The following is a 57,671-nucleotide window of genomic DNA, read 5'->3' on the forward strand; positions in this document are numbered from 1 at the left end:
AGTGTGAGCAAGCTGCGGAAGGTGCACAGGATTGTGATTCCGGAGGGGAGACGGACGCAACGATATATATTCCATGTGATCGTCAGATCTCTCGAGGCGGATCAGGATACGATAAAGATGGAGTTGGATATGCAGAGGCTGCCGCTGGGCAGGCCGGAGGGATCTACAAACGCAGACTGAAAGCCGCGCACGTGCCTGAATATGATGCAATGTCAGGGCAGGAGCTCTCAGATTCTAAATGGATCGGAGATTGTACGGCATCTGCCGCTCTCTCTTCGGCCCGGATCGCCGAATGCCTGCCCGAGGCCGAGTTCCTGGGGATGGACTCAAGGACACAGATCCGGTGATGCACGGTTGCATCGCCCATGAGACTCAAATATTGGAGATTATAAAAATGAATGTGAATGCCGATCTCCACATACACTCGAAGTACTCAGCTGCCACATCTAAGATGATGGATCTGGATACCATTGCGGCTGAGGCGCGAAGGAAGGGCATACACATCGTTGGCACAGGCGACGCATTCCACCCGAAATGGCTTGAGGATCTCAGGCGACTTCCGGAGAGTGATGGGATTTTCCGACATGATGGCATGACCGGATTCGTCGTGACAGCAGAGGTAGAGGATTTGAGGGGAGTTCACCATCTGATCCTCATCCCGGATATCTCAAAGGCAGAGGAGCTGAGGGAGATCTTCCGGAAGAACTCGAGCAACATCGACACAGATGGCAGACCGAAGGTAATGTTAACTGGGGCCGAGATCGCAGATGCGTGCCTCGAGGCTGATTGCATCATCGGGCCGAGCCACGCTTTCACGCCATGGACCGGGATCTTCGCGCACCACGCGTCTCTTAAAGAATGCTACGGAGATCGGGCTGGTGATATATCATTCATAGAGCTCGGCCTCAGCGCAGATTCCGACTACGCGGATCGTATAAGCGAGCTGAGGGATAAAACGTTCCTGTCAAACTCTGATGGCCACTCTCCCTGGTCGAACAAGCTCGGAAGGGAGTTCAACCAGTTTGATATCAGAGATATCAGCTTTCAGGAGATCAGGCTTGCGATAGAGCACAGATCTGGACGCAGGCCCACTCTCAACGTCGGATTCTACCCTGAGGAGGGCAAATACAACAGAACCGCATGCACCAGATGCTACAAGCAGTATACGATGAGAGAGATGGATGAACGGCTGGGACGGTGCGCATGCGGAGGATCGATCAAGCTCGGCGTCAGGGACAGGGTTGAGATCCTAGCAGATCTACCACATCCGGTGCATCCAGATCACAGGCCTCCATACATCCACATAATCCCGCTTGCTGAGATAATCGCGATGGCTCTCGACCACAAGAGCGTATTCACAGAAGGCGTGAAAAGGATATGGAGAGATCTGGTAGCTGAGAGGACCGAGATAGATGTGCTGCTGCACACAGAGATCTCTGAGCTGAACACTGATGAGAGAGTCGCAAGGGCGATAGGGGCGTTCAGATCGGGAAACGTCGTGTTGACCCCAGGTGGTGGTGGGAGATACGGGAGGATATCCCTTCCAACACCCGGAGCCAGATCCAAGGCACCATCACAGAGATCCCTTATGGAGTTCTAGTTATTGCAGCACTGCAAGGATGTTCTGTTCATCGCATATACCCATCGTCCATCGGATCCACCTGCAGCCCTGACAAGGATCTCCCTGCACAGCGCATCTCTCACATCCATCCTCAGGGTGATCACTAGAGAGTCACCTGCTCTCAGGAGATCCACTATCCAATTCATCAGATCTTCCTCGATCTCAGGCTCCGGATAGACGCCCAGGACCTTCGATCCATTCGGAACCATTGCTGTGATGTACACGGGGGAGAGATCTCTGATCCCGTCGTTCTGTATCTTCATGCGGATACTCATGATTTCCGATCCCTCCATGTACGTGTCCGCGGATATGCTCATGTGGGGCGTTCCGTATCTATAGGAGACGGGCAAGTGTATGCTTCTCCGCATCGTGTAGTTTCCGATGTAGATATCGCTCAGGTATGTATCCATGAGATGTGTATCAGTGACTGCCATTCCGGAGAAGTTCACGCTTGTCTCAAGCCCTCGGACTCCAAGCACCGTATACTTCTCGATCCTCGATCCTGTGTACTCCTCGCGTATGCTCCGCACACTTCTGATCCATGCGCCCGAACGCCATGTAGAGCTGTTGCCCTCAGCTCTGATGCCCTCTCTCATAGACCCATGGCTCACCATCCCCTCCGAAATGTATCTGCCTCTGCCGGAGGTGTGAAGCTGCAGTGCTCCGTAACTCCTGTCTGATGCGAGCGTGCCGTTTCCGAGGTATGAATGGACGTAGCTCCCGTACTCACCGTGCTCCTTGAACCTCACAGATATGTTAGACATCCCGGAGTGTAGATCGTATGCGCTCAGCGAACCTGTGATGTTCGAGATCTTCTCTGAGAGGATGCTGCTGGATCCAGTGATATCTCTATCAAGGGAGATCTCAGTGCCGTTGGAATCCGCAATAGCGGCAATGCTGCTGATGTCACTATTTGCCTTGGAGAGAGATCTCATCCTCCCATGAGTGGCCCTGTTTAAGATCTCGAAGTGATCGCTCCAGGGAGACCCAAATACAACAGATCTCCTGTAAACTTCGCCCTTGTACATGCTGCTCTCTGATGCCTGCGATCTCGAGACCCTGATGGAGTGATTCTCTGTGCTTATGGACACACCCTCCTGTGAGTGCAGGGATCCACTGCCGTGTCCTCTCATCCGGAGCTCCGCGCCGCTCTCAGCTGCGATCCCCACGATAACACAGTCGCTTGCGGAGATGTTCCCGGAGAACGCCTGGACGCAGTTGCGCAGCGTGGTGCCCTCGAAGCCAGATGTGCATTCCCTGTATGTCCTGGTGAAGCCATGCCCATCAACGCTACCGGTCATGTTGAAGTACATCTCGCTTCTCGGAAGTATCCCGCTTATTCTTATTACACTGCACTCCCCGGCGCGGAGACGGTCGATATGCCATAGCCCATCAGGTCCGGGTGCGGGATCTGCATTTTGGATCACAAATCTCGGATCCGGGATCTCCTTCACAGTGATGTTCCTGAGATCTGTATCAGATGGGTTGCAAACCCTGATCTCATAATCTATGGTCTCGCCGCGCCTGCACTCTGTGCAGGATGGCTGCTTTTCGATCGTGATCTCTTTTTTGGGAACATGAAGATATGTGGAGACCTCCGCAGATACCGGCAGGGACTCTGTGCTCTCCAGGGTGAATATTGCCTTCAGCACATCACCATCAGCCCCGTCAACGAGAGCTCTGATGCTTACAGTTCTCATATCTCCAGGCATGAGCTCAGAGCTCTTCGACCAGACGATATCTTCGCTGTTCGAGATGCCTGGCATGTGGCTCGCGCTGACGATGCGCACGTTAGAGGGGAACAGAGCCCTCAGAGTGACGTTAGTCGCCTTCGTAGTTCCCGTATTTCTGTAGCTGACAGTGTAAGTTACAGTTCCACCCCTCTCAACGCGCTCGGGAGATCCTGTCGCATTGATGGAGAGCTCTGGAGCGATCAGGATCGTTCTCGTGGATGCATTCTCCTCATGCCCCTCGAACCGCATTGTAAATGTGGTATCCACATCTGTTCCGTTTGCAGCCCTCCCAGCTCTTGTGATGATTCTTATGACTCCCTCATCCCCGGGATGAAGCACCTCCGGAAGCGCACACCCTGACCAGATACTTCCATCTGGGGAGCAGGGCATCGGACTTGATGATATAAACGCAAGGAGCGGATCATATCTCGCCTCAATAACAGCACCCCTGATCTCCCTCTCCCCGATGTTTCTGTAGTGGATCGTGTAGTTCACGAAACCGCATGCCACATCAGGCGCATCCACGCTCAGGTATGACGATCCTACGATGAACTCTGATGATGCTGATGCGCTGTAGTCGCGCCCCCCGCTCTCAGAGCTGGACCATGTGAGAGTCGACTCGGAGACGGACCGACCATCTGAGAGTGCCACGATGTCATACTCCAGCAATGCGCTCTCGCCAGGCCCAAGCCTTTTGATCCGCCAGATCAGTAACCCATCGCAGATCTCAATATCCCCCCTCTCAGGAGACGTTTTCACGCTCTCCGGCAGGATGCCGGTGTTAGAGGGGATGCTCTCCCTCAGAACCACATTCCAGGCGTCGCATCTGCTCTCCTGCGAGTGATTGATTCTCAGAGTGAGCCTCGAAGTATCGCCTCTCGCCATGCCCCTCAGAGCTGGCGTCTTAGTCAAGATCAGACCTGGCTCGGCGATCTCCACCGGTCCTGTCGCCACTGAGATGGATTTCTTATCACTATTTGAGAGATAGTTCAGCTCCAGGACCGCCCCGGGCGCATAATCATCGACGATCGTATTCAGGGAGAGATCAATATGCATCGCCTGTACATCTCCAAGGTACCAGCAAATCCGGCCCTCGTGGATGAGCTCCTTCAGCGGATTGAAATTCATCCGGATGCCTGATACATTGTATCTCAATCCCTGAAGGCTCAGGTTCATCCATGCATCTCTTAGAGGAGGCAGCTCACCATAAAAGCGAATCGCGAGCTCCTCTCCGAAGCTCCTCCTCACAGGCCCCTCCGGTTCGCATCTCATGCTCAGATCCGCTACGGCGACGTAAGCCTCTGCGGTTCTGTTATAGCAGTCGAGATCGTTCCAGTGCCCTGATCTCTCGTTTGGGTCATCTCTCTCCCTGCTCGACCAGCAGAGCCTCGCAACCCCTCCTATGCTGCCTGTGGTGTTCACAAGAATCGTATACGTGATGGTAACGGACTCACCTCTATCTAGCCTCTGAAGGGACCATACAAGATCGCGGCCTGCCTGCTCGAAGCCCATTGGCCGGCTCGCGTTGATCTCCATGAGCCTTGCGCCTTCTGGGATGCTGTCCACCAGCAGGAGATCATACGCATCCGATCTGCTCGTGCCGTCATGATGGAAAGAGAGCGTGAACGTCACCTCATCACCCACAATCGCATATAGTGGGGCGTTTTTCTCCAGGGCGAGCGATGGCTCCACGACCTCTATGCTCCCCGCCTTGCTGTCGGTTCTCTGTCTGGAAGAGCCGTCGTCACTCTTCCACAATATCCTGGCCGCTCCCGGGATCAGGAACACACCGTCCCTGTTCTCCCTGATGTTTGCGACAATCACGCGGTACCAGATGTCCATATCGGTATCATCCGTGTTGTTCAGGTCGCCAAAGTAGAGAACAAGCGTGTTGCTATCAGGAGCCGGTGGTTGGATATCATTCGGATTGAAGCTGCTGATCATCAGGCTCGATGGATTGTAGGTTGTACCAGATGGCAGGATATCCGTGATGATCACCTCCCTGAGAATGGCCCGCGGAAGGTTCAGGTGGATCTTGTACGTCACAGAATCCCCGATCGCACAGCTCTTGTTCGTATTGGGCGTCTTGGATATGCTTACATCTCCCGATACCGTGAGCTTCACAGATGCGGTTTCATCATAATTATTGGGGCTCGATCCACCACCCCACCGCTCACCGGGATCCTCCCCCGGCAGGCTCGTCCACGTCACAGAAGCTCCAATGGTCAACCTCTCCCCGGATACCACTGTGTTTCTGACCCTGAGAACCAGTTTCAATGTCTCAGCAGCCCCTCTGGGAATCCTGGTATAGGTGGATGCTATGCTTCCCCTGTCAGCCACATGATCTGATTCCACGCTCAGCACCTCAAGCCCATCAGCAATCGTCACAGTCAGATTGACATCATAGGCATCACTTGATCCTCTGTTGCTCAGGGTCACGACCTGCTCCACAATATCCCCTGCCTCCACCTTAGTTATGTTCGAGCTGACAGTGATCACTATGTCAGGCTCTGTGATGGTGATCGATGTGGTGGCATTCGCAGTACGCAGCGCCCCATAAAAGTCCCTCCACGTGGCCTCAACTCTGTTCGAGAGGACTTCACCATCTTGATTTGTGAGCGTGTTCCGAACAACAGCATAGATTCGTAAGACGATCTCCGTCCGCCCCGCATCCCCAATGCTCCATAGCAGAGTATTGCCCTCTGGGCATGCCGGTGCAGGAAGATCACCCTCCCATTTGAGGTAATCGAGACCTGACGGGAGTGTATTTTTGATCTGCAGCTCGTGAACATCTTCACTGAGCTCAAGCCTCACAGTGAAGACGACCACATCGCCTATTGTTCTATTCGAATCCGGCTCCACAGTGATCGTCAGCTCAGCGTCGTTTCCCAGCGGTTCGTATAAATCCCGAGGTATACCGTCAACTGTATAAACTGATGAAGTATTCCCGGACGGTGATCCTGAAGATGCATGCGACGTGATACAGATACATGCGGCTACGATGATAATAATTATAGGAATAGCCTTAAACCACGCATGAAGATACGAACAAAAACTATAGAAAAATAATTTTTTAAATGGTGTATTATTTTCAGATACGCTTATGTACATGCACATGCTGCCTCCACACATCCTAGTTTGCATGATCTGCCGTAATCCAGACAGATTATCGTTTTTAGATAATTATATCGCACAGCCAGTATGAAATTGAACTCTGTGCAGAGAGAACTGGCGTTGTCCGGGATTTAATCCTTTCCGAACTCTGTAAACATCAACAGATAATTTTTATAATGTTATCTGACAAACAATGCTCTGTTCGCAGAAGATTGCCATGGCCGATGGACATAAAGAATCCGCACCTCAAGTGAACATATTTCCGGCCATCATCTCCGGATGATCGCCAGATGTCGATCTCTTGCACAGCTCCATGTGTCATCATGTGAACTGCATAGGGTGGGCTGTTCGCGAGGCAGTTTTCACGTTTTGACACGTCCAGCTGATCAGATGGATTTTGAGATTGCTTTCTAACTATCTAAAGTCGAATGCCATCGATTTTGCCGAATCAGAATTGGTACGCTCCAGCTCGAGATCGATCTTACGGACTGCGATTCTATAGATCTCGTCAGAACATACAGTCTGATGAAGCTGATACCGGATTCTCAGACCTCATCCAAGACGCCAGGCCCATCGAAAGACTGATATCCCTGGTCATATTCGAGGATATCGATGCTGAAAATAGGCTATGCATCTCTGAGAAGCCCAGTGGCCATGATATGTCACGGAGCCACATGCCCGCCAGGTGTGGGACTTGCAGTTCTTGAGGACATAGAGGAAAGAGGCGATATCGAGGCGCTTGTCGGAGATGCAGGTGTACCTTCGGTGCTGTCATTCAGATCAACATCTCCTGAGAGGCTCCTGGAGGCTTCGAGGATCGCGGCCAGGATGCAGGCAATCCTCGAGATGGATCTCTCTGATAGGGATTCCATAGATCTCATCAGAACATGCGGCATGCTGAAGCTGATTAAATCCGCTGGAGCTGCAACCTCGCTGCGCGTCAACCCAGAAGCCGTGAGCCCGAAATCGATGCCGGGTGCGATTAGGAGCCTGACGTCTGCAGGGCTTGATGCAATTCACATCGACCTGAGAGGATATGATGGATCCGCAACATCGGTTCTGAGGAGCATATCGGATATCAGAGGCCCTTGGATAATTGCTCTCTCTGATGTGAAATCATTCGAGGACGCTAAGCGCTTGCTTTCCATGGGCGCTGATGTGATCTCACTCAAAGAACCAGCAGACGAGGAGTTTGCAAGATGGCTATCCTCTGCCCTGAGAAAACTTGAGGATATCACGGGATGGTACAACGCTCCGAAGCACATATGCGCAGGTGGCGACCTTCGAGGACTTGCGTTCTGCTGTCCTCCGGTCAAGCCGTGCCCCGTCCACGGCGCCCTTAAAAGGCTCGGAATAACACCAGAGGAGTTCGTGAAGCGAAAGCTGGAGCTCGCAAGGGGAACCCCCCTTGAAAAGGGCGATGGGACATGCTTCGGCAGCCTGATATGGTGCTGCAAGATAACAAAACCATGTTACCTCAGAGATGCAGCGCTTAGAAGAGCAGGTCTTACGCCAAAGGAGTACATGGTCCTGAAGAGAAAGGTCGCAGAGGGGTTGCTGCGGTAATGCAGCGCTGGCTGCAATTCTCTTCAGTTAAATCCTGCTGCGATGAAAGCTGAAATTGATATAACGGATCCGGACAGGATCGCCCAGATGGCCCAGATGGCCATGCTGCTGGAGCTCTCCTCAAGCCCCAAGCCAGGGAATGTGGACAGGTGTCATGATTATGAGGACATGAGCTTCAGCCATTTCGTCGCGAGCGCCGTGTTGTCCTACCCTTCGTTCAGGAGGGCTGCATCTGGCGCATCGAATATGGGCAGGCTAATTCTGGACACGGTCTCCACATGGCGGGAGTGGGGGCTGAGGGGCAACACACATTTCGGGGAGATTGCCCTGCTAATACCGCTCGCCTCAGCGGCATCCAGGCCCGGCCCGCTCCGATCAGAGATCTATAGGGTGCTGGAATCGACCACCGTGGAGGATTCGATCTGTTTTTACAGAGCGTTTGAGCTCGCGGGTGCCAGGGCGGCTGATGTGAAGGAGATGAGCCTGAAGGATCCGAAAGCCCTTGAGGAGATCGAGGCGAGGAGCATGCGGCTGATAGATCTGATGCGCATCTCCCAGGGGCACGATCTGATTGCGAGAGAGTGGGCCACCGGATTCTCGAGGAGCTTCGAGCTCGCAGATGCCCTGTGTGAGATGGTTCCACGACACGGGCTGAACAGAGGTGTTGTTATCACGTACCTGACCGCGCTATCTGGAGAGCCGGACAGCCTTGTGGCCTCCAAATTTGGAATCGATGTCGCCCTTGAGGTCTCCAGGATGGCAAGCGTGGCCCTCAGATCTCATGATGTGATCTCGAGCGCCATGGAGATGGACAGGGCGCTGATCTCGAGAGACATCAACCCTGGCTCCACAGCAGACCTGATAGCATCATCTTTATTCATCGCGCTGATGAGGGGCCTGAGGTTCTGAGGAGATATAAAAATGAATGTAGATGGTATTCTTGACGAACTTGGCATACTTCCAGGCATAAACGAGGTTATAGTCACAACCGAGCGTGATGGTGTGCCGAATGCAGCACCCATTGGGATAATAAGAGATGAAAATGTGACAGTCCGTCTCTTTCTCGGGACCCACACATACGAGAATGTCCTCGCCACTGGCCAGCTCGTGGCAAACGTCACTCACGATCCTATGATATTCGTCGAGGCTGCGATGTCTGATCTCGGAGAAGAATGCTTTCTCAGGAGGGATGGTGTTTTAACTTTAAAGGATGCCGAGTCCTGGGCGCTTTTCCGGTGCAGTCCATACAGAACAGACATAATCATGCCAGAACTCGAGTTTGTCAGAGGTGAGGTCATCAGAAGGGAGTTCCGGGCCATCAACCGCGGTGTATCATGCGTGATCGAGGCCGCAATCGCAGCCACAAGGTACAACGCGCTCCGGGTCGATTCCTACCTCGAGGAGATAAGAAGGCTCAAGAGAATAGTGCAGAGATGTGGGGGTCCAAGAGAGATCGCGGCCATGAAGCGGCTCGAGGAGCATCTGGCCGCCTCTTTTCCCTGAGTAGGACGCCCCTCCAGCCCCTCCCAGACGCGTCGAAGATCCGAGAAATTTTGCCCATCCAATTGATTTAACATGCGGCAGACACATGGGACGTGTCCAAATAAGGATCAGGTGCTTTTCCGACCTGCAGAAGCGGTAAGGTCCAGATTTCTGGCCTCAGCTCTTATCTGGACGCCTCCGACACATGATTTGGATAACGCCTGTGACCGCACAAATGGTCACCCTTAAGAGAGTATTCCTATAAACCCTTATTTTTACAATGGCAGATTCTCGCTGAATCGTATTTGGCTCACATTTGCCTCAAAACCAGAGGTTTTTAGGAATACCCCAGAGCATGTTTTACATACCAAGAATCCCAAAAGGCTCAGTTCAACCAGATCTCCTAGGATTGAGCAAAAATAGAATGGAGGAGTTCAGTCGAAGTCCTCGCCCATTCCGCTGGGCTCCTTCTCCTTGCCCTCCTTGCCAGCGCCGGTCGACTTGGAGGCGATCACATCGTCGATCCTGAGTATCATCACAGCAGCCTCTGCGGCTGAGTTGATCGCCTGTGTCTTGACCCTAAGAGGCTCAACGACGCCGCGCTCGAGCATGTCAACTGCCTCACCTGTCTCCATGTCGAGACCAGCAGCCTTCATGCCCTTCTCGTGCTTGCTTCTCAGGGCGACGAGCGTGTCGATCTGGTCGAGACCGGCGTTCTCAGCGAGCGTCTTCGGGATGATTTCCATGGCCTCGGCGAACGCCTCTATGGCAAGCTGCTCCCTTCCGCCGACCGTTGCGGCGTACTCCCTGAGCCTGAGAGCGAGCTCGACCTCGGGCGCTCCACCACCGGGCACGAGCATCCCATCCTCAACGACAACGCCCACGACGCGGAGAGCATCCTCCATGGCCCTGTTGAGCTCATCGACTACATGCTCGGTGCCGCCGCGGAGGATGATGGACACGGACTTCGGGTTCTCGCACTCCTCTACGAAGGTCATGTCATCTCCGGCGATCTTCCTCTCCTCTACAAGCCCTGCCTTTCCGAGATCGTTTGGCGTGAGCTCGTGCAGGCTTGTCACGATCCTGGCACCGGTCGCGCGGGCCAGCTTCTCCATATCGCTCTTCTTCACCCTGCGGAGAGTGTAGATGCCAGCCTTCGCCAGGAAGTGCTGCGCCAGATCATCTATGCCCTTCTGGCAGAAGACCACATTTGCCCCTGTGGAGACGATCTTGTTGACCATCTCCTTGAGCATCGCCTCCTCCTGATCCAGGAAGGCCTGGAGCTGATCAGGCGAGGTGATCTCGATCTTCGCGTCGACCTCGGTCTTCTCGATCTCGATCGGCGCGTTGAGCAGCGCGATCTTGGCGTTCTTCACCTTCTTCGGCATGTTCGGATGCAGGCGCTCCTTATCGATCACCATGCCATGGATCAGCTGGGAGTCGGTGATGCTGCCGCCAACCTTCTTCTCCACGGTGATGTTGTCGATGTCCACGGAGCCGTCCTCATCGACGATCGCCTTCACAGCCTTGACCGCAAGCTCCGCGAGCTCTCCCCTAGCGTTGCCGCTGCCCTTGCCGGTCATCGCTGTGATCGCGATCTTCTTCAGGAGCTCTTCATCGTCAGGCGATACCTTCACCGCGAGATCCTTCAAGATCTCTATGGCCTTCGTCGCAGCGTCCCTGTAGCCGGTGGCTATGACGGTCGGGTGGATCTCCTGCTCGAGAAGCAGCTCGGCCTGCTTCAGAAGCTCGCCAGCCAGGACAACAGCAGTTGTGGTGCCGTCGCCTACCTCCTCATCCTGAGTCTTGGCGATCTCCACCATCATCTTGGCGGCTGGATGCTCGATATCCATCTCCTTGAGAATCGTAACGCCATCGTTTGTTATGACCACATCTCCAAGGGTATCGACCAGCATCTTGTCCATGCCCTTGGGCCCCAGCGTGGTTCTGACGGCGCTGGCCACTGCCTTGGCCGCCATTATGTTCGACCTCTGCGCTTCCCGGCCAGCAGTCCGCTGGCTTCCCTCTTTGAGTATCAGTACAGGTGTTCCACCTAGTCCAGCCATTCCGACACCTCTCCTTACAGCGGGGATAGAAGTGTTTTGAAGTTCTATATAAAGATTTCGTAGGGTCTGCTGTGTTGAATAATTTGAAGCCTTGTGGCCAATAGCTATCGATTCTTACTAAAGTCTCATGTTATATGAATTAGCTCTCTTCTATTGGATCTCCAAACATTATTCAACACGGCAGTAGGGTCTGCTGGACGTGTCCGAATAAGGATAGAGCGCTTATGACAAACAAGAGCGGTATGGCTCATATTTCTGGCTCCAACCTCTTATTCGGACACGTCCTCTGCTGTGTTCGGATTTGAGGGAAAATAAACAGAGAGCCGATTCGTGTAAGATCGGTCAGCCTGAATAATGATCCCCAAAGCCTGTTGGACATGCCGATGGCGATGCGCGAGCATGCTACGTCAGCCTTGATCGCACAGGCAAACATTTTTCTCAGATCTCCGCATCAGAGCAAGAGATGCCGTTCAGAAATCCATACGCACTCCTCGGCCTTCTCAGCGTGCTGCCGCTGATCATACTTTACCTGATAAAACCGAAACCCCGTGACGTTCTCTTCCCGAGCATAAGGTTTCTGGAGGCTGGAAAGGCCAGGAGATCCGCAGCCCTGAGCAGGATGATAAAGGATCCGCTCTTCTGGCTGCAGCTTTTCATTCTAATTATTCTCTCGATTGCCGCTGCCGGTCCGTATACCCTCGAGAGGGGGAGCCCAGGATCGCATCTTGTCATTGTTCTGGATGTATCTGCGAGCATGGAGAGCACGTTCCAGAACGCGCTGAGCATAGCATCATCAGAGCTATCCGGATACGACAGGGTGAGCGTCGTCCTGGCGGAGAGCATACCTGTCGTGGCGCTCAGAGAGGGCAGCGCGGATGAGGCTCGATCCATTCTGGGTAAAATCGATGTGCTCGATCTTCCTGCTGACATATCGAGCGCCATGAACCTTGCATACACCCTCACAGGAGCTGAGGGCGGCGATATTCTCGTCATCTCAGACTTCATCAGCTGGGCAGGAGACGATCCAGGTGTAACAAGGGATTCACTGGTCGCAGCAGGCGCGAGCATAGTCTTCGCTGACACAGGAGGAGGGGGAGATAACGTCGGAATCGTCGGAGGGTGGTTGACAGAGAGCTATGTGGGAATCAACTACACATGTAGGATCCACAACTATGGATCTGCGAGGGGTCTCTCCATAAAAGTCACATCACAGGGCGGCAGCTCAGAGCACAGAGCGTTCATAAATGCGGATGAGGACTACTACCTCACTCTCAGTCTCCCACGCGGCATCAGCACGGTGACTCTTGATGTCAGGGATGCCATATCCGCGGACAACATCGCGTACATCTACGCCCCACTTCAGGATGATACAAGGATACTCTACATTGGAGATAGCAGTCCCACACTGGCTGCACTCAGTGCGATAGGTGGTGTTGATACCATAGGAGATCCGGAGGGCTACGATCTGGTGGTCATCAGGAACAGCTCGATCGATGGAGATCTCAATAGATATGTGGACTCCGGAGGGAAGATAGTCTACATCCCCCAGGAGAATTCCCCAAGCCCTGAGTACCTGCCAGTAAGGATAACAGGCGTGGTGAACAGGACGGGCATTCCCTGGGCGAGAAATCCCGTCTTCGGAGAGGGGATACACTTCGAGGAGATCGGTATAAGGTCGTATGTGGAGTCGGTCCCAAGGCGCGGATCAACGGTTGTGGTGGAAGTAAACAGCGTTCCTCTTCTCGCATACTGGCAGCTCGGCAGAGGTACCGTGGTATACAACGCGCTCGAGTACGGCAGCGATTTTCACCTCAGGCCTGAGTATCCAGTATTCTGGTATGAATTGATCAGATGGCTGACTGGCGCCCCGTCACTGGATGATTTAAACAGGAAGACCGGAGAGGTGGTGCCGCTGGAGAGAGCGACGACTATAAACACCCCCGGAGGCACGGTCACAACACAGCTTCTGCTTCTCGACAGGGTGGGCCTCTACACGTTTGATGGAAAGATGCTGGCTGCGAACCTCTACGATCCCGCAGAGTCTGATCTGAGGAATAGGAGGTCCTACGCTCCAGGAAGCTTCAGATCCACCGCCCACACTGAGAAGCTCGTGGAGAGGGATCTCTCCGGCTGGATTATGGTGGTGGCTCTGATGCTCCTCATGGCTGAGCTCTGGATAATAAGATGGAGGAGGGAGCTGTGAGCGAGATATACCTGCAGAGGCCTGAGCTGCTCTGGCTCGTTCCAGCTGTTCTCGCAGCAGGGCTTCTGTATACCAGGCGCACACAGCAGAAGCTCCTGGTCCTCACGAGATCCGTGGTGGTATGCCTGATCATAATCGCGCTGGCGAATCCATACACAGTGGCAACCCACACAAAGGACGTTAGCAGGCCGAGGATAACGATACTCTCGGATCAGACCGCATCCATGGAGATCTTCGATACGAATATCGCAGAGCGTTTGAGCTCGAGGATACCCGACTCACAGCTCAGGTACTTCTCCGGAGAGAGCACGCCGCTCGGAGACAGGATCATACAGTACATGCCACAGGCTGATTCAATTCTGCTTGTGAGTGATGGTTACAGCAACAGCGGTCGCCCGCTCAGGGACGCTCTTCTCCTCGCCAGAAGCTCAAATGTATCCGTATTCGCGATCGAGATGAGCCCTGTGGCGAAAGAGGCTGGCGTCGAGATATCGGGAAGCAATGTTGCGGTTCTGGATGGTGATTATCCATTTAAGATAATCGTAAGAAAATCCGGAAGCGCCAGCGGAGATGTTGTGGTATACGCGGATGACCTGGAGATATTCAGGGGATCTCTGGAGAGCATAAACGATTCCCTCAGGATATCACACAGGTTCCGCAGCACAGGCACGCACATCCTGAGAGCGGAGATATACCCAGATGAGGATCATTTCGATATGAACAACATGTACACGAAAGCCGTGTACGTTGTGCCGAGGCCACGAGTTCTGCTTCTGGGCAGCTCATCCCCTCTGGAAGATGTCCTTAAGGATATCGTCGAGTTAAACACCGCAGAGGACCTTCCTCAATCTCTGAGCGGTTACAAGGCGGTCGTCCTGGACAATATCAAGTACAATCCCGATCTCGACCGGCTGAAGGACTACGTGGCCAGCGGCGGCGGCCTGGTCGTTGTTGGTGGAGCTGATGCATACGAGCTGGGCGGCTATTACGGCACAGAGTTTGAGAAGGCTCTCCCTGTCATCTCGTCTCCGAGCCTCTTCGAAGGCGGGAAGGTTCTGATCATGGTCATAGATATCTCAGGAAGCACGATGGCGCCGATGAGGATTGGGGAGAGCACGACGTACCTTGATTATGAGAAGTCACTCGCGATAGAGCTTCTCCAATCACCGGAGCTCAGGGATGCCAGGGTCGGCATCGTCGTCTTCGGCACGAAACCTTACGTCGTATCTCAGCCGGTGCCTATCAGAAACAGGGCTGTCATAGAGGAGAGTATAAAGAGCCTTCAGACTCCCCTCGGAAGAGATGAGACTAACCTGGATGAGGGACTCCGCCTGGCGTGGAAGATCATCAACGAGAGCAAGGCTGAGGCCGATCTTGTGATCATATCAGATGGCAGAATAGAGCCTGACAAGGTGAAGGGAGATCAGGTATTCCTGAACTCTGTTGATATTCTGAGGGAGATGAACGCGACGGTCACACTGATACAGGTCCAGAGCTACGCAGGGTCTGCCGGCAGGTTTGAGGAGCTGGCTGCGCTCACAGGCGCCACGTTCCGTCCTGCAGTATACCCAAGCTCTCTGACTGTGAGGACTCCTGAGATCGAAAGGGGGATAGAGGTTGCGAAGAACGTCTCCGGATACACACTTGTGGTGACGGATGAGAATCATTACATAACAAGCGATATAGAGATCAATGCTACGATCAGCGGATTCAATGATGTGACGCCGAAGCCAGGCGCCCAGAGGCTCGTGGCGCTGACAGATGGAAAACCGATAGTGACAGCAATGCGCTACGGCCTCGGCAGGAGCGTCTCCCTGGCCACAGATGATGGCAATGCATGGGCTCAGTCGATTTACGCCGAGGAGAACTCGATGCTCATTTCCTCCATGGTTAACTGGGCCGTCGGCGATCCGAGGCCCGAGAGAGAGAGGGTTGAGGCCGACGATGGATGGGCGGGAAGCCCTCTGGAGATATACGTCTCAAGCGAGAGCCCGCCTGAGATCGGAAAGGGAGCCAGGATCGAGAGCACCGCCCCGGGAAGGTACACGGTGACGATCGTCCCGGAGTCAAAGGGTGTGTATTACATCAACGATTATGGAATCGCCGTAAACTACCCGCTGGAGTACAGGGAGTTCGGGTTCAACCCGGAGCTGAAAGGAATGATAGAGGCAGTGGGTGGAAAGATCTTCACAGAGGACGAGGCGGGAAGGAGCATCGTGGAGGAGGCGAGGAAGGCAAGCGCGCGCCTCGTTCAGGAGAGAGCCAGCATCAGCTGGCAGCTGCTTCTGGCTGCGCTGGTTCTATTCCTGCTGGAGGTCACAGTCAGGCGTCTGAGGGAGATAAGGGGGTGATCCCCCTCGAAGGACTGTCGCCCCAGCGATGGCTTCGCTCTTTCAGAGAGGTGCTTGGTATACAAGTGAGATGAAAGAGCATTCGCTCAGAGCTCCATCAAATGCTGAGGGCAGGGCGCTGGGAAGACAAGCGGCCTTAGGCATTCTCCCTCTCAAGCTCACGCCTCAGGATCTCTATGATCTCCAGCAGCTCCTCCCTTCTTGCAGCGCAGATATGGCGACCCGCTATCTCCTCAAGCCTTCGTATCGCCTCCTCGATCCCAGACATCCGATCGCTCCAGCTGATTGGATTATACGTGAATGGATTGTAAGATTTGATGAATATATCTGTCCGGAGACCCGCGTCTGTTATGACGCAGACGATTGACAACCATTTCAGCACATCATGTGGTTATCCAGAGGTCGTCCTGCAGGCATGAGCTGCGCTCCAACGAACCGCGCGCTCACGCAACAGACGCCTCGATGAGCCTGCGTTTGACGAAATCCCTGTCGAGGCTTGCGATGAACCACCCTGCCTTCGGCCCCTGACGCTCACCGAGAAATGCGAGGTACACAGCCTGGAAGAACTTCTTAGGATCGAGGCCGAGCTCATTTGCAACTGCGTATATCTCATCATGGATCTCCTGCGCGCTCTTTCCCTCGATCCTCTCAGCCAGCATGCCAAGGCCTCTGCGCTCCTCTGGGGATATGTTTCTGACCGCCTGAGGGAGATCCTCCTTCACATCGAACTTCACAAACGGAGGAGCATACCGCTCCAGCCAGATCCTCACGTTCCTGGCGCGCGCGAGTATCTCATCCCTGCGCGACGTCTCATAGCCGCTCCGCTCCAGAACTTTGAGAAGGAGATCCTCGTCATCCCTCGCGATCTGGACGGCCGTCACCATATGTCTGAACGGTATAGTGAAGGGCTCGCTCTGCCTTATCGAGGAGAGTTCCAGCGCTCTTGCATCACCCCTCCTCTGGTCGAACTCATCCACAAGGGTGAGGAGCGGAAGCCCTGGATCAAACTCTATGTGCTTCTCTGGCTTCGTCCTGATTATGAGGTAACGCAGGACCTCTGGCGGCACGACATCGAGCATCTCCTGGACCGTCACAACAAGCCCTGTGGAGCTGTGCATAGCCCCCTTTCCCTTGAGATGGATCCACTCGTAGACGATCGGATACGGGGCAGGATAATTGTAAACATCCTCGCTGATCCTCTTTCCTGTGTCGTAAGATCCGCCTGCAGTCGCATGATCCTTTCCGAAGGGCTCAACGGTCACCCTGAGGATATGCCAGCGTGCAGGCCAGTCGACCCTCCAGACCAGCTTGCCGCCACCACGCATGCTCACGCTTCCTGTGGACCCACACTCGCATACGTAATCAACCCTCTCGGAATCGAGATCAAATCCTGTCACCCTGGTGGTGTTCATGCGCCCGCAGTCCCTGCAGATCGGATCGAAAGGACTCCAGCCCGGCGAGACATCCCTGCCGGAGACCTCCTTCAATATCCTCGCGATTTCGTCCCTCTTTTTCAGCGCGGTCTTTATCGCATCGAGATAAACGCCCTCTTTGTAGAGCTGATCCGCCCTGTAGACCTCAGGCTTTATATCCAGAAGATCCATCGCTCTCAGGAACGGCTGCAGGAAGTGCTCTGAGTAGCTGCTGCAGCACCCCTCCGGGCACGGGATCTCAGATAAAGGCTTGCCCACGTGCTCCCTGAAGCTCTCATCCAGAAATGGATAGAGCCTCCGCAGGCGATCGTATGTATCAGCTATGTAAATCAGCCTCGCCTCCACGCCTCTGTCTACAAGAGCCCTGTAAACAGCGTCAGCCGTCATGACCTCGCGCAAGTTACCTATGTGCACCGGCCCGGATGGCGTTATGCCTGTGGCCAATGTGTGCGGGCCATGGTCCTTGAGCCTCTCTGCAATCACATCTGCCCAGTGGATGATCATAAGCCGAGATCGATGCAGAGCGGAATATTAAGCTTCCGGCTTAAGCTTCAGGCCACTACAAAACACAACTTGGAATATACCTCGGCATGGGATCGGATTACTGAATAGAACTGAAATCGACGTTCACTTGCATAACAGATCGCGGATCATGCAGGATCATCCGCAATCTCAATGATGCGAGTACACACCTGTACCTCCTCTTAAGTTTCAATGAGGGTCGCCCTGTGGTAATACAATACTGAATATAAACATCTTAACACTGTTACTTGAAAAGATATATATCACAAATCAAGTTATTTCTCTGCATTTGATAATATCATGTCAGATCTACAAGGTGATTGTGTTGAAGATGTACACGATCAATCCAGATACTGTATCTCTTGATAATATGATCGAGCGCGGTACGGAGTTTCACGGCCATCTGGGTCCATTTCTCGTTCTCGGCATAAGGATGGGGCTCGCTGCCCTCAGCGAGCTCGGCTCTCGTGGACACAAGGATATCAGCGCTGTTGTGCGGTCCGGGAGCAGACCTCCGGTATCGTGTCTGGCAGATGGTATCCAGATATCCACCGGCTGCACGCTTGGAAAAGGAAACATCTCCGTGCTTCAGGATGGAGTGCCTGAGGCGACGTTCTCCTCAAACGGCAGGACCGTGAGCTTCAGGGTCAGAGGTTCAATCGCTGAGAAGATCTCGAAGCTATCGCATGATGAGCTCGAGGATTTCTCCTGGAAGATATCGAGAATGCCACTGGACTCGATCATCGAAAGGCTCTGAGGTGGATATGCTGATCAGGCTCGAGAACGTGCACACATTCTATGATGGTGAGAAGAACTCCACCCTGAAGGGCATCACGCTTTCGATCGGCGCGGGCGAGATGGTGTGCGTCATGGGCCCGAACGGCGCTGGCAAGACCACGCTCCTAGAGACGATAAATGGAATACTTCCATCGACCGGAAGGGTCGAGGTCTTTGGAAGGGACGCCCGCAGGCACGGCCCCGAGATAAGAAAGGACATAGGCTACATGCTCCAGGCCAAGACGTTCCCTGAGGACACTCCATATCTCGTGAGGGACGTCGTGCTAATGGGAAGATTCGGAAAGATCGGCATGCTCCGAAGACCGGGAAGGAATGACTGGAATGCAGCAAGGGATGCTGCGAGATTCATGGAGGTCGACCACCTCTGGGACAGGCCGATAGGAAAGCTATCAGGAGGACAGACGCAGAGGGTGCTTCTGGCCAGGCTTCTCGCAAAGAATCCCAGGATACTCCTCCTGGATGAGCCATACTCGAACCTGGACTGCAGAGCGGTGGAAGATGTATCGAGGAAGATATGCACCCTTCATACGAGGAATAAGCTCACTACGGTCATGGTCATACACGATACAGCTCACGTGCCCGATATCTGCGACAGGATACTCCTGCTGAAGGATGGCCGGCTGATCGGCGATGCGCATCCTGATGTGATGCTCCCCTCCAGGACGTTCAGAGATGCATTTGCTGAGGCTTAGCTCATGCTGCCATCGAGCATTGTGATGAACACGATCGTCGGGGCATCTCTTGCAGCCGTCGTCTGCTCCATGATAGGCGTGTTCATTGTGCGAATGAACCTCTCATCGATGGGGTTCTGCATGTCTCATGCCGCCTTTGCAGGCGCCGCGCTCGGACTGGCCATATCCAAGGATCCATTCGCTCTGGCGCTGGGCATGGCAACAGCTGTTGCCCTCATCCTCGGACCGGTTTCGGATAAAGCCAGGCTGCAGGCCGATGTAGTGCTGGGGACCATGTTCTCCCTCACGATGGCGCTGGCTCTGCTGTTTCTCAGCATCGCCCCAGGGTCTGTGGTGAGCAGCACCGCTCTTTCAGTGCTGTGGGGAAGTGTTTTGGGAATAACAACCGCCGACATCATCAGGCTCCTCGTTCTTATGCTGACGCTCTTGCTGGTGATATTTCTCTTTTATAAGGAATTCTTCGCGATAATGCTGGATAGAAAGCTCGCAGAGGAGTCTGGTATCAACACAAAACCGTTTTACTATGCAATTCTATTTCTCTGTGGTGTAACCGTCTCGGTCTCGCTCAAGCTCATCGGCGGCTTGCTCATATTCGCACTGATGGTCAATCCGGTCTCCTCGGCGTACCAGTTCTCTCACGATATGAGATGGATCATGCTGATATCTCCCCTCATAGGGCTTGCAGCAAGCGTCTCAGGATTAGCTGCATCCCTCTGTCTCGATATCCCCGTGGGTAGCTCGATCGCGATAATGAGCGTTGCGATATTCCTGGTATCTGTAGCACTCTCCCCGAAGAGGAGAAGGGGGCAGAAGCGCTGATCACGTCTTCTTCCAGCGGATTGTATCACCCTTTATCTCTACCACACCATTTTTCTCAAGGATCCTCGCCAGATCCTCTGCCACACCAGATGCATCGACGTCAAAGATGCCTCTATCCATATCCATAGTGACGCCGCACATTTGCGCGAAGCTATCGATTTCAGCCTTGCCTGATGGTGGCAGCTCCGTAAGATTATGCAGAATTGTCTGAATTGCGATGATCTGAAGTACCTCTTTATGATAATCATCGAAGAAATCATCACCAGGATCCTCAGATGTCAGAAGAGATCATTCATCTATGTAAAGACCATATGTTCTCCCCAGCTTCACAGATATATCTGTTCGCAGCAGCGGATGCTCCGGATAACCACCTGCCTCAACAGGTGTTGCGACTATGGGATCACCCAGCTTATCTCCAGGGTCTTCATCCATCTCCAGATCGTTCAGTGAGAAAACGCATGCCAGGAATTCCGTGGCATCTTCTTTATCCACAAAGACGTTGAAGTCGGGCTCCCCATCCACATCATCCTCAACAGAGGCGGCTTCAGGCGAGGCCTTCTCAGCAGAGAGCTCTGTCAGCCTGCTCAGAAGCTGTTTCTTGAGATGCTGGTGCGGAAGATGCCTCCTCTGAGACCTCCTCTTGGCGGGTCTTCTCTATCACAAGCGCCCCAATCTTCTCGACGAGTTTAACCCATTCTGGAACCGCATGTGTCAGGTATTTTTTGTAAAACTCTTCTGGTGCAGGCCCCTCAGCAAATGTCTTCCGAACTGCCTAAAGGTAGTGCTCATATCTTCTGATGAGTATCTCATCCTCAAGCTCGTTTTTCAGCTCACTGAACCGTCCCTGGAGTACGGTTTTGATTTTTCACATCTGCCTGATCGAGAGCCTGATATCTACCCTGACCTTCATCTTCCTGAGACGACCTGTAAGATCCCTTGCCGTCCCATCGTCGTACTCTCCAAGTTTCAATATGATAGCAGCATAATCATTTCGCTCTTGTGTGTTCAGCAACTTAGAGGACATGTAGTCCGGTTGCTGGAAGTACTCATTCATTCTCCAAGAACGCATGCCAGGGCCATTCTCTTTCCAGGAAAGTCATTATATGGATAAGAGCGAATCATTTTTCATGTTATAGTTTACGGCGTGATCTTCGGACCTATCCGAATAAGGATAGAGTGCTTATGACAAACAAGAGTGGTATGGCTCATATTTCTGGCTCCAACCTCTTATTCGGACACGTCCCAATCTTCCCGAAATTACTTCGAAAAATCCTGAACCAGAGATCTGCTGTGCGGCAGCGGCACCCAAGAGTTATCAGCACACAAGGTGATGTATCGATGCTGCAGATATCCCGAGACGGGTTCAATATTTATTCAGGGCATCCATAAAAATGCATGCGGCAGAAAAGGCATGCCAAAAAGATGAAAGCATTTGAGCCTGCAGTTGATAAGGGATAGGAGGGTGCGAACTCCGGCATTCAGGCCGGAGAGAAGGTCACGCAAATGAGGTGAATCTAAAATGTTATCCATGAGAGCCATGCTGCTTGAGAGACCAGGTGAGCCTCTGAGGTTGCGGGAGGTTGAGATACCCACCCCTGGCGAGCGGGAGGTCCTGATCAGCGTGAGCGCATGCGGCGTCTGCCGCACCGATCTCCACATACTCGATGGGGAGCTCGCCGAACCGAAGCTACCTCTCATACCAGGCCACGAGATCGTGGGGAGGGTCGTGGCGAAAGGAGAGAATGCAGAGCGCTTCAGTACCGGTGATAGGATCGGAGTTCCATGGCTCGGATACACAGATGAATCATGCAGGTACTGCCTGCGTGGAGAGGAGAACCTATGCGATAACGCGCGGTTCACCGGATACACGATCGATGGTGGATATGCAGAGTATACAGTTGCAGACGAGCGCTACTGCCTCCCCATCCCAGAGAGATACGATGATCTGAGAGCAGCGCCCCTGCTCTGCGCCGGATTGATCGGATACAGATCATACAGACTCGCCCTCTCGAAGCCCGGCGTTGAGCGGCTGGGTATATACGGATTTGGGGCTGCCGCTCACATAATCGCGCAGGTCGCTCTCTTCGAGGGTATAGATGTTTACGCGTTCACACGGCCAGGAGACCTGGAGGCGCAGGAGTTCGCCCTCTCACTCGGCGCTGCATGGGCTGGGGGATCAGATGAGATGCCACCTCAGGAGCTGGACGCTGCGATCATATTCGCTCCTGTCGGCTCCCTCGTTCCGGCTGCCCTCAGAGCTGTATCTAAGGGAGGGACTGTTGTTTGCGGTGGGATTCACATGTCAGACATACCATCCTTTCCCTACAGCATGCTCTGGGAGGAGCGAAGCATCAGGTCGGTTGCAAACCTCACCCGAAGGGATGGCGAGGAGTTCATCTCACTCGCCAGAGATCTCCACATCAGAACAGAGATCCAGGAGTTTGGGCTCGATGAGGCGAATGTGGCCCTGGATCTGCTGAGGGCAGGCAGGCTGCAGGGGGCTGCAGTCTTAAAGATCTGATGTCGATATACTCATAATCTCCATGGATGCGAACTGGCGGAAATCTTGTAATCGAACCTCTCCCAGATAGTAGCTGGACGAGAAATCGGAACCTTACCGCATTCCGTAGGTCGAAAACGCATGCGATCTGTGTGCAGCAGCTTGTGCAGCATGTGATGTGGTTGGTGAAAGCACTTATCCATTCGACACAAACGCATACCATGACCAGTGCCCCTTTGGGCAAGTTATCATATGGATAAGAGCGAACGCATAATCCTCATTCAGACCGGTCTCTGTGATCGGACGTGTCCGAATAAGGATTGAGTGTCTTCTCCATCCACAATGAGTAAGCCAGAGATCTCTGAATTCATCTCTTATCCGGACACGTCCCTGTGATCTCAGGCAAATTTAATATACACGATCTTCTAAAACCAAGATGTCAATTCTGATCGGGATGGGGGAGAGGGAGATCAGAAATTTTGGTAGTTAACCCCTTGATTTCCAGTGGAGATGCCACGGTAAAGCAGCAGCTATACAGAACATTACTGTAAATTTATTTTTCATAAGGTCGGCAATACTTAAGTAATATTTATATTTTTTAATTTAGTTCTCTCGCGAGAACTCATCTGCATCGTATGGTGAATTTTTGGATATCATTCGCCGAATCGAACCAGATGGTGCCGGTCTGCTGACAGCTCCCTGTACTGGAACTGCAACAAACTCCAAATGGAAATAAAGCTTTGCGATCATCTGCTGTGTTGAATAATGTTAGGAAATCCAATAGCAGAGAGCTAATATAACATGAGACTTTAGTAAGAATCGATAGCCATCGGCCACAAGGCTTCGAATTATTCAACACAGCGCGATCATCAGGTGGGACCTGTCCGAATGAAGATAAGGTGTTTCCGACCTGCGGAAGGCGGTAAGGTTCGGATTTCTGGCCTCAGCTCTTATTCGGATACATATATCTGATGCAGGTTGTGGTGCTCCCAACCAGAGGTAAAACAGCCTGTGGGCTGCAGCAAAGAAAATCAGCTGCCTCCACGGCAACTCCCGGTTAAAAAGAGCACGTATTTTTCAGTTGCAACGATGCCAGCCATAGGATGCCGACACGCGGCACGCAATGAATATATCTGGTGGGCGCTTGAACCACATTCATTGTGAATGTCTTCGATCTGCTGAGCCCCACGATCAGGGAGAACCTTCAACAGATGGGTTTTTCCGAGCCGACTCTGCCGCAGAGGATGGCGATACCCGAGATCCTTGCCGGAAACAATGTTCTTCTCATAGCACCAACAGGATCCGGAAAGACAGAGGCAGCAGTTCTTCCTGTGCTCCATAATATCATGGATATCGACGGTCCGGGAATCAAAACCCTCTACATAACTCCGCTGCGAGCGCTCAACAGAGACATGCTGAGGCGGCTGGAAGAGTGGAGCGACGCGCTGGGAGTGAAGATAGCGGTCAGGCATGGAGACACGACGAAGGGAGAGCGCGCCAGCCAGAGCAGATCGCCGCCGGATCTCCTCATAACAACCCCGGAGACGCTCCAGGTCATGCTGACAGGAAAGAGGCTCAGATCGAACCTGAAGAGCGTCAGGACGGTGATAGTGGATGAGATCCACGAGCTCGCATCATCCAAGAGAGGATCGCAGCTCGCAGTCCTCCTTGAGCGGCTTGTGGAGGTTGCGGGCGAGATTCAGAGGATCGGGTTATCAGCCACCGTTGGCTCGCCGGAGGAGGTAGCAAAGCTGCTCACCGGCATGTCCAGGGATTGCAGGATCCTCAGGGCTGATGTGGAGAGGCTCGTGGATTTCAGGGTTGTGGCGCCCCGCCCGGGGCGGGGTGATCACGCGCTCGCAGGCCAGCTCGGATGCGAGCCGCCGCTTGCAGCGCACATATCGTGCATAAGAGATCTTGTTAGATTAAAAAAGAGTTTGATCTTCGTCAACACCAGACAGGCCGCAGAGGTTCTCGGATTCAGGCTGAAGATGCTCGGAGAGCCGATCGAAGTCCACCACGGCAGCTTATCGAGAGAGGCCAGAGTGGATGCAGAGGATGCATTCAAGCGCGGAGATCTCCGCGGCCTGATATGCACGTCCTCCATGGAGCTCGGCATCGATATCGGCGATGTGGAGCATGTTATACAATACAGCTCGCCCAGGGAGGTCTCCAGGCTCATCCAGCGTGTTGGCAGATCAGGCCACGGCATCGGCAGGGTTTCCTCAGGCACCATATTGGCGACATGCCCCGACGATATCGCCGAGGCATGCGCAATCGCCCGGCGGGCATCAACCGGTGAGCTTGAAGAGGTGAGGATACACGAGACGCCCTTGGATGTCCTGGCGAACCAGCTTATCGGCCTCTCCCTGGACTTTGGGGAGATAGGGATCGAGAGAGCATTTGAGATAGTGAAAAGATCGTACCCCTTCAGGGATCTCAGCATGGATGAAATGCTCAGCGTGCTTGATGTGCTGAGAGGAAACAGGCTGTGCAACGTCGAGAACGGCATCATAAAAAGAAGGCGCAGGGGCTGGGAATACTACTTCGAGAACCTCTCGATGATACCTGACGAGAAACGCTACGATGTCTACGATATGGTCTCCAGGCGTCAGATAGGGACTCTCGACGAGGCTTTTGTTGTAAGCTTCGCCAGTCCAGGAGCGACGTTCGTCACCCGCGGAGAGATCTGGGAGATCGTCGAGATAGAGGATGATACCATAAAGGTCGTGCCGATCCAGAGGAGCGGGGAGATCCCGAGTTGGAGCGGTGAGGAGATACCTGTGCCGTACGGCGTGGCGCAGGAGGTTGGAGAGATCAGGTCACACCTGGCGAGGGAGCTGGAGGAGCACGGAGAGGAGGATGCGATCCGCTGGCTTCTGGCACGCTATCCTGTGGACAGGGAGGCTGCAGAGCAGCTAGTCGATCAGATAAAGCATCAGATTGCTGCAGGCTGTGCTGTTCCTGATGACAAAACTGTGACGATCGAATCTGACGGCTCTTTTGCGGTGATAAACTCGTGCATCGGCCACAGAGCGAATGATGCGTTTGGAAGGGCCATAACCGCGATACTCTCGACGCGCTTCGGCTCCAGCGTCGGCATGGAGATCGACCCATACAGGATACAGCTGACGCTACCTAAGAGGATGCTGGCAGAGGAGTTGCTGAATGTCATCAGCGATTTGAGCTCCGCTCAAATGAAAGTGATTTTGGAGCTGAGCCTGAAGAACACCACACTCTTCAGATGGAAGATGATCCATGTGGCGAGGAAGTTCGGCTCGCTCTCAAAGGACATAGACTACGAGAGGGTATCTCTTGTCAGGGTGCTGGGGGTCTTCGAGAACACACCGATGTACAGAGAGGCGATCCGTGAGATATACCAAGAGCGCCTGGATGTCGATACAGCGGGAAACATCCTGGATCGCATGGTGTCTGGGGAGATTCAGGTGATCACATGCGATCTGAGCCCGATAGGCTCCTCGGGGAGAGGAGGTGGACGTGACCTGATCTCTCCTGAGTATGCTGATGCAGCTGTTATAGAGCTCCTCAAGAACAGGATACTCCATGACAGGGTGATTCTCTTCTGCGTCAGCTGCAAGAAATGGAGATCTTTGAGAGAGGTCGGAAGGGTGCCTGACCGGCCTGAGTGTCCGCTCTGCGGTTCCAGGATGATAGCAGCGCTGAAGCCCTGGGAGGATGAGGAAATAAAGATCGTCAGGATGCCTGAGGAGAAGAAGAGCGCTGAGGACAAGAGGCGCACAAAGAGAGTTTACAGAAACGCAAATCTCGTTCTCAGCTACGGGAAGACTGCTGCCATCGCGCTTGCCAGCAGGGGTCTCGGCCCTGAGACAGCCGCCAGGGTCATAAAAAAGATGCACTCCGATGAGCTTGAGTTCTACAGGGACATACTCAGAGCTGAGAGGGAGTACGCCCGGACAAAGAGGTTCTGGGGGGATTGAGTGCTTGCCCTTGCGCTGATGAACCACATAAAGTTTGGCGCCTCTAACTCCATATGGTCACTATCATGAGGAACAGCGGCTCACCCCAAATGCTGTTTATCCCATGATACAGGTAAATGTATTAGACACAAAGATTTGAAATACAACATCCAAAACAGTACATGATGCTCATACTTGGCGTGGACGAGGCAGGAAAGGGGCCTGTCATCGGATCGATGTTTGTTGCTGGCGTTGTTTTCAGCGAAGAGGACATCTTTGATCTTGCAGCCTGTGGCGTGAAGGACTCCAAGCTTCTCAGCCCAACAAGGAGAGAATCCATGGAGAGGAAGATACTCTCCATAGCCAGAGAGAGCTTCGTTCTGGAGGTGACCGCACAGCAGATAGATGATCTGCGCATGGTCATGTCAATGAATGAGATCATGGTCAGAGCTCATTCCAGAGTTGTCTCCAGACTCCAGGCAGATCGTGCCATTCTTGATGCTGCGGATGTGAACGCGGAGAGGTTCGCTCAGAGGGTAAGGGAGGTCTCAGGCAAACCCATAGATATCCTGGCGGAGCATAATGCTGACAGGAAGCACATTGTGGTCGCAGCAGCATCGATAATCGCAAAGGTCGCCAGGGATAGATCCATAAGAGATCTGGAGGCTGCGCTTGGCCGCCCGCTCGGAAGCGGCTACCCATCAGATCCAGCCACAGTGAGGTTTCTGAAAGAATGGATTGAGGAGAATGGCGATCTGCCATCGTTTGTGAGAAAGAGTTGGAGCACTGCACAACGTTTAAAAGCAAGCTCTGTATAAGCAACTGAAAGAGAGTGATCCTATTGGATATAGAGGATACGCTTCTTATGATTCCAGGCCCGGTCAAGGTCGCTCCAAGGGTGCTTCGCGCGATGTCGAAGCCGATGATTAGCCACAGGAGCCCGGAGTTTGGCAGGATATACGACGACTGCAGGGAACTCCTCCAAGAGTTCTTCGAGACCAAGAACGAGATCGTCGTCATGAGCGGTTCCGGCACATGCGGGATGGATGCTGCTGTTGGCGGGCTGATAGGCAGTGATGACAGGATACTCACGATAACAAACGGAAAGTTCGGCGAGCGGTTCACGGAGATAGGCAACAGATACGGCAGAGCGATATCAGTCGATTTCGAATGGGGAATGCCATTCGATCTCGAGCGCGTGGAGGCAGCGCTTGAGGAGGGTGTGAAGGCTGTGGCCATGGTCCACAACGAGACGTCTGTGGGCATAATCAATCCTGCAAGGGAGATAGGCAGACTTGCCAGGAAGCATGACGCAATATTCATCGTTGATGGCATATCCTCAATCGGCGGGAACGAGTTCAAGACCGATGAATGGGGTATCGACATAGCGATAACAGGGTCACAGAAATGCCTTGCCGTGCCTCCTGGATTGGCAATAGTGTCTGTGAGCGAGCGGGCAGAGGAGGCGCTCAATGAGAGCTCAGGGGGCTACTACGCCGATCTGAGGGCGCATCTGAAAAGCGTGAGAAAGAAGCCCACGCAGACGCCCTTCACGCCCGCAGTTCCTCTCTTCTACGCGCTCCAGGAGGCTCTGCACATGGCGGAGGAGGAGGGCTTCGAGGCCAGAAGGGCACGCATAGCCAGGCTCGCTGAGGCGGTCAGGGCCGCTGCATCCGCGCTGGGCATAGAGCTATTTCCCGTCCTGAACGAGTACTCCAGATACTCGAACACTGTTACAGCGATGAAGATCCCACCGGAGATTGATGATGAGAAGCTCAGGGGCGGAATGAAAAAGCAGGGCGTCGTAGTTTCAGGCGGCCAGGAGAGGCTCAAGGGGAAGATCTTCAGGATAGGCACCATGGGCGTCTGCTCTGAGGGGGATGTGCTGAGAACCATACAGGCTTTAGAGCTTGTGCTCGCAAAAGAAGGAGTGATCAACGCACCCGGAGAGGGGGTTGCGGCAGCCGCAAAGGCACTTGACAGATGAGCCCCCTCTGGAATGGGATCCACTCCAGCGGCTTGTCTGGAGATACACCGTAGAATTGCGACGTTGAGGGGCGGCATCGGAGGTATATATTCTTTGATCCCCCAATGTATCGAATCTTAGATACAGGCCAGATGGAGAGCAGGTTCGGAGCATGTGGAGCTGCGTTGTCTGATCTGTGGGTGGTTGCTATGCGAAAGGCGAGAGCAGACAGATTTCTGGACTCAGTGGACACGGGCGTGAGCAGAGCGTTCAGATCGCTCGCGTCCATGATCCTCGGGGATGGGGCGTTATCTGCGAGGGAGAAGGCGCTGATAGCCCTAGCGTGCTCTGTGGCAATAAGGTGTGAGGACTGCACGAGAAGGCATATGGAGCAGGCGAGAGCGCTTGGCGCCACCAGAGAGGAGATGATCGAGGCGGCGGCTGTTGCATCGCTCATACGCATGGGCTCGGGCCTAAATACTGCTGCAGTCATTCTTGAGGAGATGGATGATGCTGCCGCGAACCAGAGGTGATTCTACGAAGTAGAAACAGCGACTGCTAAAGAGCAGTCGCTTCTGACATCGACCTCTGATCCGAACCCATCGCCTGAGTTTTCCACCGGATGAAGCGGCAGGGGCTGTCGCCTGCGAGGTGGGGTTTGCTCAAGACGTCCCTGCAAACATCCCGACATATTTATCTTCAAAAGATAAACCGTGGGACCATGCGGGGTTTGCCAAGCTGGCCAAAGGCGCGGGACTTAAGATCCCGTCTCGCAGGAGTTCACGGGTTCGAATCCCGTACCCCGCATCTCAGCATATCGACTCTCGATTCGTGAACTGCGTCTGCAAAAGATCTTCCGTGGTTCATATCTCGGGCATGTTCGAGTAGATCTCCTCAACAATGATCAGGACTGCGGCTTTCGGTTTCAGGTTCTTATGGAGCTCCATCATTCGTTGCATCCTCTCTTTAGTTCTCTGATCGCTGATTGACTCCATGTGATCTTTCTGCCGTTCCGCTTTGATCTTCATTATCTCAAGAACCTTCTCGAACATCTCTCCCTCGGTGAAAATTTTTGCCGTTCCCTTCAGCTGATACGACTCCCATCTTCTCGTGTCTGTAAATGATATAGCTACCTGGGGGTTGGCCTCCAGATTCGCCCGGGTCTTAACGAACATCATATCATGGATGAGAATTTCGTTGTCGCTGATCGCATAAGCCGATCCAATCGGAACAACATTTGGTTTTCCGTCCCTGGTCGATGTTGCCAGGTAAACTATGTTCTCATCAAGCATCTGCTTGATCTCCTCGCTCAACTTCATGTCTGCCTCGCCTCCACATCAGTTAACAATATTATTTTGCCCCATGCTGGTGATTCGGCGGATCGGTACCTTGGGGAAAGAGTCAAAGTCAATTACCTCTGGTTGTTGTTACCAGAGTTTACCTCTCCGACGATTCGGCCAGATGAACCTTTGTTATTATTCATGAGTTTCTGGCAGCGACTTGAATTAGAGGTGCGAAAACTACTGGAATATATCACTGTAAGTCGCATATCTTCCTGAATAGACCGGATACGTGAACCTCAGACCATCACTTCCAAGCATCACTCCAAGCGGCTTTGCACTCTCAAAGTCCATATCGCCGTCTGAATTGAAGAATCTCTCATCAACCTCAAGATGCACGACCTTGCCGATGACGAGCACAAACCTCTCCCGCACAACCTCCTCCAAAAGAACACACTCAGCCCATGCAATAGATCCCGCGACACCAGGTGGCTTAACCTTCACAGAAGGTTTGGCCTCAAGATGTGCCTCCTCGAATTCATCCACCTCAGGAGGATAGTTACGTGCTGTGTGCTGTGATGATAACCGCATCCTCCATTCCGACGCGCGGGACATTTACCACAAACTCCCCTGTCTGACGGATGTTCTCCAGCGTGTCCCGTTTAATCCAAGATGCGAGCAGCACTTCATCCAGAGGGCGTAAAATGGGTGTGAAGTTAGACCATGGAGCGACGTTCCTGATGCCATCCTTTGAGACGGTCGAGATCAGCACTACCGGCAGTGGAAGCACATTCTCTCGCTGATTCGGTTGCAGTATCATATGATATTCACCTGGTTGGTATGAAAATGGTTCTCGCAAAGGTTTATTTTCATCCACATGGGTGACCTTGGGTCATGAGTGTTTTTTATTCAGATTTTACTTCGCAAATAATAGCTTGTTCAGCGGTATGGGTATGCCGTTTGCGATCCCTCTCTTAGTGTAATACAGATCGACCTTGCCATTATGCGCCCAGAAAGATTCAGGATAGTACAATGGCAACGAAGGCAACTGCTGCGAGTAGACCAGCTGAATCTCTTTTACAATCTGCTTTCGCCTGTCAGGGTTCATTTCAGCAACCTCTTGGTCCAGCAGATCGTTTAGCGTTTGGTTCACGATGTATCGATCGCTGCAAAATGTGTATCCCTCGCCTATTATGCGATTGAGTATCTCGGGATCTCCACCCATTCCGCCGTGGCCGCTGAGCGCGAGATCGAAGTTCCACTCGTTGACCGCGTTATCAAGTGTCTTCGAGTCGACGCTGCGCATGTTGACCTTTATGCCAGCCTCCTCCAGGTCGTTCTTTATGATCTCGCCCGCGCGCTCATTGCTCGATGTGACGAGAAGCTCCACCTCCAGTGTATTTCCATCCTTCTCGAAGAAATCTCCCTTCTTCACATACCCCATCTCCTTCAGCAGATCCCCGGCCTTCTCAGGATCATGCTCGTACTGCTCCACATCCGGGTTGCACCATTCGCTGTCAGGCGCGAATAGTCCGGGGCTCGCAGGAACGCCATATCCGCGCTGGGCTATCTCGACGAGCTTCTCTCTATCTATGGCGTATGCGAGAGCCTGCCTGAACCTCACATCGGAGAACGGCTCCTTCTTGTGGTTTATCATCAGCTTCGCGAGCCAGTCATGAGCGCCTTCGAGAACGACGAAGCTGCCCCTGAGCTCGTCAGCGACCTCTGGTGGAACTGCCGTGGCATCGACCTCGCCTCGCTTCAGCGCCGGCCCGGACATCTCTGAGCTCAGCTTTACAAACTTCAGCTGCTTAACCTTCGGAGCGCCCTGGTAGTAATCCTCGTTCGCCTCATACAGATATGTCCCCTGGGCCTTGTCGTAATCGACAAGCTTGAACGGTCCTGTGCCTGTAAGCGCCTTTGGATCCTGGAAATCCTCCGGGTTTGTCACATCGCTGTAGATGTGCTCTGGGAGAATCGGCAGAGTGCCAGCCACCTGGTCCAAAAACGGCGCGTAGGGCTTCGCCAGGTAGATCTTCACCGTGTGATCATCGATCTTCTCAGCCCTATCCACAATGCTGCTGTCGACCCACTGGTACGGATGATCTTTTATGTAGTTGATCGTGAATACAACGTCGTTTGCGGTGAATGGCTCACCGTCATGCCATTTCACGTTCGGATTCAGATTGAAGAGATACGCGTTCTCGCCCTCCAGATACTCCCAGCTCTCCGCGAGCGCAGGCACGAAGCCGTTCTGGTCCTTCCAGACCAGTGTATCGAAGATGAAACTCATCCGCACGTAACCCGGACCCCTGGAGTAGTGGAGGTACGGCGATGGGTACCCCCAGTCCCCGGTCGTGTCCGCTATCGTGTATACCGGTATCTCCTCTGCAACTGCCGGCAGAAGAAGCGATATCAGTATTGCAGTGCACAAAACGTCTTTCAATCCAGCCATGACTCACACATCCTTTCCTTTTCTCCGCACAACTTTCCTGCCTGGTTCATGCTCTTCTGGATCTTGGGGTGTCGGTGCACATAGGAGAGGAGGTTGGTGCTTGCATTCCCCGCTGCAAGCACCTCATGGCATCGCTCACTGCTATCAACCACCGTCTGCAGGTAAAAATGACGTCTCGTGGGCGTCATCAGAAGATAATCTTAATAAGTAATAAAGTTTTTCATTTCAGTATTACAGCAGATTGTGCGTTATGTGGGGTTTACAAGACACGATCATTCGCCAGCAACACTGAGACACGTTCCGCGATGCGTTCTCTGATCATCATGTCCACCTCGGAGGGGCAGACGTCCAGGTACTCTGCGAGCATCTCCTTCGCGGTCTTGAGCTCCATCAGCACGTGATGCGGGCAACGCTCACTGGCCGGGTCTCTCCGACCCGCTGGAACCGATCTGAAGAGTTCGTGCATGTATCCCTGTAGGAGCTCGCAGGAGATATACCCTTGCATGAAAATCATTATCCAGCGACATATTTTCAGTGGTTATGAGGAGAGTCTTGAGGACACACATATAATACAATTTTGTGCAAGGCTGCATTCAAGCATAAAAGGCAGTGTGCCGAAATTTGCTGTGATCTTGCAGACACATTCCACCCAGCTATCCCCGGAGAACGGTAAAGAGTGTGGTGATGTTCAGGCATACCCAGTACTCGCCACTGTGCACCTCTATCACATCGCCGATCTCGGCAGGTTTGCGCCCTGCAACTCTCTGTCACCGATGAGCACAGCATCTCACTGCCGCGTAGCAACTCACTCATTAAGTATATGAAGAACTTATGCTCTCCTCACATTCATGATCAGGATCTGGGTCATCTCTGTAGTGGTTATTCTCATTGTGACATCCACTGGCACATCCAGAAACTACATCGTCGACGATGATGGGTTTGCGGATTCGGATAGCATAGGTGACGCTGTCAAGGCTGCCTCAGATGGTGATATAATTTACGTGAAGCCCGGTGAGTACAGCGAGGAGGTTCAGGTGGACAAAACGCTGACAATAAAGCCGCTACTGGGAGAGAGAGGAGAGTGCGTACTGAAGGGCGATGACAGATCAGTGGGAATCAGGATCGCTGCAGAGGGATGCACGGTGGAGGGGCTCATTATCACCGGATACTCAGAGGCTGGGATCCTGCTCACATCGAGCGGGAACAGTATTAAGGGCAACACCCTCAGCGAGAACCGCGCTGGAGTCCTAATCGAGGGGGGAGGATCAAACAGGATAGAGAAGAACATGGTTTACAGCTCAACAGGTGGAATTGTTCTTTACAGGGGAGCAAGGGATAACTCTGTGATAGACAATGAGATCAGGAGCTGCAACTACTCGATAATCTCAAAGGAGGCATATTATAATATCATCGAGAAGAACAACATATCCAGCGCTGGAGAGGGGGTGCATCTGATCAACTCCACCGACACAGTGGTAGCTACGAACACAATCTTCGATGCGCTCAGTGGCATTGTGATCGAGGGGTCGAGCAGGATCAAGCTCTCCGGATGTACCGTGAATAATACCGGAACGGCGATAGCTCTCGGCGCGACGAGCAGCAGCACTGTAACCGATAACAGTATATCCTCATCAAACGATGGCATCGACCTGGTCGGAACGAGCTCCTGTCTCCTGGAGAGAAATTCGATCGAGAATGTGACAACCGGTCTGATGATAGTCGATTCATTCAACAACACCATCAGAGATAACGAGATCAGAGATGTTGAGCTGGGGCTGTTCGTCGACGGCAGCACGAGGGAGGCGTATTCCAACATCATATCAGATACCAATCTGATAGATGGCATGCCTGTGGTGTACGTGTTCAACCAGAGCAATGCCAATATCACAGGTCACGAAGCTGCACACATGACAGTGGCATACTGCGATAGATGCGATATCTCTCGAAATATCATAGCGCATGATGCGCTCTTCCTCTACGGGATCACAAACAGCACTGTGGAGGAGAATACGCTCAAAGGCACATACGGCGGAATCCGTCTTCTTGATTCGACAAACAACACACTCAAGGAGAACACAGCATCAGGTACAAAGTACACCGGGATGTTCCTGCGCGGCACAGCGTACAATCTGGTCCAGAACAACAGCCTGAACAAGAACGGGAACAACGGACTGGCTCTGATCCTCTCCTACAGAAACTCGATATCAGGGAATCTCATGATGGAGAACAGCGAGTACGGAATAAGGTCGAACTACTCTGAGGAGAACGAGATCGCCAGCAACACGATCTCAGGAAATAAAAAGGCGGGCATATGGTTCGACAACAGCAACAGGAGCAGCATCTACGGAAACAACGTCACCAATAACGTGATGGGCATACTGATGACGAACTCATATGAGAACAGGGTATACCACAACAACCTCATCGACAATGAAGAGCAGGCGTCCGATGATTTTGGCAACTCCTGGGACATGGGCCCCGATGAGGGCGGAAACTACTGGAGCGATCACAGATGCACAGGCCGGCCATGCACGGGGTTCGCGAAGCTGATAAGCGCGAGTGCGATCGACAGATACCCATTCGGAGAGGTCAGCGGCTGGACGCTGCCCAGAGAGGTGCCAGGCAACATATCAGCAACAAACGCAACAAATGTATCTACAATGGAGAGCATGCCGTCCATCAAGAGCCTCGCATACGCGGTGAGCAACCGGACCGGCACATCCTACAGGAGCGGGCTCGCACTCCTGGAGGCTGCTCAGAGGCTGAGGGAAGAGAGCACCGGTACACAATGAGATCCGCAGGTCATCATATCTCCCTGCGGATTTTTATATCTTCTCGTAATTGCTCGATATTGTAAGCGTACTTGAGTCACAGATCAAGTGAAGCCGCTATCATCGTAGTTGTTTATCCGGAGATCTGTCAAGGACGAGGATATCGGGATGGAGTAAAAATGCAAAGGGTGCTATCATCGTAGTTGTTCATCCAGAGATCTGTCAAGATGGCAATTCACCTCAATGTATCGAGCATGTTCTTCTCTGCCCACCATGAAATGCCAAAAACGTATTTACTTTTGCAGCAGAACATCAGTGGGGTGGTCCACTGCCGACAATAAGCGAGAAGATCCTCAGCAGGGCATCGGGAACAGAGGCAGAGGCAGGAGATATTGTCGATGCTGAGATAGACTATGCGATGTCGCACGACGGCACAAGCGTCCTTGCCATAAAGGCATTCAGGGAGATGGGGTCAGAGAAGGTCTGGGATAAAAGCAGGATAGTAATACCGTTCGATCACATCGTGCCCGCAAACAATGAGACCGCTGCGACGCTTCAGGCGGAGGTGAGAAGATGGGCGAGGGCTCAGGGGATTGAGAACTTCTACGACTGCGGTCATGGCATATGCCACCAGGTCTTCTGCGAGATGGGTTTCGCTCTTCCTGGGGCGCTTGTCGTGGGCGCCGACTCTCATTCCTGTACTTATGGTGCACTCGGCGCATTCGGAACAGGTGTGGGCGCCACGGACATGGCTGAGATCTATTCCCGCGGGAGGCTATGGTTCAGAGTGCCGGAGACGATATGCATGCGCCTTGAGGGCACTCTGGGTGATATGGTATCAGCAAAGGATCTCGCCCTCTTCGTGGTGAAGGAGATGGGCGCGGATGGCGCCAACTACATGTCCGTGGAGTTCGTCGGCGGGGCTGTGGAGAGGCTGAGCATATCAGGCAGGATGACTCTGTGCAACATGGGTGTTGAGATGGGAGCAAAGGCTGCGATCGTCCCGCCGGATGAGAGCGTCGACGCATACCTCGCTAGAAGAGCCAGACGTCCATACACGCACATCCACTCAGACCCGGGATCATACTACAGAGAGATCGAGTACGATGTGAGCGATATTCCTCCAATGATTGCGGCTCCATACCGCGTTGACAATGTTCATCCAGTCAGGGATCTGGCAGGCATCGAGGTGGACCAGGTATTCATCGGCACATGTACCAACGGAAGGCTGGAGGATCTGGAGATGGCAGCCCGGATCGTGAAGGGCAAAAGGGTTAAGATCAGAACGCTTGTGATCCCCGCCTCCAGAGAGATATATCTTGGTGCTCTGAGATCTGGGGTAATTGAGACCCTTGTCGAGGCCGGCGCGATGATCGGCCCGCCGGGATGCGGTCCATGCCTTGGCGCACACATGGGAGTTCTGGGCGACGGAGAGGTCTGTTTGTCCACATCAAACAGAAACTTCCCGGGAAGGATGGGCAGAAACGGAAAGGTCTACCTGGCATCGCCTGCAACTGCCGCAGCCACGGCGATCACAGGAAAGATCACAGATCCAAGGGACGTATGAGGTTCGATCTCCACATCCACTCAAAATACTCCGATGGCGGGGCGAGCGTCGAGGAGATAGTGAGGGTTGCGAGGAGAAAGGGTCTCGGTGGTATTGCTGTGACCGACCACAATACGCTTGATGGTTCGATGGCTGCGCTTAGGATCTGCAGATCGAGATACAAGGAGATGATCATCATCAGAGGGGCTGAGATTGATACCTCTGAGGGTCATCTGATAGTCCTCGGTGTTGATGAGATGCCTGAGAAGGGGCTCACGCCTGAGGAGACGATCGAGGAGGCCCATGATCTCGGGGGAATTGCGGTACTGCCGCATCCCTACCACCTCTTCAGACACTCCATAGGAAGAATACCACCTGTGGATGCTGTGGAGGTCTGCAACTCGAAATACATCCTAGGGTTATCAAATCTGAGAGCCATGCTGGAGGCCAGAAGGCGGCGCATACCGATGGTGGCGGGCAGCGACGCCCACGTTGCAGAGACGGTCGGCCTGGGCGTCACAATCCTGAATGCAGCGAGCGAGGATGATGTGCTGGATGAGATACGAAAGAACAGAACGAGGATAGATTGCTGCAGAACTCCATTCGATGTTGTGGCAAAGAGGCTTGCAAAGAAGATCTACAGAAAGCTCAGGCATCAGCGTGTATGATTCGTCCGCCATGGGCGCATGGCAGGACCTACGCTGCAGGTTGTCAGATGAAAAACGAGTGGTGCTTTCAGCAACGCTTGCATGACTTTGTTATTGAAGACGTGAGAACTCTATAATGCAAGCACCTGACAGGATCCCTGCTAGACCAGCACCCTGCCATGGGTGTCGATCTTACCCTCGGCGATGCGTGTGGAGCTGATCCTCATGTTGTCATCGGCCATCTTATACTCGATCTGGACTATCTTCAGAGGCCTCAGGCCGTTCTCGCGCCTTATCTCGTTTATCCTGCATGCGGTCGGCGCGGTTTCAGGGGAGACGACAATATAATCATAGTCCTTCTCAATTGCAGATCCGAAGACGTCACTTATCTTCTCCACCTCGAAGCTATCCACTCCAAGCTTCTCCTTCAGAACCCGCCGGAGGTTTTTCAGCCGGGTATCGAAATCCCTCACAGGCCTCTTCCTCTGGCTCCTCGCCATCTCATCGGATGTGAGGGCTATCACCACCGTCCCGTTCTCTCCAGCGACTTCAAACGCTTTTTTCAGGAGAGCGAGATGGCCATCATGAATTGGGTCGAATGTTCCACCAACGGCAACTCTGGCCATACGTGCGCCAGAAGGAAGCGATCGGTATAAGTAACTACCGCTTGCGCAATCTGTTAGCATCTTTCCTTGAGGATCTTCTCCACGATCTGCCTCGAGCTGCAGAGCTCGCACGGTTCCCGTTCCGAGATCCTTACAACCCTTGCCATTAAACCTCTCTTTCTGAGCTCCCCCTCAAGCCAGTTCTCATCCATGTACTGGTCGTAGCCCAGGGTGATTATATCCGGCCTGAGAGCCCTTACAGGCTCGAAGATATCCGTCACGCTTCCCAGAACCGCCATATCAACCATCTTCAGAGCTGAGACCATCCGCAGCCTCTGATCCTCGGGAACGACCGGCCTTGGCTTGTGCTTAACATTGATATCCCTTGCAACAACGACCACGAGCTCATCCCCAAGAGCTCTTGAGCGCTCCAGGTACAGAAGATGCCCTGGATGCAATATATCGAAAGTACCGGTCGCCATCACTCTTGTCATAGTACCTCTCATGCAGGGCAGCAGAACATCTGATCTACAGCACGACGCTACTCATCTATTACCACAAGATCTTTTCTCCTTCCCGAGGAGTCGTAGCATCTCCAGCTCCTCTCATCGAACGGCGGAAATGCGATTATGTGATAGCTGCCAGTGTGTGAAAAGAACGCCAAGTCTTCTCTGGATGGAGCAGGATTGGGCACAGGATGGCTGTGGCATGATCCGACAATCGGCACGCTCGGCAGCATATACATCGGGACCCAGGCCATCCACTCAGATGACTCAGTCCCCGGAAGGATCAGTATCTCGGATATCACTCCATCACTGGCCTGAAGCAGCCCAGCGAACTCCCGCGGCATGCATGACCTGCTCGTCTCCAGTATGAATGCCAGCGCATCCTTTGAGATGCCCTTAACCTTCCGCATAACCTGTACTCCCCTTCCCAGTCTGAGAATCGGAGCCTGCCCTCAGATCTCCGTCATCTGGCCTGAGATGGATGCAATCTCCAGCGAGAATTCTCACAATCCCACCATCGTCTTTTCTCACAACAAGAGCTCCATCAGGATCCAGCGACTCCGCAATGCCTGTCACTTCATCAAACCCCTTGACTCTGACCCTCCGGTTTAGCGTATCAGAGAGCCTCACCCATTGATGATACAGATCCCCGGATTCCAGCAGTGCACGCATCTCCTCAAGCACTTTTGCGACGAGCTCTCCTCTCGGGACCTCCCTGTGCAGTTCCTCATAGATGGTGGTCGCATTCCATTCCTCCGGCAGAGATGATGCGCTCATGTTTGCATTGATCCCAATTCCAATGATCATGTAGTTTATGACATCAAGCTCCGCCGAGATCTCCGTCAGCACCCCGCATATCTTTCTCCCATTCACCAGCACATCATTGGGCCACTTTGTTCTGGCATCCAGGCCATAGAGATCCCGGAGGGCCCTGCAGACAGCAACGGACCCTGCCATAGTGTATCTGAAAGCCTCAGAGGGCGTAACTCTCGGCTTCAGTATGATGCTCATCCATACTCCCCCAGATGGAGAGAACCATTTTCTTCCGAGCCGCCCTCTGCCCGCTGTTTGAACCTCTGCAATCACCACTGTCCAGTTCTCGGCTTCGTTTGCGATCTCCCTGGCGAACTCGTTTGTCGAGCCAACGCTTTCCAGCTGTATGAGCCTACTGCAAATATCCTCTGGGATATGGAGATGGAGCGGCTCAGGACCAAGAAGCCTGTAGCCGAGGCGCGTTGAGGCCTCTATTCTGTAACCCATAGAACGAAGGTGCCTGATGTGCTTCCATACGGCTGCACGACTCACCCCCAGTCCATCTCCCATCGCCTTTCCCGAGACCCATCCTCCGGAGGCCGCCCTGAGCTTGCGTATGATGCTCCAGGACGGGTCCTCAGCTCTTTCTCTCACCTTCACCCTCATCAGAGCTGTATAGTGAGAGATACGCACCCACAGCGGCCGAGACAGCAGCGACCTTTCTTGTATCTGCGCCAAGTGCAGAGGCCAAGCTATCGCCCCTCTCCTTCTCCTGGACAACTATATTCTTCACATCATCGAGTATGTTCTCCTCCTTGATGAAGTGTGTATTGATATCGCCTCTTCTGAATCGCTCATTCCTCAGAACTGCCTTGTGGAACGGTATGTTCGTTGCGACTCCCACGATTATGTACTCGTAAAGAGCTCTCTCCATCCGGGCTATGGCCTCGCTCCTATCCCTTCCATGCGCAACAAGTTTTGATATCAGCGAGTCGTAGTACGGAGGGATCACGTAGCCTGTGTAGACGCCGCTGTCGACCCTGATTCCGGGTCCTCCGGGACTCCTGTACCTCCTGAGCCTGCCGGGCGATGGAGCGAAATCGTTCATGGGATCCTCTGCATTTATCCTGCACTCTATCGCCCATCCCCGTATCTCTATCTCGTTCTGGCTGAAACTCAGATCCTCGCCTGCCGCCACAGAGATCTGCTCCTTTGCGAGATCTATGCCTGTCACCATCTCTGTTATTGGATGCTCCACCTGGAGCCTGGTGTTCATCTCCAGGAAGTAGAAATCCCCATGAGAATACATGAACTCCACAGTCCCGGCGCTCCTGTAGCGTATGGCCTTCGCAGCCTTCACCGCTATCTCACCCATCCTCTTCCTGAGCTCAGGGGTCATTACTGGGGACGGGGCCTCCTCGATCAGCTTCTGGTGGCGCCTCTGGATCGAGCACTCCCTCTCGGAGACATATACAGTTCTCCCCCGGTTATCTGCCATTATCTGAAACTCTATATGCCTCGGCTCACTCAAGTACTTCTCCAGGTAAACCGTACCATCACCAAATGCGGAGGTGGCGATCGACTGCGCTGATACCACCGCAGGGGCGAGATCCTCCGGCCTGTCCACGATCTTCATGCCTATTCCACCGCCGCCTGCTGCTGGCTTTATTATGATCGGATAACCAATGCGCTCCGCGACATCCGCGATCTCCTCCGGATCGGATATGCCGCGCTCTGTGCCGGGCACTATCGGCACCCCTGCATCCTTCATCATCTGCCTGGCGGTTATCTTCGAGCCCATCGCATCGATAGAGCTGCTGGATGGGCCTATGAACACGACCCCATTCTCCTCACACAGCTTCGCAAACGCTGGATTCTCCGCCAGAAAACCATACCCCGGGTGTATCGCCTCTGCACCCGTCTGGAGCGCTGCCTTAACTATTTTCTCCATGTTGAGATAGCTTTCAGATGAAGGAGATGGCCCGATGTATACGGCCTCGTCTGCGTACTTTGCGAAGAGCGCGTGCCTGTCCGCATCCGAATACACTGCAACACTCAGGATGCCGAGCTCCCTGCAGGCCCTCATTATACGGATTGCAATCTCTCCACGATTTGCGACCAGAATCTTCTTGAACATCCCCAAATCAAATGCTCTACAAAGGTAAAACCTTTTTGGGAAAATGTCTGGACCAGTCCGAATAACACCTCCTCGCGAAGTTATAGTAAAACATAAGTACATACCGAATGTTCCAGCATTCTATAGTCTTCGTTCATCTGAGGCTATCCAGTTTCATCAAGCAGCTGGCATCGCGTAATTCGTGACCTGTTATGCCAGTGGATACAGTTTCCTGAAAATTCATTCAATGATTTGAGGAGACATCTGCTTTCATTGTGAACCACAACCAGTTAGTGAATTAGTCCTGCGACCTTGCTACCCGATACATCACAATCATTATGGCCAGAAACATATATATATGGGACCCACATGGAAGAGGATGCTTCTTGTGTGCTCTGCAACCGACGAACGGAATGGGCACGGAAGCGTTAAGGTGGGAAACCATACGTCCAGCTCCCATTATGCGGTACAAAGGGAGATGGCACCGTAATGTTTATATACTAATAACCCCTAAAGGTAAGGGCCAAGATGTGGCGAGTTGATCGCGGAGAGAGGCGCGGTGCAGACGGGCAGATATGCCTGGATGATTGCACTGGTTTCCGCTCTGCGGTACATTTTGTTGGGGTGGAGACGGGAGTTTGAGCTCCCTGTCTGACGTTGGTCAAGTGGCGACCCAGCCAATTCCGGCCGATGGTAATACTGGTTGATCCTGCCAGAGGTTACTGCTATCGGGGTCCGACTAAGCCATGCGAGTTGAATGTCCGAAAGGGCATAGCGCACTGCTCAGTAACACGTGGACAACCTGCCCTGAGGACTGGAATAATCCCGGGAAACTGGGGGTAATTCCAGATATGTCAGAACTCCTGGAATGGGTTCTGGCAGAAAGGCTCCGGCGCCTCAGGATGGGTCTGCGGCCTATCAGGGTAGTAGTGGGTGTAACGTACCTACTAGCCTACGACGGGTACGGGTTGTGAGAGCAAGAGCCCGGAGATGGATTCTGAGACATGAATCCAGGCCCTACGGGGTGCAGCAGGCGCGAAAACTTTACAATGCGGGCAACCGCGATAAGGGGACCTCGAGTGCTGGGTTACAAACCTGGCTGTTGGGCTGCCTAAAAAGCAGTCTATAGCAAGGGCCGGGCAAGACCGGTGCCAGCCGCCGCGGTAACACCGGCGGCTCGAGTGGTAACCGCTATTATTGGGTCTAAAGGGTCTGTAGCCGGCCGACTAAGTCTCTTGGGAAATCTGGCATCTCAAGTGTCAGGCTGCCAGGGGATACTGGTCGGCTTGGGACCGGGAGAGGTGAGAGGTACCTCGGGGGTAGGGGTGAAATCTTGTAATCCTCGAGGGACCACCAGTGGCGAAGGCGTCTCACCAGAACGGATCCGACGGCAAGGGACGAAAGCTAGGGGCACGAACCGGATTAGATACCCGGGTAGTCCTAGCCGTAAACGATACTCGCTAGGTGTCGGCCACGGTGCGACCGTGGTCGGTGCCGTAGGGAAGCCGTGAAGCGAGCCACCTGGGAAGTACGGCCGCAAGGCTGAAACTTAAAGGAATTGGCGGGGGAGCACCACAACGGGTGGAGCCTGCGGTTTAATTGGATTCAACGCCGGAAAGCTTACCGGGGGCGACAGCAATATGAAGGTCAGGCTGAAGACCTTACCGGATTCGCTGAGAGGTGGTGCATGGCCGTCGTCAGTTCGTACTGTGAAGCATCCTGTTAAGTCAGGCAACGAGCGAGACCCACGCCCACAGTTGCCAGCGATCCCTCCGGGGAGGCGGGTACTCTGTGGGGACCGCCGCTGCTAAAGCGGAGGAAGGAGTGGGCAACGGTAGGTCAGTATGCCCCGAATCCCCCGGGCTACACGCGGGCTACAATGGTCGGTACAATGGGTATCGACCCCGAAAGGGGTAGGCAATCCCCTAAAACCGATCGTAGTTCGGATTGAGGGCTGAAACTCGCCCTCATGAAGCTGGAATCCGTAGTAATCGCGTTTCAACAGAACGCGGTGAATACGTCCCTGCTCCTTGCACACACCGCCCGTCAAACCACCCGAGTAGGGTCCGGATGAGGGTGTATCCTCTTGATACATTCGAATCCGGGCTTTGCAAGGGGGGTTAAGTCGTAACAAGGTAGCCGTAGGGGAATCTGCGGCTGGATCACCTCCTAGTGTGCATAAATCGGCCGGAAGCTGATAGGTTCGTCACTTGACCTGTTGCTGGGATCTATGGGCTTGTAGCTCAGCAGGTAGAGCGCCGCCTTTGCGAGGCGGAGGCCCTGGGTCCGAATCCCAGCAAGTCCATTGGGTGCACCTGTGGAGAACTGCTCCACAGGGAAGGGCTGATAATCAAGATGAGGCCACGTATACGCTTTGCAGACCAGACGCTCACTGAGATCAGTGGGACGATTAAGCTGCTGATATGCCAGCCGGGGGATGGCTCGGCTCGAGCGCTGATGAAGGGCGTGCCAAGCTGCGATAAGCCCCGGCGAGGCGCAGGGAGCCTTTGAACCGGGGATGCCCTAATGGGAAATCCCAGTTTCATGCTGATCCGTAAGGATCGGGAACGCCCCGGATTGAAACATCTTAGTAGGGGCAGGAGAAGAAATCAAAACGAGATGCCGTCAGTAACGGCGAGTGAACGCGGCAGAGCCCAAACCGAATCCCGAAAGGGAGATGTGGTGTGATAAGCACCGCTCATAACGGTCTGGCAAGGGAATCCGAAGTGGCCTGGAACGGCCCGCCAAAGAGTGTGATAGCCACGTAGGAGCAACCAAGCCGGATCCGAGCGGCGTCTTGAGTACCGTGAGTCGGATATCTCGCGGGAAGTTGGGGGTCACCAACCTCCAAGGCTAAATACGTCTCGAGACCGATAGCGCAGTAGTAGGGTGACCTAAAGCTGAAAAGAACCCTGGATAGGGGTGTGAAAAGAGCCTGAAATCGGCTGGCGATGGTGCGTCACGGCATGTGAGGACCTTCAGGCCGAAGGAGGTCGTCGCGAGGCGACAGTACGAGGCCTGATGCCGGTGTCGTGACTTACGTTTTGAAGAACGGACCAAGGAGTGCATCTGGCTGGCAAGGTTAATCTCGAAAGAGAGTAGCCGAAGCGAAAGCGACATGCGCGCATCGATGAGAGAGGCGCGGCGTATGAAAGTGCGCGGAGTCAGCTGGATGCGACCCGAAGCCGGGCGATCTAGGCGTGGGCAGGTTGAAGCGTGGCGAAAGCTGCGTGGAGGACCGCTAGCGGTGCTGATATGCAAATCGCTCGCGTGACCTGCGTCTAGGGGTGAAAGTCCAATCGAGCCCGGAAATAGCTGGTTCCTCCCGAAACATGTCGCAGCATGACCTGGCCGGAGGCAGTCGGCGGAGTAGAGCACTGATTGGGGATCCCGGGCGGGAAACCGCTCGCTCTCCTGTCAAACTCCCAACACGCCGTCGCCTTAGATGGCCGGAAGTCCGGGCTGGTGGGTAAGCTACTAGTCCGTGAGGGAGACAACCCAGACCGTGGTTAAGGTCCCAAAATGTCGGCTAAGTGTTAACACTGAAGGGCGTCCTAGACCTAAGACAACTGGGAGGTTAGCTTAGAAGCAGCTACCCTTTAAAGAGTGCGTAACAGCTCACCAGTCGAGGCCTAGGGCCCCGAAAATGGACGGGGCTAAGCCGACTACCGATACCACGGAGCGCCGCAAGGCGATCTGGTAGGGAGGCGCCGCGCGTGGGTGGAAGCAACTCCGTGAGGAGTCGTGGACCACGCGGGGACGAAAATCTTGGTAGCAGTAGCAGCAAAGTCGGGTGAGAATCCCGACCGCCGTAAGGGCCAGGGTTCCTGGGCAACGATCGTCAGCCCAGGGTTAGTCGGTCCTAAGGTGTGCCGTAACTCGAGCACATCAAATGGGAAACAGGTTAATATTCCTGTACCTACCGGCACTAAAACCGACGCTTCCGGATATGCCTGACACCCGCGCCAGGGTGCTCAAGCGCCGAAGTCCGCGGAGAGCCGTCATGGCGAGAAACGGACGAATGCGTGATGACGCAAGCAGGCAAATTCCGGGAGCCCGTGAAAAGGGAGCCGGAGGCCGTACCGAGAACCAACACTGGTGCCCCGAGCTAAGAAGGCTCAGGCGTGTCGGAAGTAATCCGGCTAAGGGAATTCGGCAAATTAGCCACGTAACTTCGGGATAAGTGGTGCCTGCTTCGCAAGAAGCAGGTCGCAGTGACGAGGGGGCTCTGACTGTCTAATAACAACATAGGTGGTTGCAGACCCGAAAGGGCAAGTACAACCACTGAATCCTGCCCAGTGCGGGTACCTGAAAACCCGGTACAACGGGAAGAAGGGCCCGTCAACGGCGGGGGTAACTATGACCCTCTTAAGGTAGCGTAGTACCTTGCCGCTTAATTGGCGGCTCGCATGAATGGATCAACGAGAGCCCCACTGTCCCTAGCCGGAACCCGGTGAACCTTACGTCCCAGTGCAGAGTCTGGGGACCCCTGATGGGAAGTGAAGACCCCGTGGAGCTTTACTGCAGCCTGCCGCTGGGTTGTGGTTCTGGATGTAGAGCATAGGTAGGAGGCGTCGAAACCCGGGCGCCAGCTCGGGCGGAGCCACCACTGGAATACTACCCTTCTGGAACTACCACCCTAACTCCGAAAGGAGGACACCGGTAGGTGGGCAGTTTGGGTGGGGCGCCACTCCCTAGAAAAGATATCTAGGGAGCCCTAAGGTCGACTCAGTTGGGTCGGAAACCCAACAAAGAGTGTAAAAGCATAAGTCGGCCTGACGTCATCCCGCATAGCAAAGGATGACGAGACGAAAGTCGGGTTTAGCGAACCTCTCAGCCCCCTTGGTGGGGGCGTTAGATGACAGAAAAGCTACCCCGGGGATAACAGAGTCGTCACCGGCAAGAGCACATATCGACCCGGTGGCTTGCTACCTCGATGTCGGTTCTCTCCATCCTGGCCGTGCAGCAGCGGCCAAGGGTGAGGTTGTTCGCCTATTAAAGGAGATCGTGAGCTGGGTTTAGACCGTCGTGAGACAGGTCGGTTACTATCTGTCAGGGGTGCTTCGCGGTCTGAGGGCAGGCTGGCTTTAGTACGAGAGGAACAAGCCAGCGGCGCCACTGGTCGATCGGTTGTCTGGCAAGGCACGGCCGAGCAGCTACGCGCCACAGGGATAAGGGCTGAAAGCATCTAAGCCCGAAACCCAACCCGAAAAGAGACCGCTCCAAGGGCCCTCGTAAAAGACGAGTTCGATAGAGTCGGGGTGTACGCACCAAGGCAACGAGGTGCTCAGCCCGCGACCACTAACCGCCCAAGCAGCCGCCCCGCTGACCTCAGGCGAATTCTGGATCTGTAAAGCGTATACACAACGCGCCAAGGTGGCGGAGAGGCTACGCAAATGCCTGCAGAACCATAGCGGATAGCATTACCACTCCGGTTCGAATCCGGACCTTGGCTTCAAATCAGAGAGCGGCGGCCATAGCGGCGGGGAAACTCCTGAACCCTTCCCGAACTCAGAAGATAAGCCCGCCCACGTCCTGCACTGTACTGAGGTGCGCGAGCCCTCGGGAAATGCAGGTCGCTGCCAACTCTCAATAATAATTACATCTTTCATGCTTGTTTTTGCTGTTATTTTCTCTTCGGCACTTTTCTTAATGCGGAAATGTTATCACCCATAAACCCAGATTTATTTTGATGTCCAGCTTTGTGAAATTCGACCCGCGAACAAGGCTTGCGCATCTTGAGGAGCATTTGCGTCGCATCCACAGAAACATCCCACTGGAAGAGGCCCGGATACAGCTTCTGAGATGCAGACTTGTTGCATACAAACTGATCGCAGAGATGGAAGATAGCGAATACGACAAACGGTACGTGGACAGGCTCATGTCTGAGATCTACGATAAGCTGAGCGAGCTCTCAGGCATAAAGCTCGCAGATCCGTACACGAATCCCTGCGAGTCGCAGTATCAGATCCTAGAAGAGCTGAAGAGCTACAGGTACAGAGACCCAAATGAGCGCTTCATGAGGTTCGTGAGAGAGGAGTTCAGAGAGATATTCATTCCCACGCTTTTCCTCCTGACCTACCTCTGCAGGTCTGAGAAGAAATACACCTGGGATGAGGTCAGGTCGCAGCTTGATGCGATCATGCACGACCTGGGCGTTGAGGTTTCCTGGGAGGAATGTGAGGGGGAATTGAGAAGGTACGCAAAGAAGGTCTTTCCTGTTCTGGATATCGCAGTAGCAGTGTGATTGTGCACTCACACAACAATTTCCCGTTCGCTCTTATGTGTTCAACAACTTAGAGGACATGTAGTCCAGTTGCTGGAAGCACTCATTCATTCTCCAAGAACGCATGCCGGGGCCATTGTCTTTCCAGGAAAGTCATTATATGGATAAGAGCGTAGGCCCATAAAATTGTATGGGAAAATATATCTCCCCGCTTTCCAGGAAAGTCATTATATGGATAAGAGCGTAGGGGCCAGATGGTTCTGTTGCAGAACCCATGATAGAATTTGTCGATAACCCTATTGCTGAAGAAGGCCGGCCAGCAGTTCATATCCCTCAGCTGTGATGTGATGTCCTGGATATTCCTGTGCTTATTATGTTCCAGTCACCACCGTCGATCCTGATTCCGCCTCTTGATATCAACTCCGGGCCATCCCACCCAGAGACAATCCTGTATCATTTCGGCCCTGGCTTTATCCGATGCGATGAACGATCTTATTCCAGTGGAGAGACCACCAACACTGTCCATAAACCTGATGGCACCTTTTTCCTCCACAACTGTCACTGGTAAGCGGTTCGATATGATCACAAGCCTCATCAAACACCTCCCCTATTCTACGGATATGGCTCTTCCTAATAAGATCGGCTCATACCTCTGATTCGGCGGATCGGCAATCTCGCAGGAGGTGGAGTCGATTGATGTTGGTTGAGCTTGTCAGAGCACCCCCTTCAGACGATTTGGCTACGTGTGGTATTTGCACATTATCATGAGCATACTTGAGTTACTGCTCAAGTAAAGCCGCTATCATCGGGTATATTCGTTCATCCAGGAATCTGCCAAGAGGGCAATTTGCCTCAACGTTATTGAGCATATTCCTATTGAGCCATCACATAAATGTGACAGGAAACACCACGAACCATTCGTGGGATCAAATCGCTGAACGTGATCTAACGAATTGACATTCATTGGCACAACAATATCACAATTCTGTGAGGTCACATGCTGTTGTTTTACAATGAATGCACGAAACGCGGGGTCAACCTCCTGCCGACTCGTTTTATGGTGAGACTATCCCGAATGCTTTCAGCCTTTTGGCACGCCTTTTTATTGCATGCGGAGTATCAATTACCTGAGTGCATGCCGATCTTGAGACTAATTCTCCTCCCTTACAGCTCAAAGATACACGATATCATCCCTGTGATACAGATGTATGAACAGACCCAGGTAGTCTTTTATGTGTCTGGTTATTAAAAAATTATTCCTTACGTGCTCTCTGCCACACTCGCCAAGCTTTGAGGCATATCTCGGCTGATTCAGCAGGATTCTGAGATAATGAACGGTTCCCTCTATCGAATGTGTGAGTATCCCTGTCTGCCTGTGCCTTATCTGGAGTGGTATCCCACCCACTGCTGAGGCGATGACAGGCTTCCCTTTCCAGAGCGCCTCGGTCACAGTTAATCCAAAACCCTCACCTAAAGACTTCTGGAGAATAACCGTGGAGCCCCTCTGCAATGCATTTATCTCTATATCCGGCGGATTGTATATCACATGGATATCCGGATCAGTTTCTGCAGCAGCTCTGATCTGCTCGAGAATTGCTGGTCCTTCAGGATCATCTGCTGCACCACCTCCGGCCAGGACCAGCTGGCAGTCGATATGCTCCTTTACCTTTCTGTAAACCTCGATGACCCCAAACGGATCCTTCAACCGGTCGAATCTGGATACCTGGGTAACGACTGGCCTCTCTCTATCAATCCCGTAGCGCTCGAGCACCGAGTTAATCGTCTCCTCTGGGAGTTCCATATTTTTACTGCTGAGTGGGTCTATGGATGGAGAAATCAGTACCTGCTCGATTGTGAGATCCTTTCGGGCGAAGCTGGGCGCCGAAAAGACAGAGACGTCGTACTGCTCGATAAAACCCCTCAGGAAATCCATGATCCTCTCAGCTGGCCTGGAAAGGTCGATATGGCATCGCCAGATCCATCTTTCTCCACGGGAGTCGCTCTGTTCGATCAGGGGTATAGGCTGTGGATCGTGAATGAAGAGAATGTCACCAGAGAGGTCCAGCTCCTGAGCATTCCACCGATTGATCTCGAGGAAGTATTTGAGATCCTCCTCGGAGATCTGAACATCTGATCCGTGAAGTGCATTGTGGATGCTCTTGGTGATAGAGAAGAATCTCTCGTCCCCCTTTATAACATCCCAGCGAGCCTCAACACCCAGTTCTTTCATCAGTGGAACTATGTGAGACAGGATCTCAGCCACACCACCCCCCACAGCTGTGGAGTTGATATGCTGGACAGATTTCCCTTCAAGCTTGTTTGCCAGAAGGTAAAGCTCATCAACCTCCTCATCGCCAACTATATCCCTGTACTTATCAATCATGGACACGCTCTTCAACCATCCTCACTATCTGATCTCTTAATCTCTCCAGACTGATACAATATGGATCCAGTCTTGAGATATTGTCTGCAAGCTCCTCTTCCCCGATACTTCTCAGCCACTTGGAGAAATCGTTATCCCTGACACCCAGCCTCATCCTTGCTTCGAATATATGGAAATAGAGCGAGCGGATGCTCACCTTCTTCAGAGCCTTTGCGAACTCCCACAGGTTGTTGGCCACATACGGCGTGGGTATGACGAGCGTTTTGGCTGCCATAAAGTGAAACTCAAATCCAGGAGGGCACTCTGTGTTCTCTCCAGACCTGCTTATATAATCCTCGAGGATTTTAGAGAACGTGGATCTCAGATCCTCCAGATTGCAGTAATCGAGAAGGTCCACGGAGAGAAACTGCTCCCCAAGCCTCTCAAGATGTAGGACATCCGTAAGCCAGAAGGCGAAATCGTTTGGCGGTTCTGGTGACAGATAGTGATGCTCCTGCACGAATCTGTGTGTATGGTAGTAGATGGATGAGTGGGGAACGGTCTTTATCCCCTCGAGCAGCTCTCTCAGGTTGCAGGCCTGGACTCCCATCAGCTTGATTATGTGGTATGGCGTGTAGAAATGGAAACCTTCATTCATTCAACCAACTCCTCCAGCAAGCCCAATGCCTCGGAGCAATCCGGGATGTTGTATTTTGCCACAGATTCAATCATTCCCACCTTTATGGTACAGGCCGAATCCGGCAAAGCTCTGAACATATCCTCATCAGTTACATCATCTCCCATAGCCAGAATGAAGTCGTATGTCTCTCTGCTCAGGAAGTACCTGAGGGCATTTCCTTTATTAACTCCGCTGGGTCTGATTTCGATCACCCTGTTTCCTGGAAGTATCTGCACATCGATATTCGCGGTGTAGCTCATGAGATCATCGATGAGCTCTGAGAACTTCTGAGATGCCAGTTCTGGATCTGCCATCCTGAAGTGCCACACAACCGAGAAGTCCTTGGTCTCGATAAAGGATCCGGGCACACGGTCAACATACCGCTCCAGGATCGCCTGTATGCTCGGTATCCAGCTGGTATCCACATTCTTATGGATCTTCATCCATGAGTTCTCCTTCAACTTCAGCCAGAAACCATGCTCAGCCACCAGGTACATATCGAACTCTCCAAACCATTCTTCCAGCGTCTTCTTGTCGCGACCGCTGATGAGCAATATATCCGTCTTCGGATCATCAACAATGCGCCTGAGCAGACTTCGAACCCTTTTATCAGGCCTTGCAAGCCCCGGGTACTCTGCGAAGGGGACCAGAGTTCCATCATAGTCAGAAACCACAAGCCTTCGAGCTGCATTTCTGTATCTCTCGATAATCTCTCCTCTCTTAACAGAAGTGAGTGGTCTGATCTCCAGATGCTTTCCTTCCTCGGCTGCAGCCCCCAGAGACCTCACAAAGCTTGACGCCCACTTAAATATATCATTCCGCTTCAGTCTGGACTGTATCATCCGGCACCGCCAGATCTGCTCGTCCTCCGGCATCTCAAGCGCCTTCAGAATCGCATCGGCTATCTCCTCTATGTTGTACGGATTTATCAATATCGCCTCAACAGCCTCCTTTGAGGCCCCGGCCATCTCACTGAGAATGAGAACACCCCTGCAGTCGACCTTGGAGGCGATGTACTCCTTCGCCACAAGGTTCATGCCATCTCTCAGAGGCGTGATGAGAGCGGTATCACAGAGATTGTACAGGGCCTGAAGCTGGGGCTCTGGCAAATATCTGTAAGTGTATAAGATAGGTGTCCAGTCCACTTTCCCGAACTTGCCATTTATATCTCCAACCTTTTCATCTATCTGCCGCTTCATCTGCTGATAATGCTCAACCCTGACTCTTGAGGGAACAACCACGAGGACCAGGATTACCCTTCCATGCCATGAGGGATTTTTTTTAAGAAACGCCTCATATCCCTCAAGTCTCTTGACTATTCCTTTTGTGTAATCCAGTCGATCTATTGAGAGAACAGTCTTTCTATCACGGAATGCTGCTTTAAATGCCTCCATCTCCACCTGCACTGCTGGATTCTGTCTTGAACTGTGAAACTTATCGAAATCTATCCCCATTGGAAACACATCCACTCTGACAAGATGTCCTTTATAGAGAATGTTACCAAGGTGACTCTCTGCCCCAACTATACGAAGTGCAGCCCTCAAGAAGTTTCGTGCATAATCGTATGTGTGGAAGCCTATCAGGTTCGATCCCAGGAGCCCATCCACGATTGCACGCTGCCAGTCCTTTGGTAAAATCTGAAAGACCTCATATGACGGAAATGGTATGTGAAGAAAGAAGCCTATCGGAAGATCGTGGAACCTCTCTCGGAGCATCTGCGGCAGGAGCATAAGATGGTAATCGTGAATCCACACCAAATCCCCTGGCATCAGGATCCTGGAGATCTCCTCCGCGAACACTCTGTTCGCATGGATGTAAGTATTCCAGTGATCCTTGTTGTATGACGTGAGTGATGGGAAATAATGGAATAGGGGCCAGATGGTTCTGTTGCAGAACCCATGATAGAATTTGTCGATAACCCTATTGCTGAAGAAGACCGGCCAGCAGTTCATATCCTTCAGCTGTGATGTGATGTCCTGGATATTCCGCCTCTTTAAATCAACTCCGGGCCATCCCACCCAGAGACAATCCTGTATCATTTCGGCCCTGGCTTTATCCGATGCGATGAACGATCTTATTCCAGTGGAGAGACCACCAACACTGTCCATAAACCTGATGGCACCTTTTTCCTCCACAACTGTCACTGGTAAGCGGTTCGATATGATCACAAGCCTCATCAAACACCTCCCCTATTCTACGGATATGGCTCTTCCTAAATAAGATTGGCTCATCCCTCTGATTCGGCGGATCGGCAATCTCGCAGGAGATGGAGTCGATTGATGTTGGTCGGACAGAACTCAACACTTCGACGATTCGGCCTCATGAGCCGTAAGATCAAACTGCATTTGGGAAGGTCACGCTCGTTAAGATACATCCCGTACCTCTGTGAATCAATGTTTCATGCGGAGACACCAGGCTCTTTAAGCTGTGATATGACCCCCTCCGCAATCTTCGGGCCGAGGATCTCTGACAGGGTGGATTTATCAGCTGCTTTTAGATCCTCCAGGCTCCTGTAGCCTGCCTGGTAGAGCTTCCGCGCCCTCACCCTGCCTATGCCCTTCAGCTCCAAGAGTTGTAAGAGCTCATCGCCTGCGCCATAGTGTATTCTGAGCGCCAGCCTCTCAGCCAGATATGTGACTCCGAGGTCCATATGCTTCGATATCCTGTGCAGCGCGCTCATGAGCCACTCCGCGGTCTCCGCTATCCTCACGAGATCTCCGGGGCTGATGCTGTATCTGTCCTCGATCCTGTCCTCATGCACCTCGTTTATCCAGTCCATGAGCATGGATGCGGTCTTCACCTCTCTCAGTAGCCAGTCGAAGTTCTTCTCGTTCCCGAGCTCTGATGAGTGCTCGGAGATGAAATCCTCGAGCCAGTTATCGCTCTGCTGAACAAAGAGGAGCTCCATATCAGGGGTCATCGTTATCACATGCAATAGCGTGAGCACAGTGGGCCTGCGAATGCCTCTGATCTCCTGGATCATCACCATGGCGCTCAGCGGATCAATGTACAGCCTGGACACCAGAGCGCCAAGGGGTGTTGGTGTGAGATCCTTATCGATCATATCGCTCCTCACGAGAAACTCCAGGACAGAAGCTATCGTCTCTCCCAGGTATGATGGATCCTGCTGGCGGGCGTAGAATGTGGATGCCATGAGCCTGCTCAGGGAGTCAACCGAATCTGCGAATCTGGAAGCAATCGTTGCAAGCACATGCGTGCGAAGCGCCCTCTCGCTGGCCAGCTTCGACCAAATATCCTCAGGCTCTCCCATTACATAGTGATCCATGAGCTTTTGGAGCTCGCTCTCGCTCCTGGCCATGATGAGCGACTCCCCGTAGGGATCGAGCCCCGGCCTGCCTGCTCTGCCTGCCATCTGCCTGTACTCCATGACCGGAATTGGGCGTGTTCCGAGACCAGCTTCATATCTCTTGTAGCTCCTTATGAGAACCCTGCGTGCAGGTAAGTTCAGTCCAGCCGCGAGGGTCGGGGTGCATGCTATTACCTTCACAACATTCTGCCTGAATCCGAGCTCTATCAGACGCCTCTGCTCCGGGAGCAGCCCTGCATGATGGAACGCGGCTCCATGCCTCAGGCACATTGCGAGTTTCTTCGCGGTCTTGCCCTCGCCGCTCAGCCTCTCAGCGAGCTCGATCGTCTCCCCTGATTCCTGGAGAGCTCCGGAGACCTTCTTAGCCATCGACTCAGCATTCCTCCTGGTGCTCTCGAATATCAGCATCTGGCCGCCCTGATCAACTGTATCCAGAACCAGGTTCAGCACAGGATCCCTGTTCCGGTTCTCGAGCTGTATCTCCCCATCCGGAAAGACCAGCCTGTCCTCCAGCAGCACACCCTCCCGGAGCCGTACGGGCCGCCAGTCGCTCGAGACGATCTCCCCTTTTATCCAGTCCGCGATCTCCCTTCCGTTGGCTATCGTCGCGCTGAGCCCGATCACCTGCATCTCAGGATTGAGATGCATGAGCTTCGTCATCGTCATCTCCAGCGTTGGCCCTCTGTTTGCTGAGTCCAGGAGGTGAATCTCGTCCACAACAAGAACGCCGATCCTGCGCACCCAGGAGGCTCCGTTCCGTATCAGAGAGTCCGCCTTCTCGGACGTCGCTATGATGATGTCATTCCTGCCCAGACGCTCATCCCTTTTCTCGAAATCTCCGGTGCTAATCCCTACCCTCAAGCCGAGCTTGGAGAACCTGCTGAAACTCTCGAACTTCTCCGAGGCCAGAGCGCGCAGCGGGACTATGTAGAGAGACCTTTTTCCCGAGAGCGCGCCCCTGAGCATCGCAAGCTCCGCGAGGAGGGTCTTTCCAGCTGCGGTCGGCACTGATATGATCATGTTCCTGCCGTCAAGGAGCCCGCGCTCTATCGCCTCGGCCTGTGGTGGGTATAGCTCATCTATCCCCAGGGCCTCGTAAAGCTCTATGACGCTCTCAGGCAGCCATCTGATCAGATCTCTGATCGTGAGCATGAATCCCCTTACCCTTATATACTAAACAGCGCTACTAGATGCGGCAGCATCTGGATCTCCAGCATCATCGGAGAGATATGAATGTACGCTGATCGGATAAAATCCCTTCCTCCCTATCTGTTCGCCGAGATCGATGGAATCAAGAAGAGAGCAAGAGATAGTGGCGTTGACGTCATAGATCTGAGCGTAGGGGACCCGGACATACCAACGCCTGAGCATATAGTTAAAGAGATGTGCGAGGCTGTGAAGAGACCTGCAAACCATCAGTACCCATCATATGAGGGAAAGATCGAGTTCAGAGAGGCAGTGGCTGAGTGGTACCGTGATCTCTTCGGTGTCGATCTAGATCCATCCACAGAGATACTCACCCTCATAGGATCCAAGGAGGGGCTTGCGCATGCCCCGCTGGCGTTCGTAAATCCGGGGGAGATAGTGCTCGTCCCGGATCCGGCGTATACAGTTTACAGCACAGCGGTGATGTTTGCTGGTGGCATCCCTGAGAGGATGCCTCTCCTGAAGAAGAACTCGTTTCTTCCCGATCTCGGGAGCATAAGGGCGAGGCTTGAGCAGGATCCTGACTGGAGGCCCAGGCTGATCTTTCTGAACTACCCGAACAATCCGACCGGCGCTGTCGCTGGAATTGATTTCTTCAGAGAGCTCGTGGATCTGGCCCGCGAGTACGGGATTCTTGTGATGCACGATAACCCCTACTCCGAGATATACTTCGACGGGCGGCCACCGAGCATACTCCAGGTACCCGGGGCGAGGGATGTGGCTGTCGAGTTTCATTCATTATCCAAGACTTACAACATGACCGGCTGGCGCATAGGCATGGTCTCAGGGAGCTCCAGGATCATCGAGGGCATCGGAAAGGTCAAGTCGAACATAGACTCCGGGAACTTCGGCGCGGTACAGGATGCCGGGATCGCTGCGCTCAGAAGCCCGCCGGAGGTTGTTGATGGGTTGAGGGCTGTGTACAGGGAGAGGATCGAGATCCTGCACTCGGCGCTCTGCGATATCGGTCTTGAGCTCTCGAAGCCTAAGGCGACGTTCTACCTCTGGGCGTGGACCGGCGGGGACTCCAGGGAGTACGCCAAGATGCTGCTCGAGAAGACCGGTATAGTCGTGACACCAGGCGTCGGGTTTGGCGAACATGGCGAAGGTTACATAAGGCTCTCTGTGACCCAGCCCACAGAGAGGATCGAGATGGCCGCTGAAAGGCTGAGGAATCTCTGAGAGGAGGGTGCATGTTGCGTAATGAGTATTCAGCGCATGAGATCGAGGCGAAGTGGCAGCGGATATGGGAGGAGGAGGGCGTATTTCACGCGGAGCCTGATTCGAGAAAGAAGTTCTTCCTGACGATACCATATCCATACCTGAACGGCAACCTTCACGCCGGACATACACGCACTTTCACGATAGGCGATGCCATAGCGCGGTACCACAGGATGCTGGGCGAGAACGTCCTCTTCCCGATGGCATTCCACGCGACAGGTACCCCGATAGTCGGGCTCAGCGAGCTGATCGCGAACCGCGATCCGCTGATATGGGATGTCTACACCAGGCTGCACGGCATACCAGAGGAGGAGCTGGAGAAGCTCACAACTCCTGAGGCTATAGTCGATTACTTCAGGAAGCAGGCGAAGCTCGCCATGCGGAGCATAGGTTACTCCATAGACTGGAGAAGGGAGTTCACAACAACAGATCCAGCGTACAACAGGTTCATCGAGTGGCAGTTCGGAATACTCAGGGAGAAGGGGTACGTCACGAAGGGCTCGCATCCTGTGAGATGGTGCCCGAACGACCAGAATCCTGTAGAGGATCATGATATACTGAGAGGAGAGGACGCGACGATACTGGACTTCACCCTGATAAAGTTCAGGCTTGATGATAAGGTGCTTCCATGTGCCACTCTCCGCCCTGAGACGGTCTTCGGGGTGACTAACCTATGGGTTAATCCCAACGTTGTACACTACATAGCGAGGGTGAATGATGAGGTATGGATAGTGAGCCCCCAGGCGTATCACAAGCTCACGTTCACTGACAGATCTGTGAAGAAGATAGGCGAGATCCCGGGGGAGGAGCTGATCGGGAAGAAGGCCAGGAATCCTGTAACCGGAGATGAGATCATCATCCTGCCGGCCACGTTCGTCGATCCGGACAGCGGCTCCGGCATAGTCATGTCCGTGCCTGCGCACGCGCCTCTGGACTACCTTGCGCTCAGGGACCTCTACGATGCGGATCTGAGCAAGTATGGGATAACAGAGGATCTCCGCAAAATAAAGTTCATCTCCCTGATATCCGTGCCGGAGTACGGGGAGTTTCCTGCTGTTGATGCTGTGAACGAGCTGGGTGTCAAGGACCAGAACGATCCGAAGGCAGAGGAGGCGACGAAGCTCGTCTACCGCAGAGAGTTTCACAATGGAGTGCTGAAAGAGATC

The 57,671-nt window shown here is 53.3% G+C and carries 43 protein-coding genes, 3 tRNA genes and 3 rRNA genes (2 of these 49 cut by a window edge); 27 read left to right on the forward strand and 22 right to left on the reverse strand.

Features of this window, described 5'->3' with window-relative positions; genetic code table 11:
* Nucleotides 1–180, forward strand: partial view of a hypothetical protein gene (locus MTHE_RS03930; protein WP_175265769.1) — the final stretch only. The gene continues 369 nt to the left of window position 1, outside the view; the window shows 180 of its 549 coding nt (coding positions 370–549); the start codon falls outside the window, past its left edge; its stop codon occupies nt 178–180.
* Nucleotides 181–394: 214 nt separating this feature from the next.
* The gene (locus MTHE_RS03935) at nt 395–1,600 is read left to right on the forward strand and encodes an endonuclease Q family protein (protein WP_011695950.1); all 1,206 of its coding nucleotides are present in this window, start codon (nt 395–397) and stop codon (nt 1,598–1,600) included.
* Here MTHE_RS03935 and MTHE_RS03940 read toward each other — a convergent pair.
* A complete protein-coding gene (locus MTHE_RS03940) occupies nt 1,597–6,216 on the reverse strand; it encodes a COG1361 family protein (RefSeq protein WP_175265770.1) in 4,620 nt (1,539 codons plus the stop codon). The genes MTHE_RS03935 and MTHE_RS03940 overlap by 4 nt on opposite strands.
* An 864-nt stretch (nt 6,217–7,080) precedes the next feature.
* Here MTHE_RS03940 and MTHE_RS03945 point away from each other — a divergent pair.
* From MTHE_RS03945 to MTHE_RS03955, 3 genes are all read left to right on the forward strand, one after another.
* Nucleotides 7,081–8,034 (forward strand): methanogenesis marker 9 domain-containing protein, encoded by a 954-nt coding sequence (locus MTHE_RS03945; protein WP_011695952.1) that lies wholly within the window; start codon nt 7,081–7,083, stop codon nt 8,032–8,034.
* An 87-nt stretch (nt 8,035–8,121) separates the two neighbouring features.
* A complete protein-coding gene (locus MTHE_RS03950) occupies nt 8,122–8,943 on the forward strand; it encodes a triphosphoribosyl-dephospho-CoA synthase (RefSeq protein WP_232840899.1) in 822 nt (273 codons plus the stop codon).
* Between the two features lie 12 nt (nt 8,944–8,955).
* Complete coding sequence (locus MTHE_RS03955; protein ID WP_011695954.1) at nt 8,956–9,537, forward strand: DUF447 domain-containing protein; 582 nt, start codon at nt 8,956–8,958, stop codon at nt 9,535–9,537.
* 413 nt (nt 9,538–9,950) lie between these two features.
* Here the strand turns inward: MTHE_RS03955 and thsB are convergent, their stop codons facing one another.
* Complete coding sequence (gene thsB / locus MTHE_RS03960) at nt 9,951–11,582, reverse strand: thermosome subunit beta (protein ID WP_011695955.1); 1,632 nt, start codon at nt 11,580–11,582, stop codon at nt 9,951–9,953.
* Between the two features lie 463 nt (nt 11,583–12,045).
* Here thsB and MTHE_RS03965 point away from each other — a divergent pair, with 463 nt between their 5' ends.
* Together MTHE_RS03965 and MTHE_RS03970 are read left to right on the forward strand one after the other, a co-directional pair.
* Nucleotides 12,046–13,785 carry a vWA domain-containing protein gene (locus MTHE_RS03965; protein ID WP_011695956.1) on the forward strand — a complete coding sequence of 580 codons (1,740 nt, stop codon included), beginning with the start codon at nt 12,046–12,048 and terminating at the stop codon, nt 13,783–13,785.
* On the forward strand, nt 13,782–16,136 hold the full coding sequence (locus MTHE_RS03970; RefSeq protein WP_232840900.1) for a VWA domain-containing protein: 2,355 nt from the start codon (nt 13,782–13,784) through the stop codon (nt 16,134–16,136). Before MTHE_RS03965 ends, MTHE_RS03970 begins: the two co-directional genes overlap by 4 nt.
* A gap of 136 nt (nt 16,137–16,272) precedes the next feature.
* Here MTHE_RS03970 and MTHE_RS09205 read toward each other — a convergent pair whose 3' ends face one another.
* Both MTHE_RS09205 and lysS read right to left on the reverse strand, forming a co-directional pair.
* Nucleotides 16,273–16,404: a hypothetical protein gene (locus MTHE_RS09205; RefSeq protein ID WP_268741198.1), complete on the reverse strand. Its 132-nt coding sequence runs from the start codon at nt 16,402–16,404 to the stop codon at nt 16,273–16,275.
* 175 nt (nt 16,405–16,579) lie between these two features.
* Nucleotides 16,580–18,073, reverse strand: a complete 1,494-nt coding sequence (lysS, locus tag MTHE_RS03975) for a lysine--tRNA ligase (RefSeq protein ID WP_011695959.1) — start codon at nt 18,071–18,073, stop codon at nt 16,580–16,582.
* Between the two features lie 307 nt (nt 18,074–18,380).
* Between lysS and MTHE_RS03980 the strand changes: the two genes are divergently transcribed.
* From MTHE_RS03980 to MTHE_RS03990, 3 genes are read left to right on the forward strand one after another with little or no spacing between them, the layout of a single operon-like run.
* Entirely contained in the window at nt 18,381–18,848 is a 468-nt protein-coding gene (locus tag MTHE_RS03980; protein WP_232840901.1) for a formylmethanofuran dehydrogenase subunit E family protein, read from the forward strand.
* A 7-nt stretch (nt 18,849–18,855) separates the two neighbouring features.
* A complete protein-coding gene (locus MTHE_RS03985; protein WP_175265771.1) occupies nt 18,856–19,581 on the forward strand; it encodes a metal ABC transporter ATP-binding protein in 726 nt (241 codons plus the stop codon).
* Nucleotides 19,582–19,584: 3 nt separating this feature from the next.
* The gene (locus tag MTHE_RS03990) at nt 19,585–20,400 is read left to right on the forward strand and encodes a metal ABC transporter permease (protein WP_011695962.1); all 816 of its coding nucleotides are present in this window, start codon (nt 19,585–19,587) and stop codon (nt 20,398–20,400) included.
* Here the strand turns inward: MTHE_RS03990 and MTHE_RS09210 are convergent, their stop codons facing one another.
* The 3 genes from MTHE_RS09210 to MTHE_RS04000 form a co-directional block, all read right to left on the reverse strand.
* The gene (locus MTHE_RS09210; protein WP_268741199.1) at nt 20,401–20,526 is read right to left on the reverse strand and encodes a hypothetical protein; all 126 of its coding nucleotides are present in this window, start codon (nt 20,524–20,526) and stop codon (nt 20,401–20,403) included.
* 162 nt (nt 20,527–20,688) lie between these two features.
* Nucleotides 20,689–20,922 (reverse strand): hypothetical protein, encoded by a 234-nt coding sequence (locus tag MTHE_RS03995; RefSeq protein ID WP_011695963.1) that lies wholly within the window; start codon nt 20,920–20,922, stop codon nt 20,689–20,691.
* Between the two features lie 343 nt (nt 20,923–21,265).
* Nucleotides 21,266–21,454: a hypothetical protein gene (locus MTHE_RS04000; RefSeq protein ID WP_175265772.1), complete on the reverse strand. Its 189-nt coding sequence runs from the start codon at nt 21,452–21,454 to the stop codon at nt 21,266–21,268.
* A gap of 474 nt (nt 21,455–21,928) precedes the next feature.
* Between MTHE_RS04000 and MTHE_RS04005 the strand changes: the two genes are divergently transcribed.
* The 6 genes from MTHE_RS04005 (at nt 21,929) to MTHE_RS04030 (ending at nt 29,611) form a co-directional block, all read left to right on the forward strand.
* On the forward strand, nt 21,929–22,921 hold the full coding sequence (locus MTHE_RS04005; RefSeq protein ID WP_175265773.1) for a zinc-dependent alcohol dehydrogenase family protein: 993 nt from the start codon (nt 21,929–21,931) through the stop codon (nt 22,919–22,921).
* A gap of 1,139 nt (nt 22,922–24,060) precedes the next feature.
* Nucleotides 24,061–26,859 (forward strand): DEAD/DEAH box helicase, encoded by a 2,799-nt coding sequence (locus MTHE_RS04010; RefSeq protein WP_011695965.1) that lies wholly within the window; start codon nt 24,061–24,063, stop codon nt 26,857–26,859.
* 161 nt (nt 26,860–27,020) lie between these two features.
* Nucleotides 27,021–27,656 carry a ribonuclease HII gene (gene rnhB, locus MTHE_RS04015; RefSeq protein WP_011695966.1) on the forward strand — a complete coding sequence of 212 codons (636 nt, stop codon included), beginning with the start codon at nt 27,021–27,023 and terminating at the stop codon, nt 27,654–27,656.
* Between the two features lie 23 nt (nt 27,657–27,679).
* Nucleotides 27,680–28,825, forward strand: coding sequence for a pyridoxal-phosphate-dependent aminotransferase family protein (locus MTHE_RS04020; protein ID WP_011695967.1), 1,146 nt, complete (start codon nt 27,680–27,682; stop codon nt 28,823–28,825).
* A gap of 188 nt (nt 28,826–29,013) precedes the next feature.
* Entirely contained in the window at nt 29,014–29,337 is a 324-nt protein-coding gene (locus tag MTHE_RS04025) for a carboxymuconolactone decarboxylase family protein (protein ID WP_011695968.1), read from the forward strand.
* A gap of 190 nt (nt 29,338–29,527) precedes the next feature.
* Nucleotides 29,528–29,611, forward strand: a tRNA-Leu gene (locus MTHE_RS04030).
* 56 nt (nt 29,612–29,667) lie between these two features.
* On the opposite strand, the gene MTHE_RS04035 is transcribed toward MTHE_RS04030, so the two are convergent.
* The 5 genes from MTHE_RS04035 to MTHE_RS04050 all read right to left on the reverse strand — a co-directional run bounded on the left by MTHE_RS04035 (nt 29,668) and on the right by MTHE_RS04050 (nt 33,005).
* Complete coding sequence (locus MTHE_RS04035; RefSeq protein WP_175265774.1) at nt 29,668–30,117, reverse strand: pyridoxamine 5'-phosphate oxidase family protein; 450 nt, start codon at nt 30,115–30,117, stop codon at nt 29,668–29,670.
* Nucleotides 30,118–30,324: 207 nt separating this feature from the next.
* Nucleotides 30,325–30,699, reverse strand: a complete 375-nt coding sequence (locus tag MTHE_RS09175) for a flavin reductase (protein WP_235619490.1) — start codon at nt 30,697–30,699, stop codon at nt 30,325–30,327.
* The gene (locus MTHE_RS09180; RefSeq protein ID WP_235619491.1) at nt 30,644–30,904 is read right to left on the reverse strand and encodes a flavin reductase family protein; all 261 of its coding nucleotides are present in this window, start codon (nt 30,902–30,904) and stop codon (nt 30,644–30,646) included. The genes MTHE_RS09175 and MTHE_RS09180 overlap by 56 nt, the downstream gene beginning before the upstream one ends.
* A gap of 96 nt (nt 30,905–31,000) precedes the next feature.
* The gene (locus tag MTHE_RS04045; protein ID WP_011695970.1) at nt 31,001–32,539 is read right to left on the reverse strand and encodes an ABC transporter substrate-binding protein; all 1,539 of its coding nucleotides are present in this window, start codon (nt 32,537–32,539) and stop codon (nt 31,001–31,003) included.
* A gap of 259 nt (nt 32,540–32,798) precedes the next feature.
* Nucleotides 32,799–33,005, reverse strand: a complete 207-nt coding sequence (locus MTHE_RS04050; protein ID WP_175265775.1) for a hypothetical protein — start codon at nt 33,003–33,005, stop codon at nt 32,799–32,801.
* A gap of 382 nt (nt 33,006–33,387) precedes the next feature.
* Between MTHE_RS04050 and MTHE_RS04055 the strand changes: the two genes are divergently transcribed.
* The 3 genes from MTHE_RS04055 to MTHE_RS04065 all read left to right on the forward strand — a co-directional run bounded on the left by MTHE_RS04055 (nt 33,388) and on the right by MTHE_RS04065 (nt 37,524).
* Entirely contained in the window at nt 33,388–35,331 is a 1,944-nt protein-coding gene (locus tag MTHE_RS04055; RefSeq protein WP_011695972.1) for a NosD domain-containing protein, read from the forward strand.
* 307 nt (nt 35,332–35,638) lie between these two features.
* Complete coding sequence (locus MTHE_RS04060) at nt 35,639–36,877, forward strand: 3-isopropylmalate dehydratase large subunit (protein WP_175266026.1); 1,239 nt, start codon at nt 35,639–35,641, stop codon at nt 36,875–36,877.
* On the forward strand, nt 36,874–37,524 hold the full coding sequence (locus MTHE_RS04065; RefSeq protein WP_011695974.1) for a PHP domain-containing protein: 651 nt from the start codon (nt 36,874–36,876) through the stop codon (nt 37,522–37,524). Before MTHE_RS04060 ends, MTHE_RS04065 begins: the two co-directional genes overlap by 4 nt.
* Before the next feature lie 140 nt (nt 37,525–37,664).
* Here MTHE_RS04065 and MTHE_RS04070 read toward each other — a convergent pair whose 3' ends face one another.
* Genes MTHE_RS04070 through MTHE_RS04090 form a run of 5 tightly spaced genes read right to left on the reverse strand, consistent with a single transcriptional unit; the run spans nt 37,665 to nt 41,504 of the window.
* Nucleotides 37,665–38,129 carry a phosphopantetheine adenylyltransferase gene (locus MTHE_RS04070; RefSeq protein WP_175265776.1) on the reverse strand — a complete coding sequence of 155 codons (465 nt, stop codon included), beginning with the start codon at nt 38,127–38,129 and terminating at the stop codon, nt 37,665–37,667.
* A gap of 53 nt (nt 38,130–38,182) precedes the next feature.
* A complete protein-coding gene (locus MTHE_RS04075; protein ID WP_232840902.1) occupies nt 38,183–38,602 on the reverse strand; it encodes an FAD synthase in 420 nt (139 codons plus the stop codon).
* 47 nt (nt 38,603–38,649) lie between these two features.
* The gene (locus MTHE_RS04080; protein ID WP_011695977.1) at nt 38,650–39,024 is read right to left on the reverse strand and encodes a Mov34/MPN/PAD-1 family protein; all 375 of its coding nucleotides are present in this window, start codon (nt 39,022–39,024) and stop codon (nt 38,650–38,652) included.
* Nucleotides 39,011–40,021 carry a biotin--[acetyl-CoA-carboxylase] ligase gene (locus MTHE_RS04085; RefSeq protein ID WP_011695978.1) on the reverse strand — a complete coding sequence of 337 codons (1,011 nt, stop codon included), beginning with the start codon at nt 40,019–40,021 and terminating at the stop codon, nt 39,011–39,013. The genes MTHE_RS04080 and MTHE_RS04085 overlap by 14 nt, the downstream gene beginning before the upstream one ends.
* Complete coding sequence (locus MTHE_RS04090) at nt 40,005–41,504, reverse strand: acetyl-CoA carboxylase biotin carboxylase subunit (protein ID WP_011695979.1); 1,500 nt, start codon at nt 41,502–41,504, stop codon at nt 40,005–40,007. Before MTHE_RS04090 ends, MTHE_RS04085 begins: the two co-directional genes overlap by 17 nt.
* 675 nt (nt 41,505–42,179) lie before the next feature.
* Here MTHE_RS04090 and MTHE_RS04095 point away from each other — a divergent pair.
* The 6 genes from MTHE_RS04095 to MTHE_RS04120 all read left to right on the forward strand — a co-directional run bounded on the left by MTHE_RS04095 (nt 42,180) and on the right by MTHE_RS04120 (nt 47,730).
* Nucleotides 42,180–43,654, forward strand: a 16S ribosomal RNA gene (locus MTHE_RS04095).
* A 61-nt stretch (nt 43,655–43,715) separates the two neighbouring features.
* Nucleotides 43,716–43,788 (forward strand) — tRNA-Ala (locus MTHE_RS04100).
* Nucleotides 43,789–43,892: 104 nt separating this feature from the next.
* Nucleotides 43,893–46,806, forward strand: a 23S ribosomal RNA gene (locus tag MTHE_RS04105).
* Nucleotides 46,807–46,853: 47 nt separating this feature from the next.
* A tRNA-Cys gene (locus MTHE_RS04110) sits at nt 46,854–46,938 on the forward strand.
* Between the two features lie 11 nt (nt 46,939–46,949).
* Nucleotides 46,950–47,071: ribosomal RNA gene (gene rrf / locus MTHE_RS04115) — 5S ribosomal RNA — on the forward strand.
* The 16S, 23S and 5S rRNA genes sit together here with 2 tRNA genes alongside, the layout of an rRNA operon.
* 104 nt (nt 47,072–47,175) lie before the next feature.
* The gene (locus MTHE_RS04120; RefSeq protein ID WP_175265778.1) at nt 47,176–47,730 is read left to right on the forward strand and encodes a hypothetical protein; all 555 of its coding nucleotides are present in this window, start codon (nt 47,176–47,178) and stop codon (nt 47,728–47,730) included.
* 361 nt (nt 47,731–48,091) lie between these two features.
* On the opposite strand, the gene MTHE_RS04130 is transcribed toward MTHE_RS04120, so the two are convergent.
* The 5 genes from MTHE_RS04130 to MTHE_RS04150 all read right to left on the reverse strand — a co-directional run bounded on the left by MTHE_RS04130 (nt 48,092) and on the right by MTHE_RS04150 (nt 55,230).
* Nucleotides 48,092–48,304, reverse strand: a complete 213-nt coding sequence (locus tag MTHE_RS04130; RefSeq protein WP_175265780.1) for a hypothetical protein — start codon at nt 48,302–48,304, stop codon at nt 48,092–48,094.
* A gap of 576 nt (nt 48,305–48,880) precedes the next feature.
* Complete coding sequence (locus MTHE_RS04135; RefSeq protein WP_175265781.1) at nt 48,881–50,092, reverse strand: glycosyltransferase; 1,212 nt, start codon at nt 50,090–50,092, stop codon at nt 48,881–48,883.
* Nucleotides 50,085–50,729, reverse strand: a complete 645-nt coding sequence (locus MTHE_RS04140; protein WP_011695983.1) for a DUF5752 family protein — start codon at nt 50,727–50,729, stop codon at nt 50,085–50,087. The genes MTHE_RS04135 and MTHE_RS04140 overlap by 8 nt, the downstream gene beginning before the upstream one ends.
* A complete protein-coding gene (locus MTHE_RS04145; protein WP_011695984.1) occupies nt 50,726–52,927 on the reverse strand; it encodes a bifunctional alpha,alpha-trehalose-phosphate synthase (UDP-forming)/trehalose-phosphatase in 2,202 nt (733 codons plus the stop codon). The genes MTHE_RS04140 and MTHE_RS04145 overlap by 4 nt, the downstream gene beginning before the upstream one ends.
* A gap of 221 nt (nt 52,928–53,148) precedes the next feature.
* Entirely contained in the window at nt 53,149–55,230 is a 2,082-nt protein-coding gene (locus MTHE_RS04150) for an ATP-dependent DNA helicase (protein ID WP_011695985.1), read from the reverse strand.
* An 81-nt stretch (nt 55,231–55,311) separates the two neighbouring features.
* Between MTHE_RS04150 and MTHE_RS04155 the strand changes: the two genes are divergently transcribed.
* Both MTHE_RS04155 and leuS read left to right on the forward strand, forming a co-directional pair.
* On the forward strand, nt 55,312–56,466 hold the full coding sequence (locus tag MTHE_RS04155) for an LL-diaminopimelate aminotransferase (RefSeq protein ID WP_011695986.1): 1,155 nt from the start codon (nt 55,312–55,314) through the stop codon (nt 56,464–56,466).
* Between the two features lie 11 nt (nt 56,467–56,477).
* Nucleotides 56,478–57,671, forward strand: partial view of a leucine--tRNA ligase gene (leuS, locus tag MTHE_RS04160; protein ID WP_011695987.1) — the 5' end (the start) only. It continues 1,659 nt past the right edge of the window; 1,194 of the gene's 2,853 nt are visible here — the first part of the coding sequence; it begins with the start codon at nt 56,478–56,480; its stop codon lies beyond the right edge, outside the window.

The sequence above is a fragment of the Methanothrix thermoacetophila PT genome (assembly GCF_000014945.1).
Classification (GTDB): Archaea; Halobacteriota; Methanosarcinia; order Methanotrichales; family Methanotrichaceae; genus Methanothrix_B; species Methanothrix_B thermoacetophila.

Excerpts from the sequence above, each read along its gene's own strand:
- MTHE_RS09205 (WP_268741198.1), bottom strand. The coding sequence starts at position 16,404 with ATGTCTGGGATCGAGGAGGCGATACGAAGGCTTGAGGAGATAGCGGGT.
- MTHE_RS09180 (WP_235619491.1), bottom strand. The coding sequence starts at position 30,904 with ATGATACTGCAACCGAATCAGCGAGAGAATGTGCTTCCACTGCCGGTA.
- MTHE_RS04045 (WP_011695970.1), bottom strand. The coding sequence starts at position 32,539 with ATGGCTGGATTGAAAGACGTTTTGTGCACTGCAATACTGATATCGCTT.
- MTHE_RS04050 (WP_175265775.1), bottom strand. The coding sequence starts at position 33,005 with ATGCACGAACTCTTCAGATCGGTTCCAGCGGGTCGGAGAGACCCGGCC.
- MTHE_RS03985 (WP_175265771.1), top strand. The coding sequence starts at position 18,856 with ATGCTGATCAGGCTCGAGAACGTGCACACATTCTATGATGGTGAGAAG.
- MTHE_RS04140 (WP_011695983.1), bottom strand. The coding sequence starts at position 50,729 with ATGAATGAAGGTTTCCATTTCTACACGCCATACCACATAATCAAGCTG.
- MTHE_RS04155 (WP_011695986.1), top strand. The coding sequence starts at position 55,312 with ATGTACGCTGATCGGATAAAATCCCTTCCTCCCTATCTGTTCGCCGAG.
- MTHE_RS04090 (WP_011695979.1), bottom strand. The coding sequence starts at position 41,504 with ATGTTCAAGAAGATTCTGGTCGCAAATCGTGGAGAGATTGCAATCCGT.
- MTHE_RS03965 (WP_011695956.1), top strand. The coding sequence starts at position 12,046 with ATGCCGTTCAGAAATCCATACGCACTCCTCGGCCTTCTCAGCGTGCTG.
- MTHE_RS04120 (WP_175265778.1), top strand. The coding sequence starts at position 47,176 with ATGTCCAGCTTTGTGAAATTCGACCCGCGAACAAGGCTTGCGCATCTT.
- MTHE_RS04075 (WP_232840902.1), bottom strand. The coding sequence starts at position 38,602 with ATGACAAGAGTGATGGCGACCGGTACTTTCGATATATTGCATCCAGGG.
- rnhB (WP_011695966.1), top strand. The coding sequence starts at position 27,021 with ATGATGCTCATACTTGGCGTGGACGAGGCAGGAAAGGGGCCTGTCATC.
- MTHE_RS04135 (WP_175265781.1), bottom strand. The coding sequence starts at position 50,092 with ATGATTGATAAGTACAGGGATATAGTTGGCGATGAGGAGGTTGATGAG.
- MTHE_RS09210 (WP_268741199.1), bottom strand. The coding sequence starts at position 20,526 with ATGGATATGGATAGAGGCATCTTTGACGTCGATGCATCTGGTGTGGCA.
- MTHE_RS03950 (WP_232840899.1), top strand. The coding sequence starts at position 8,122 with ATGGCCCAGATGGCCATGCTGCTGGAGCTCTCCTCAAGCCCCAAGCCA.
- MTHE_RS04130 (WP_175265780.1), bottom strand. The coding sequence starts at position 48,304 with ATGAGGCTTGTGATCATATCGAACCGCTTACCAGTGACAGTTGTGGAG.
- MTHE_RS04005 (WP_175265773.1), top strand. The coding sequence starts at position 21,929 with ATGAGAGCCATGCTGCTTGAGAGACCAGGTGAGCCTCTGAGGTTGCGG.
- MTHE_RS03990 (WP_011695962.1), top strand. The coding sequence starts at position 19,585 with ATGCTGCCATCGAGCATTGTGATGAACACGATCGTCGGGGCATCTCTT.
- MTHE_RS04070 (WP_175265776.1), bottom strand. The coding sequence starts at position 38,129 with ATGGCCAGAGTTGCCGTTGGTGGAACATTCGACCCAATTCATGATGGC.
- MTHE_RS04145 (WP_011695984.1), bottom strand. The coding sequence starts at position 52,927 with ATGAGGCTTGTGATCATATCGAACCGCTTACCAGTGACAGTTGTGGAG.
- MTHE_RS04055 (WP_011695972.1), top strand. The coding sequence starts at position 33,388 with ATGATCAGGATCTGGGTCATCTCTGTAGTGGTTATTCTCATTGTGACA.
- MTHE_RS03955 (WP_011695954.1), top strand. The coding sequence starts at position 8,956 with ATGAATGTAGATGGTATTCTTGACGAACTTGGCATACTTCCAGGCATA.
- MTHE_RS03945 (WP_011695952.1), top strand. The coding sequence starts at position 7,081 with ATGCTGAAAATAGGCTATGCATCTCTGAGAAGCCCAGTGGCCATGATA.
- MTHE_RS04150 (WP_011695985.1), bottom strand. The coding sequence starts at position 55,230 with ATGCTCACGATCAGAGATCTGATCAGATGGCTGCCTGAGAGCGTCATA.
- MTHE_RS04065 (WP_011695974.1), top strand. The coding sequence starts at position 36,874 with ATGAGGTTCGATCTCCACATCCACTCAAAATACTCCGATGGCGGGGCG.
- MTHE_RS03935 (WP_011695950.1), top strand. The coding sequence starts at position 395 with ATGAATGTGAATGCCGATCTCCACATACACTCGAAGTACTCAGCTGCC.
- MTHE_RS04080 (WP_011695977.1), bottom strand. The coding sequence starts at position 39,024 with ATGCGGAAGGTTAAGGGCATCTCAAAGGATGCGCTGGCATTCATACTG.
- lysS (WP_011695959.1), bottom strand. The coding sequence starts at position 18,073 with ATGATCATCCACTGGGCAGATGTGATTGCAGAGAGGCTCAAGGACCAT.
- MTHE_RS04000 (WP_175265772.1), bottom strand. The coding sequence starts at position 21,454 with ATGAATGAGTACTTCCAGCAACCGGACTACATGTCCTCTAAGTTGCTG.
- MTHE_RS09175 (WP_235619490.1), bottom strand. The coding sequence starts at position 30,699 with ATGTCCCGCGCGTCGGAATGGAGGATGCGGTTATCATCACAGCACACA.
- MTHE_RS04025 (WP_011695968.1), top strand. The coding sequence starts at position 29,014 with ATGCGAAAGGCGAGAGCAGACAGATTTCTGGACTCAGTGGACACGGGC.
- thsB (WP_011695955.1), bottom strand. The coding sequence starts at position 11,582 with ATGGCTGGACTAGGTGGAACACCTGTACTGATACTCAAAGAGGGAAGC.